This is a genomic window from Enterobacter sp. SGAir0187 (assembly GCF_002952735.2).
GTDB classification, from domain to species: domain Bacteria; phylum Pseudomonadota; class Gammaproteobacteria; order Enterobacterales; family Enterobacteriaceae; genus Enterobacter; species Enterobacter quasiroggenkampii.
The window spans coordinates 2,338,670-2,396,340 of the sequence record NZ_CP025034.2 but is presented as its reverse complement, the minus strand read 5'-3'; the positions used below and the strand labels follow the sequence as shown (position 1 = coordinate 2,396,340).

The 57,671-nt window shown below is 55.6% G+C and carries 46 protein-coding genes, 4 tRNA genes, 3 rRNA genes and 1 riboswitch (2 of these 54 running past the window's edge); of the genes, 36 read left to right on the top strand and 17 right to left on the bottom strand.

Going from position 1 to position 57,671, the window contains the following annotated elements; all coding sequences use genetic code 11:
- From dppA to dppF, 5 genes are all read left to right on the top strand, one after another.
- Window positions 1–872, top strand: partial view of a dipeptide ABC transporter periplasmic-binding protein DppA gene (dppA, locus tag CWR52_RS11490; protein ID WP_008502769.1) — the 3' portion only. Its footprint begins 736 nt before the window's first position; only the last 872 of its 1,608 coding nucleotides appear in the window; its start codon lies beyond the left edge, outside the window; the stop codon is at window positions 870–872.
- 161 nt (window positions 873–1,033) lie between these two features.
- Window positions 1,034–2,053 carry a dipeptide ABC transporter permease DppB gene (gene dppB, locus CWR52_RS11485; RefSeq protein WP_008502770.1) on the top strand — a complete coding sequence of 340 codons (1,020 nt, stop codon included), beginning with the start codon at window positions 1,034–1,036 and terminating at the stop codon, window positions 2,051–2,053.
- Window positions 2,054–2,062: 9 nt separating this feature from the next.
- Window positions 2,063–2,965 (top strand): dipeptide ABC transporter permease DppC, encoded by a 903-nt coding sequence (gene dppC, locus CWR52_RS11480; protein WP_048028029.1) that lies wholly within the window; start codon window positions 2,063–2,065, stop codon window positions 2,963–2,965.
- Window positions 2,966–2,975: 10 nt separating this feature from the next.
- Window positions 2,976–3,959, top strand: coding sequence for a dipeptide ABC transporter ATP-binding protein (gene dppD / locus CWR52_RS11475; protein WP_104949698.1), 984 nt, complete (start codon window positions 2,976–2,978; stop codon window positions 3,957–3,959).
- A complete protein-coding gene (dppF, locus tag CWR52_RS11470) occupies window positions 3,956–4,969 on the top strand; it encodes a dipeptide ABC transporter ATP-binding subunit DppF (RefSeq protein WP_032644494.1) in 1,014 nt (337 codons plus the stop codon). Before dppD ends, dppF begins: the two co-directional genes overlap by 4 nt.
- A 42-nt stretch (window positions 4,970–5,011) precedes the next feature.
- Here the strand turns inward: dppF and coaA are convergent, their stop codons facing one another.
- On the bottom strand, window positions 5,012–5,962 hold the full coding sequence (gene coaA, locus CWR52_RS11465) for a type I pantothenate kinase (RefSeq protein WP_032654569.1): 951 nt from the start codon (window positions 5,960–5,962) through the stop codon (window positions 5,012–5,014).
- Between the two features lie 317 nt (window positions 5,963–6,279).
- Here coaA and CWR52_RS11460 point away from each other — a divergent pair.
- The 13 genes from CWR52_RS11460 (at window position 6,280) to rpoC (ending at window position 20,346) form a co-directional block, all read left to right on the top strand.
- Window positions 6,280–6,355: transfer RNA gene (locus CWR52_RS11460), tRNA-Thr, on the top strand.
- An 8-nt stretch (window positions 6,356–6,363) separates the two neighbouring features.
- Window positions 6,364–6,448 (top strand) — tRNA-Tyr (locus tag CWR52_RS11455).
- Window positions 6,449–6,565: 117 nt separating this feature from the next.
- Window positions 6,566–6,640 (top strand) — tRNA-Gly (locus tag CWR52_RS11450).
- Between the two features lie 6 nt (window positions 6,641–6,646).
- Window positions 6,647–6,722 (top strand) — tRNA-Thr (locus tag CWR52_RS11445).
- Window positions 6,723–6,840: 118 nt separating this feature from the next.
- On the top strand, window positions 6,841–8,025 hold the full coding sequence (tuf, locus tag CWR52_RS11440; RefSeq protein WP_014830236.1) for an elongation factor Tu: 1,185 nt from the start codon (window positions 6,841–6,843) through the stop codon (window positions 8,023–8,025).
- A 229-nt stretch (window positions 8,026–8,254) separates the two neighbouring features.
- Window positions 8,255–8,638 carry a preprotein translocase subunit SecE gene (gene secE / locus CWR52_RS11435; protein WP_003862342.1) on the top strand — a complete coding sequence of 128 codons (384 nt, stop codon included), beginning with the start codon at window positions 8,255–8,257 and terminating at the stop codon, window positions 8,636–8,638.
- Window position 8,639: 1 nt separating this feature from the next.
- Window positions 8,640–9,185, top strand: coding sequence for a transcription termination/antitermination protein NusG (gene nusG, locus CWR52_RS11430; RefSeq protein ID WP_003862341.1), 546 nt, complete (start codon window positions 8,640–8,642; stop codon window positions 9,183–9,185).
- 155 nt (window positions 9,186–9,340) lie between these two features.
- Window positions 9,341–9,769: a 50S ribosomal protein L11 gene (rplK, locus tag CWR52_RS11425; RefSeq protein WP_008503452.1), complete on the top strand. Its 429-nt coding sequence runs from the start codon at window positions 9,341–9,343 to the stop codon at window positions 9,767–9,769.
- 3 nt (window positions 9,770–9,772) lie between these two features.
- On the top strand, window positions 9,773–10,477 hold the full coding sequence (gene rplA / locus CWR52_RS11420) for a 50S ribosomal protein L1 (protein WP_006810530.1): 705 nt from the start codon (window positions 9,773–9,775) through the stop codon (window positions 10,475–10,477).
- 291 nt (window positions 10,478–10,768) lie between these two features.
- Entirely contained in the window at window positions 10,769–11,266 is a 498-nt protein-coding gene (gene rplJ / locus CWR52_RS11415; RefSeq protein WP_003862338.1) for a 50S ribosomal protein L10, read from the top strand.
- A 66-nt stretch (window positions 11,267–11,332) separates the two neighbouring features.
- Complete coding sequence (gene rplL, locus CWR52_RS11410) at window positions 11,333–11,698, top strand: 50S ribosomal protein L7/L12 (protein ID WP_002445276.1); 366 nt, start codon at window positions 11,333–11,335, stop codon at window positions 11,696–11,698.
- Window positions 11,699–12,017: 319 nt separating this feature from the next.
- Window positions 12,018–16,046: a DNA-directed RNA polymerase subunit beta gene (gene rpoB, locus CWR52_RS11405; RefSeq protein ID WP_045909524.1), complete on the top strand. Its 4,029-nt coding sequence runs from the start codon at window positions 12,018–12,020 to the stop codon at window positions 16,044–16,046.
- A 76-nt stretch (window positions 16,047–16,122) separates the two neighbouring features.
- Window positions 16,123–20,346: a DNA-directed RNA polymerase subunit beta' gene (gene rpoC / locus CWR52_RS11400; RefSeq protein WP_008503454.1), complete on the top strand. Its 4,224-nt coding sequence runs from the start codon at window positions 16,123–16,125 to the stop codon at window positions 20,344–20,346.
- A gap of 57 nt (window positions 20,347–20,403) precedes the next feature.
- Here rpoC and CWR52_RS11395 read toward each other — a convergent pair whose 3' ends face one another.
- From CWR52_RS11395 to CWR52_RS11350, 10 genes are all read right to left on the bottom strand, one after another.
- Window positions 20,404–20,721, bottom strand: a complete 318-nt coding sequence (locus tag CWR52_RS11395; RefSeq protein WP_008503455.1) for a PTS lactose/cellobiose transporter subunit IIA — start codon at window positions 20,719–20,721, stop codon at window positions 20,404–20,406.
- On the bottom strand, window positions 20,721–21,029 hold the full coding sequence (locus tag CWR52_RS11390) for a PTS sugar transporter subunit IIB (protein ID WP_008503456.1): 309 nt from the start codon (window positions 21,027–21,029) through the stop codon (window positions 20,721–20,723). Before CWR52_RS11390 ends, CWR52_RS11395 begins: the two co-directional genes overlap by 1 nt.
- Window positions 21,030–21,209: 180 nt before the next feature.
- Window positions 21,210–22,751: a sensor domain-containing diguanylate cyclase gene (locus tag CWR52_RS11385; RefSeq protein ID WP_104949697.1), complete on the bottom strand. Its 1,542-nt coding sequence runs from the start codon at window positions 22,749–22,751 to the stop codon at window positions 21,210–21,212.
- Window positions 22,752–23,087: 336 nt separating this feature from the next.
- Window positions 23,088–24,215, bottom strand: coding sequence for a 2-iminoacetate synthase ThiH (thiH, locus tag CWR52_RS11380; RefSeq protein WP_104949696.1), 1,128 nt, complete (start codon window positions 24,213–24,215; stop codon window positions 23,088–23,090).
- Complete coding sequence (thiG, locus tag CWR52_RS11375; RefSeq protein ID WP_048226928.1) at window positions 24,212–24,982, bottom strand: thiazole synthase; 771 nt, start codon at window positions 24,980–24,982, stop codon at window positions 24,212–24,214. Before thiG ends, thiH begins: the two co-directional genes overlap by 4 nt.
- Window position 24,983: 1 nt before the next feature.
- On the bottom strand, window positions 24,984–25,184 hold the full coding sequence (thiS, locus tag CWR52_RS11370) for a sulfur carrier protein ThiS (protein ID WP_104949695.1): 201 nt from the start codon (window positions 25,182–25,184) through the stop codon (window positions 24,984–24,986).
- Window positions 25,168–25,923 (bottom strand): HesA/MoeB/ThiF family protein, encoded by a 756-nt coding sequence (locus tag CWR52_RS11365; protein WP_104949694.1) that lies wholly within the window; start codon window positions 25,921–25,923, stop codon window positions 25,168–25,170. The genes thiS and CWR52_RS11365 overlap by 17 nt, the downstream gene beginning before the upstream one ends.
- Complete coding sequence (thiE, locus tag CWR52_RS11360) at window positions 25,916–26,551, bottom strand: thiamine phosphate synthase (RefSeq protein ID WP_104949693.1); 636 nt, start codon at window positions 26,549–26,551, stop codon at window positions 25,916–25,918. Before thiE ends, CWR52_RS11365 begins: the two co-directional genes overlap by 8 nt.
- Entirely contained in the window at window positions 26,551–28,446 is a 1,896-nt protein-coding gene (gene thiC / locus CWR52_RS11355) for a phosphomethylpyrimidine synthase ThiC (protein ID WP_104949692.1), read from the bottom strand. Before thiC ends, thiE begins: the two co-directional genes overlap by 1 nt.
- 79 nt (window positions 28,447–28,525) lie before the next feature.
- A riboswitch (TPP riboswitch) is annotated at window positions 28,526–28,634 on the bottom strand.
- A 54-nt stretch (window positions 28,635–28,688) separates the two neighbouring features.
- Window positions 28,689–29,174 (bottom strand): Rsd/AlgQ family anti-sigma factor, encoded by a 486-nt coding sequence (locus CWR52_RS11350; RefSeq protein WP_045909516.1) that lies wholly within the window; start codon window positions 29,172–29,174, stop codon window positions 28,689–28,691.
- 95 nt (window positions 29,175–29,269) lie between these two features.
- Here CWR52_RS11350 and nudC point away from each other — a divergent pair, with 95 nt between their 5' ends.
- The 6 genes from nudC (at window position 29,270) to CWR52_RS11320 (ending at window position 33,622) form a co-directional block, all read left to right on the top strand.
- Window positions 29,270–30,043 (top strand): NAD(+) diphosphatase, encoded by a 774-nt coding sequence (gene nudC, locus CWR52_RS11345; RefSeq protein WP_104949691.1) that lies wholly within the window; start codon window positions 29,270–29,272, stop codon window positions 30,041–30,043.
- 38 nt (window positions 30,044–30,081) lie between these two features.
- The gene (gene hemE / locus CWR52_RS11340; protein ID WP_024908252.1) at window positions 30,082–31,146 is read left to right on the top strand and encodes a uroporphyrinogen decarboxylase; all 1,065 of its coding nucleotides are present in this window, start codon (window positions 30,082–30,084) and stop codon (window positions 31,144–31,146) included.
- A gap of 9 nt (window positions 31,147–31,155) precedes the next feature.
- A complete protein-coding gene (gene nfi, locus CWR52_RS11335) occupies window positions 31,156–31,827 on the top strand; it encodes a deoxyribonuclease V (protein WP_021242964.1) in 672 nt (223 codons plus the stop codon).
- Between the two features lie 41 nt (window positions 31,828–31,868).
- Window positions 31,869–32,459 (top strand): YjaG family protein, encoded by a 591-nt coding sequence (locus CWR52_RS11330; protein WP_008503468.1) that lies wholly within the window; start codon window positions 31,869–31,871, stop codon window positions 32,457–32,459.
- Window positions 32,460–32,645: 186 nt separating this feature from the next.
- Window positions 32,646–32,918 (top strand): nucleoid-associated protein HU-alpha, encoded by a 273-nt coding sequence (gene hupA / locus CWR52_RS11325; RefSeq protein WP_002445246.1) that lies wholly within the window; start codon window positions 32,646–32,648, stop codon window positions 32,916–32,918.
- 11 nt (window positions 32,919–32,929) lie between these two features.
- The gene (locus CWR52_RS11320; protein ID WP_045909513.1) at window positions 32,930–33,622 is read left to right on the top strand and encodes a DUF1481 domain-containing protein; all 693 of its coding nucleotides are present in this window, start codon (window positions 32,930–32,932) and stop codon (window positions 33,620–33,622) included.
- 95 nt (window positions 33,623–33,717) lie between these two features.
- Here the strand turns inward: CWR52_RS11320 and purD are convergent, their stop codons facing one another.
- Together purD and purH are read right to left on the bottom strand one after the other, a co-directional pair.
- Window positions 33,718–35,010: a phosphoribosylamine--glycine ligase gene (purD, locus tag CWR52_RS11315; RefSeq protein ID WP_045909512.1), complete on the bottom strand. Its 1,293-nt coding sequence runs from the start codon at window positions 35,008–35,010 to the stop codon at window positions 33,718–33,720.
- Window positions 35,011–35,025: 15 nt separating this feature from the next.
- On the bottom strand, window positions 35,026–36,615 hold the full coding sequence (purH, locus tag CWR52_RS11310; protein WP_104949690.1) for a bifunctional phosphoribosylaminoimidazolecarboxamide formyltransferase/IMP cyclohydrolase: 1,590 nt from the start codon (window positions 36,613–36,615) through the stop codon (window positions 35,026–35,028).
- Window positions 36,616–37,175: 560 nt separating this feature from the next.
- Here purH and CWR52_RS11305 point away from each other — a divergent pair.
- From CWR52_RS11305 to aceK, 7 genes are all read left to right on the top strand, one after another.
- Window positions 37,176–38,717: ribosomal RNA gene (locus tag CWR52_RS11305) — 16S ribosomal RNA — on the top strand.
- Window positions 38,718–38,917: 200 nt separating this feature from the next.
- Window positions 38,918–41,822: ribosomal RNA gene (locus tag CWR52_RS11300) — 23S ribosomal RNA — on the top strand.
- Window positions 41,823–41,893: 71 nt separating this feature from the next.
- Window positions 41,894–42,009: ribosomal RNA gene (rrf, locus tag CWR52_RS11295) — 5S ribosomal RNA — on the top strand.
- Together the 16S, 23S and 5S rRNA genes form the textbook arrangement of a ribosomal RNA operon.
- 230 nt (window positions 42,010–42,239) lie before the next feature.
- Window positions 42,240–43,169, top strand: a complete 930-nt coding sequence (gene metA / locus CWR52_RS11290; protein WP_008503405.1) for a homoserine O-acetyltransferase MetA — start codon at window positions 42,240–42,242, stop codon at window positions 43,167–43,169.
- A gap of 269 nt (window positions 43,170–43,438) precedes the next feature.
- On the top strand, window positions 43,439–45,040 hold the full coding sequence (gene aceB / locus CWR52_RS11285) for a malate synthase A (RefSeq protein WP_104949689.1): 1,602 nt from the start codon (window positions 43,439–43,441) through the stop codon (window positions 45,038–45,040).
- Window positions 45,041–45,071: 31 nt separating this feature from the next.
- Window positions 45,072–46,376, top strand: coding sequence for an isocitrate lyase (gene aceA / locus CWR52_RS11280; RefSeq protein WP_104949688.1), 1,305 nt, complete (start codon window positions 45,072–45,074; stop codon window positions 46,374–46,376).
- Window positions 46,377–46,427: 51 nt separating this feature from the next.
- Complete coding sequence (aceK, locus tag CWR52_RS11275) at window positions 46,428–48,191, top strand: bifunctional isocitrate dehydrogenase kinase/phosphatase (protein ID WP_104949687.1); 1,764 nt, start codon at window positions 46,428–46,430, stop codon at window positions 48,189–48,191.
- On the opposite strand, the gene iclR is transcribed toward aceK, so the two are convergent.
- Window positions 48,145–48,975 (bottom strand): glyoxylate bypass operon transcriptional repressor IclR, encoded by an 831-nt coding sequence (gene iclR / locus CWR52_RS11270; RefSeq protein ID WP_129546958.1) that lies wholly within the window; start codon window positions 48,973–48,975, stop codon window positions 48,145–48,147. The two genes, aceK and iclR, sit on opposite strands and share 47 nt — an antisense overlap.
- A gap of 193 nt (window positions 48,976–49,168) precedes the next feature.
- On the opposite strand from iclR, the gene metH reads away from it, so the two are divergent.
- From metH to rluF, 5 genes are all read left to right on the top strand, one after another.
- The gene (gene metH, locus CWR52_RS11265) at window positions 49,169–52,852 is read left to right on the top strand and encodes a methionine synthase (protein WP_104949685.1); all 3,684 of its coding nucleotides are present in this window, start codon (window positions 49,169–49,171) and stop codon (window positions 52,850–52,852) included.
- Window positions 52,853–52,968: 116 nt separating this feature from the next.
- The gene (locus tag CWR52_RS11260; protein ID WP_048226411.1) at window positions 52,969–54,600 is read left to right on the top strand and encodes a Na/Pi cotransporter family protein; all 1,632 of its coding nucleotides are present in this window, start codon (window positions 52,969–52,971) and stop codon (window positions 54,598–54,600) included.
- A gap of 95 nt (window positions 54,601–54,695) precedes the next feature.
- On the top strand, window positions 54,696–54,989 hold the full coding sequence (locus CWR52_RS11255) for a type II toxin-antitoxin system CcdA family antitoxin (protein WP_104949684.1): 294 nt from the start codon (window positions 54,696–54,698) through the stop codon (window positions 54,987–54,989).
- Entirely contained in the window at window positions 54,989–55,306 is a 318-nt protein-coding gene (locus CWR52_RS11250) for a CcdB family protein (RefSeq protein WP_104949683.1), read from the top strand. Before CWR52_RS11255 ends, CWR52_RS11250 begins: the two co-directional genes overlap by 1 nt.
- Window positions 55,307–55,360: 54 nt before the next feature.
- Complete coding sequence (rluF, locus tag CWR52_RS11245) at window positions 55,361–56,233, top strand: 23S rRNA pseudouridine(2604) synthase RluF (RefSeq protein ID WP_008503414.1); 873 nt, start codon at window positions 55,361–55,363, stop codon at window positions 56,231–56,233.
- On the opposite strand, the gene CWR52_RS11240 is transcribed toward rluF, so the two are convergent.
- The 3 genes from CWR52_RS11240 to lysC form a co-directional block, all read right to left on the bottom strand.
- Window positions 56,234–56,506 carry a DUF3811 domain-containing protein gene (locus CWR52_RS11240; RefSeq protein WP_014830263.1) on the bottom strand — a complete coding sequence of 91 codons (273 nt, stop codon included), beginning with the start codon at window positions 56,504–56,506 and terminating at the stop codon, window positions 56,234–56,236. It lies immediately after the preceding gene.
- Window positions 56,507–56,556: 50 nt separating this feature from the next.
- Window positions 56,557–57,501 (bottom strand): ketopantoate/pantoate/pantothenate transporter PanS, encoded by a 945-nt coding sequence (gene panS, locus CWR52_RS11235; protein ID WP_104949682.1) that lies wholly within the window; start codon window positions 57,499–57,501, stop codon window positions 56,557–56,559.
- Between the two features lie 93 nt (window positions 57,502–57,594).
- Window positions 57,595–57,671 carry the 3' portion of a lysine-sensitive aspartokinase 3 gene (lysC, locus tag CWR52_RS11230; protein WP_104949681.1) on the bottom strand. 1,273 nt of this gene lie beyond the right edge of the window, so 77 of the gene's 1,350 nt are visible here — the last part of the coding sequence; its start codon lies beyond the right edge, outside the window — the gene reads right to left on this strand; the stop codon is at window positions 57,595–57,597.

Sequence of the window (57,671 nt, the reverse complement as noted above, 5' to 3'; positions counted from 1 at the left end):
TCACGCCTGATGCGTCAGTACGTTATGCAAAACTGCAGAAAAACGAATGCCAGGTGATGCCATACCCGAACCCGGCTGACATCGCCCGCATGAAGCAGGACAAGAACATCAACCTGCTGGAGCAGGCTGGCCTGAACGTGGGCTACCTCTCCTTCAACACCGAGAAGAAACCGTTTGATGACGTGAAAGTGCGTCAGGCGCTGACCTACGCGGTGAACAAAGAAGCGATCATCAAGGCGGTTTACCAGGGCGCTGGCGTTGCGGCCAAAAACCTGATCCCACCAACCATGTGGGGCTATAACGACGACGTTAAAGACTACTCCTACGATCCTGAGAAAGCGAAAGCGCTGCTGAAAGAAGCGGGCCAGGATAAAGGCTTCACCGTCGAGCTGTGGGCGATGCCGGTACAGCGTCCGTACAACCCGAACGCACGCCGTATGGCAGAAATGGTTCAGGCTGACTGGGCGAAGATTGGCGTTCAGGCCAAGATTGTGACCTACGAGTGGGGCGAGTACCTGAAGCGCGCCAAAGCGGGTGAGCACCAGGCAGTCATGATGGGCTGGACTGGTGATAACGGGGATCCGGACAACTTCTTCGCCACCCTGTTCAGCTGCGCGGCGGCAAAAGACGGTTCTAACTACTCTCGCTGGTGCTACAAGCCGTTTGAAGACCTGATCCAGCCGGCGCGTGCGACCGACGATCACAACAAACGTATTGAACTGTACAAGCAGGCACAGGTTGTTATGCACGATCAGGCTCCGGCGCTGATTGTTGCTCACTCCACCGTGTACGAGCCAGTGCGTAAAGAAGTGAAAGGCTACGTGGTTGATCCACTGGGCAAACACCACTTCGAAAACGTATCGGTTGAATAATAAGTAGGGTGTTCTCCCTCTCCCTTTGGGAGAGGGCAGGGGTGAGGGTTGTGCATGCATCCCCTTACCCTAACCCTCTCCCACAGGGAGAGGGAATTTACATTTGTGAGCAATACAGACGTCACGCCACTGGTCGTGCGTCATCAGAGAGAATCCGGGTTATGTTGCAGTTCATCCTCCGACGTCTGGGACTTGTTATCCCCACGTTTATCGGTATCACCCTTCTCACTTTTGCCTTCGTCCATATGATCCCCGGCGACCCGGTAATGATTATGGCGGGCGAGCGTGGTATTTCCCCTGAGCGCCATGCACAGCTGCTGGCTGAACTCGGCCTCGATAAGCCGATGTGGCAGCAGTATCTCCACTATATCTGGGGCGTGCTGCACGGTGATTTAGGGATTTCATTGAAAAGCCGTCTTCCGGTGTGGGACGAGTTCGTGCCGCGTTTTAAAGCGACGCTGGAGCTTGGCGTCTGCGCCATGATTTTCGCCACCGCGGTGGGTATCCCTGTTGGGGTACTGGCTGCCGTTAAGCGTGGCTCTATTTTTGACCACACCGCTGTGGGCCTGGCGCTGACCGGCTACTCCATGCCTATCTTCTGGTGGGGCATGATGCTGATCATGCTGGTCTCGGTGCAGCTTAACCTGACACCGGTCTCCGGGCGCGTCAGCGATATGGTCTTCCTGGATGACTCCAACCCGCTCACCGGCTTTATGCTGATTGATACGGCTATCTGGGGCGAAGAGGGCAACTTCATGGATGCCGTCGCGCATATGATCCTGCCTGCCATGGTGCTGGGCACCATTCCTCTGGCGGTGATCGTCCGTATGACCCGTTCATCGATGTTGGAAGTGCTGGGTGAGGATTATATCCGCACCGCCCGCGCCAAGGGCCTGACGCGTATGCGCGTTATCATCGTCCATGCGCTGCGTAACGCCATGCTGCCGGTGGTGACCGTTATCGGTCTCCAGGTGGGGACGTTGCTGGCGGGGGCGATCCTGACCGAAACCATCTTCTCCTGGCCGGGCCTGGGCCGCTGGCTGATTGACGCGCTGCAGCGCCGTGACTATCCGGTTGTGCAGGGCGGTGTTCTGCTGGTCGCGACGATGATTATCCTCGTCAACCTGCTGGTCGATTTGCTGTACGGCGTGGTGAACCCGCGTATTCGTCATAAGAAGTAAGGGGCCATCATGTCACAGGTTTCTGAAAACAAAGTTGTTGCTGCACCGGTTCCGATGACGCCGATGCAGGAGTTCTGGCACTACTTCAAGCGCAATAAAGGCGCGGTGGTGGGGCTGGTGTATGTCGCTATCATGATCCTGATTGCGGTGTTTGCAAACGTGCTGGCGCCGTATAACCCGGCGGATCAGTTCCGCGATGCGCTGCTCTCCCCTCCTGCCTGGCAGGACGGCGGTAGCCTGGCGCACCTGCTGGGGACCGATGATGTGGGCCGCGATGTGCTGTCGCGTCTGATGTACGGTGCGCGCCTGTCGCTGCTGGTCGGCTGCCTGGTGGTGGTGTTATCCCTGATTATGGGGATTGTACTGGGTCTGGTTGCCGGCTACTTCGGCGGCATTGTTGATAACATCATCATGCGTATCGTCGACATCATGCTGGCGCTGCCAAGCCTGCTGCTGGCGCTGGTGCTGGTGGCGATCTTCGGGCCGTCGATCGGCAACGCCGCCCTGGCGCTGACGTTCGTGGCGCTTCCTCACTACGTGCGTTTAACCCGCGCGGCGGTGCTGGTGGAAGTGAACCGCGACTACGTCACGGCGTCTCGCGTAGCGGGGGCCGGTGCGATGCGCCAGATGTTCGTCAATATCTTCCCGAACTGCCTTGCGCCGCTGATTGTTCAGGCGTCGCTCGGTTTCTCTAACGCCATTCTTGATATGGCCGCTCTTGGCTTCCTGGGCATGGGTGCGCAGCCGCCAACACCGGAGTGGGGCACCATGCTCTCCGACGTGTTGCAGTTCGCACAAAGCGCCTGGTGGGTTGTCACCTTCCCGGGTCTGGCAATCCTGCTGACGGTGCTGGCATTTAACCTGATGGGTGATGGCCTGCGTGATGCGCTTGATCCCAAACTGAAGCAGTAAGAGGCACGAGATGGCGTTATTAAATGTAGATAAATTATCGGTGCACTTCGGCGACGAAGGCACCCCGTTTCGCGCCGTGGACCGCATCAGCTACAGCGTTAATCAGGGCGAAGTGGTGGGTATCGTTGGGGAGTCCGGTTCCGGTAAGTCAGTGAGCTCGCTGGCGATCATGGGGCTGATTGATTACCCGGGCCGCGTGATGGCGGAAAACCTGCAGTTCAACGGTCAGGACCTGAAGCGCATTTCTGAAAAACAGCGCCGCCAGCTGGTGGGCGCGGAAGTGGCGATGATTTTCCAGGATCCGATGACCAGCCTGAACCCGTGCTACACCGTCGGTTTCCAGATTATGGAAGCGATTAAGGTGCACCAGGGCGGGAATAAGAAAACCCGTCGTCAGCGGGCGATCGATCTGCTGAACCAGGTGGGTATTCCTGACCCGGCTTCGCGTCTGGACGTTTACCCGCACCAGCTTTCCGGCGGGATGAGCCAGCGCGTGATGATCGCCATGGCGATTGCCTGTCGACCAAAACTGCTGATTGCGGATGAACCGACGACGGCGCTGGATGTGACCATTCAGGCACAAATCATCGAGCTGCTGCTGGAGCTGCAGCAGAAAGAGAATATGGCGCTAGTGCTGATTACGCACGATCTGGCGCTGGTGGCTGAAGCTGCACACAAAATCATTGTGATGTATGCCGGCCAGGTGGTCGAGACCGGAAATTCGCACGATATCTTCCGCGCGCCGCGTCACCCGTATACCCAGGCGCTTTTACGCGCGCTGCCGGAGTTTGCTCAGGATAAAGCGCGTCTGGCGTCGCTGCCGGGTGTGGTGCCGGGTAAATATGACCGTCCGCAGGGCTGTCTGCTCAATCCGCGCTGTCCGTATGCGACGGACAAATGCCGGGCAGAAGAGCCAGAACTGAGCCAGCTTGCTGACGGTCGTCAGTCGAAATGCCACTACCCACTCGATGATGCCGGGAGGCCAACACTATGAGTACGCAACAGGCCACCACGCAACAGCCGCTGTTGCAGGCCATCGACCTGAAAAAATATTACCCGGTGAAGAAGGGGCTGTTTGCCCCTGAACGCCTGGTGAAAGCGCTGGACGGCGTCTCCTTTAACCTCGAACGCGGTAAAACGCTGGCGGTAGTGGGAGAGTCAGGCTGCGGGAAATCCACGCTGGGCCGTCTGCTGACGATGATTGAAGTGCCGACCGGTGGTGAACTTTATTATCAGGGCCAGGATCTGCTCAAGCACGATCCGCAGGCGCAGAAGCTGCGTCGCCAGAAAATCCAGATTGTGTTCCAGAACCCGTATGGTTCGCTGAACCCGCGTAAAAAAGTGGGGCAGATTCTGGAAGAGCCGCTGCTGATTAACAGCAATCTGAGCAAAGAGCAGCGCCGTGAAAAAGCGCTGGCGATGATGGCGAAGGTCGGCCTCAAAACCGAGCACTATGACCGCTACCCGCACATGTTCTCCGGCGGCCAGCGTCAGCGTATCGCTATCGCACGCGGGCTGATGCTTGACCCGGACGTGGTGATTGCCGATGAACCTGTTTCAGCGCTCGACGTCTCCGTGCGGGCGCAGGTACTGAACCTGATGATGGATCTGCAGCAGGAGCTGGGACTCTCTTACGTGTTCATCTCCCACGACCTGTCGGTGGTGGAGCATATTGCCGATGAAGTGATGGTGATGTACCTGGGGCGCTGCGTGGAGAAGGGGACCAAAGACCAGATCTTTAATAACCCTCGCCACCCGTACACCCAGGCGCTGCTGTCCGCGACGCCGCGTCTGAACCCGGACGATCGTCGTGAGCGTATTAAGCTGACGGGAGAGCTGCCAAGCCCGCTGAATCCGCCGCCGGGATGTGCATTCAACGCCCGCTGCAGCCGTCGCTTTGGCCCCTGCACCCAGCTACAGCCGCAGCTGAAGGATTATGGCGGCCAGTTGGTGGCCTGCTTTGCGGTCGATCAGGATGAAAACGGCGAGAAGCCACATGCATAACGAAAAAAACCGGCGCTAAGCCGGTTTTTTATGTCTGCTTTATTATTTCCGCAGGCGAATCTGGTCGACGGCGTGCTTCTCGCTCTTGGTGAGGATCAGGCTCGCACGCTCGCGCGTCGGCAGGATGTTCTCTTTAAGATTCACATAGTTGATCTCATTCCACAGCCCCGTCGCCACATTGATCGCTTCTTCTTCAGAAAGCTGAGCATAGTGGTGGAAATAGGAGTCCGGATCGGTGAACGCCCCTTCGCGGAACTTCAGGAAGCGGTTGATGTACCAGTTCTGCAGCAGGTCTTCCGGCGCATCGACGTAAATAGAGAAATCGACGAAATCCGAGACAAAGACGTGATGCGGGTCGTGAGGATAGTCCATGCCGCTTTGCAGCACGTTCAGACCTTCCAGAATGAGAATATCCGGCTGGACCACCGTTTTATCCCCATCCGGGATGCGATCGTAGATCAGGTGCGAATAGACCGGCGCTGTCACGTGGGGCACGCCGGATTTCAGGTCGGAGACAAATTTCACCAGACGGTGCATATCATAAGAGAGCGGGAAGCCTTTCTTCTTCATCAGCCCGCGTTCTTTTAAGACTTCGTTTGGATGCAGGAAGCCATCGGTCGTGATCAGCTCCACGCTGCGATGTTCCGGCCAGCGGCTCAACAGCGCCTGCAATACGCGTGCGGTGGTACTTTTACCCACGGCCACGCTGCCTGCGATACTAATGATATAAGGAATGCGTTGACCGTTCGTCCCGAGAAACTGCTCCAGCACCGCCTGACGACGCAGGTTCGAGCTGATATAGAAGTTAAGCAAGCGAGAGAGGGGGAGATAAATTTCTGCCACCTCTTCAAGGGACAGATCTTCGTTTATCCCTTTTAACCGTGCGATTTCACCTTCCGTCAGCGTCATAGGGACGGAATCACGCAGGGCAGCCCACTGGCTGCGGTTAAAGTGAAGATAAGGCGTCATTAACGTTTGCTCTTTTTTGCTCATAAGCATGCTTCAGTGAGCCAGCGCTAAACTGCCGGATCGTGGCTCATCACACAGTTAATTTTGGACAATGGGCAGGAGGTTAACACCAGATGGCAGGAATAATAAGAAAAAAGATGGATAGCGCTGCGTTACGCGGAAGCCGTCACGCTATGGTGTATACGGTGTAAATCACGCGTGCATGTTGATTATTTGACCCGCAATGACTACTTTTACAGCGCTTAGCGCTTCGTTCGCATAAAATGTGAGCGAAAGAACGTTTTATGCAAATTTTTAGTTGCATGACCGCGCAGGTATCCATAGAATGCGCGCTACTTGATGCCGACTTAGCTCAGTAGGTAGAGCAACTGACTTGTAATCAGTAGGTCACCAGTTCGATTCCGGTAGTCGGCACCATCAAGTCCGGTGGGGTTCCCGAGCGGCCAAAGGGAGCAGACTGTAAATCTGCCGTCACAGACTTCGAAGGTTCGAATCCTTCCCCCACCACCACTTTCTGGCAGCGTAAATGCCGCCGGAGCTGGTTGGAAAAATTAGCCAGCTCAAACTGAAAAAGAGAGAAATCTCTTTTTTTGTTACAGAAAGAACTGGGTAGCCGAGTTTCAGGATGCGGGCATCGTATAATGGCTATTACCTCAGCCTTCCAAGCTGATGATGCGGGTTCGATTCCCGCTGCCCGCTCCAATACGTGCTGATATGGCTCAGTTGGTAGAGCGCACCCTTGGTAAGGGTGAGGTCCCCAGTTCGACTCTGGGTATCAGCACCACTTCACTTCTCCTTCCCGTTTCTCTCTGTTTCAATTTTACTGTATTCAACAATTCAGGCATTTCGCCTGGTTGATGTGGTGATATCACCGATTTATCCGTGTCTTAGAGGGACAATCGATGTCTAAAGAAAAGTTTGAACGTACAAAACCGCACGTTAACGTCGGTACTATCGGCCACGTTGACCATGGTAAAACAACGCTGACCGCTGCAATCACTACCGTTCTGGCAAAAACCTACGGTGGTTCTGCTCGTGCATTCGACCAGATCGATAACGCACCAGAAGAAAAAGCTCGTGGTATCACCATCAACACCTCTCACGTTGAGTACGACACCCCGACTCGCCACTACGCACACGTAGACTGCCCAGGCCACGCCGACTATGTTAAAAACATGATCACCGGTGCTGCGCAGATGGACGGCGCGATCCTGGTTGTTGCTGCGACTGACGGCCCAATGCCTCAGACTCGTGAGCACATCCTGCTGGGTCGTCAGGTAGGCGTTCCTTACATCATCGTGTTCCTGAACAAGTGCGACATGGTTGATGACGAAGAGCTGCTGGAACTGGTAGAGATGGAAGTTCGTGAACTGCTGTCTCAGTACGATTTCCCAGGCGACGATACCCCAATCGTTCGTGGTTCTGCTCTGAAAGCGCTGGAAGGCGACGCAGAGTGGGAAGCGAAAATCATCGAACTGGCTGGCTTCCTGGATTCTTACATCCCAGAACCAGAGCGTGCGATTGACAAGCCATTCCTGCTGCCAATCGAAGACGTATTCTCCATCTCCGGTCGTGGTACCGTTGTTACCGGTCGTGTAGAGCGCGGTATCATCAAAGTTGGTGAAGAAGTTGAAATCGTTGGTATCAAAGAGACTGCGAAGTCTACCTGTACTGGCGTTGAAATGTTCCGCAAACTGCTGGACGAAGGCCGTGCTGGTGAGAACGTTGGTGTTCTGCTGCGTGGTATCAAACGTGAAGAAATCGAACGTGGTCAGGTTCTGGCTAAGCCAGGCTCAATCAAGCCGCACACCAAGTTCGAATCTGAAGTGTACATCCTGTCCAAAGACGAAGGCGGCCGTCATACTCCGTTCTTCAAAGGCTACCGTCCACAGTTCTACTTCCGTACTACTGACGTGACCGGTACCATCGAACTGCCAGAAGGCGTTGAGATGGTAATGCCAGGCGACAACATCAAGATGGTTGTGACTCTGATCCACCCAATCGCGATGGACGACGGTCTGCGTTTCGCAATTCGTGAAGGTGGCCGTACCGTTGGCGCGGGCGTGGTTGCTAAAGTTCTCGGCTAATTGCTGATAACATTTGACGCAATGCGCAATAAAAGGGCATCATTTGATGCCCTTTTTGCACGCTTTCACGTCAGAACCTGGCTCATCAGTGATTATTTTTGTCATAATCATTGCTGAGACAGGCTCTGCAGAGAGCGTATAATTCGAAAAGCGAATGAGCATTTCGATTTGGTTTGCCTCGCAATCGCGGGGTGAAAATGTTTGTAGAATACTTCTGACAGGTTGGTTTATGAGTGCGAATACCGAAGCTCAAGGGAGCGGGCGCGGCCTGGAAGCGATGAAATGGGTAGTGGTAGCCGTTCTGCTGATCGTAGCGATTGTCGGCAACTACCTTTATCGTGACATGATGCTGCCGCTACGCGCGCTTGCAGTGGTAATTCTGATTGCTGCAGCGGGTGGTGTCGCGCTGTTGACGACGAAAGGCAAAGCGACTGTCGCTTTTGCTCGCGAAGCGCGTACCGAAGTCCGTAAGGTAATTTGGCCGACTCGCCAGGAAACATTGCACACCACGCTGATCGTAGCGGCGGTTACCGCTGTAATGTCACTGATCCTGTGGGGACTGGATGGTATTCTGGTTCGCCTGGTATCCTTTATCACTGGCCTGAGGTTCTGAGATGTCTGAAGCCCCTAAAAAGCGCTGGTACGTCGTTCAGGCGTTTTCCGGTTTTGAAGGCCGCGTAGCAACGTCGCTGCGTGAGCATATCAAATTACACAACATGGAAGAGTTATTTGGCGAAGTGATGGTTCCGACCGAAGAAGTGGTCGAGATCCGTGGCGGCCAGCGTCGCAAAAGCGAACGCAAATTCTTCCCGGGTTACGTACTGGTTCAGATGGTGATGAACGACGCGAGCTGGCACCTGGTGCGCAGCGTACCGCGCGTGATGGGCTTTATCGGCGGCACGTCTGACCGTCCGGCGCCAATCAGCGACAAAGAAGTGGATGCGATTATGAACCGCCTGCAGCAGGTTGGTGATAAGCCGCGTCCGAAAACGCTGTTTGAACCGGGTGAAATGGTGCGTGTTAATGACGGTCCGTTTGCTGACTTTAACGGCGTCGTTGAAGAAGTGGACTACGAGAAGTCCCGCCTGAAAGTTTCTGTATCTATCTTCGGTCGTGCGACCCCGGTAGAACTGGACTTTGCTCAGGTCGAAAAAGCCTAAGCAGCGATCAAAAAAGCGACGATTTAATCGTTGCACAGGGCGCGAGATTGGAATACAATTTCGCGCCTTTTGTTTTTATGGGCCCGGCCCGTAAAACGAATTTTATTCACGGGGAGCCTCGCTGAGGCGCTATTACCCAATCAGAGGATTTTAGAATGGCTAAGAAAGTACAAGCCTACGTCAAGCTGCAGGTTGCAGCTGGTATGGCGAACCCAAGTCCACCAGTTGGTCCAGCTCTGGGTCAGCAGGGTGTGAACATCATGGAATTCTGTAAAGCGTTCAACGCAAAAACGGAATCCCTGGAAAAAGGTCTGCCAATCCCAGTCGTAATCACTGTTTACGCTGACCGTTCTTTCACTTTCGTTACCAAAACCCCTCCAGCAGCAGTTCTGCTGAAGAAAGCGGCTGGTATCAAGTCTGGTTCCGGTAAACCGAACAAAGACAAAGTGGGTAAAATTTCCCGCGCTCAGCTGCAGGAAATCGCGCAGACCAAAGCTGCCGACATGACTGGTGCCGACATTGAAGCGATGACTCGCTCAATCGAAGGTACTGCACGTTCCATGGGCCTGGTAGTGGAGGACTAAGAAATGGCTAAACTGACCAAGCGCATGTCCGTGATCCGTGACAAAGTTGATGCGACCAAACAGTACGACATCAACGAAGCTATCGCTCTGCTGAAAGAACTGGCAACTGCTAAGTTCGTTGAAAGCGTTGACGTTGCCGTTAACCTGGGCATCGACGCGCGTAAATCTGATCAGAACGTTCGTGGCGCAACTGTACTGCCACACGGTACTGGCCGTTCCGTACGTGTAGCTGTATTTGCTCAGGGTGCAAACGCTGAAGCGGCTAAAGCTGCCGGCGCTGAACTGGTAGGTATGGAAGATCTGGCTGATCAGATCAAGAAAGGCGAAATGAACTTTGACGTTGTTATTGCTTCTCCAGATGCAATGCGCGTTGTTGGCCAGCTGGGCCAGGTTCTGGGTCCACGCGGCCTGATGCCAAACCCGAAAGTGGGTACTGTAACGCCTAACGTTGCTGAAGCGGTTAAGAACGCTAAAGCAGGTCAGGTTCGTTATCGTAACGACAAAAACGGCATCATCCACACCACCATCGGTAAAGTGGACTTTGACGCTGACAAACTGAAAGAAAACCTGGAAGCTCTGCTGGTTGCGCTGAAAAAAGCAAAACCAACTCAGGCGAAAGGCGTGTACATCAAGAAAGTTAGCATCTCCACCACCATGGGTGCAGGTGTTGCAGTTGACCAGGCTGGCCTGAGCGCTGCTGCAAACTAATGCCTTTACGTGGGCGGTGATTTTGTCTACAATCTTACCCCCACGTTTGCTAACAAAAGTTAGCGGCTAAAAGATTTGTTCGTTGGAGCCTGGCCTAATCCAGGCCTCCGTCGAAGACCGCAGGTGTTTCGCAAGAGACTTAATCCCCTGCGTAGACGGTGACAGAACGCTAAGATTATTTTTGGATACTCTGGCTTGTTTCTGCTCACCGTATTAAGACGCTCTTTCCGTTGGGAAGAGTGAAGTGAGTTCCGGAACATGAGTTCCGGCAAACATCCAGGAGCAAAGCTAATGGCTTTAAATCTTCAAGACAAACAAGCGATTGTTGCTGAAGTCAGCGAAGTAGCCAAAGGCGCGCTGTCTGCAGTAGTTGCGGATTCCCGTGGCGTTACTGTAGACAAAATGACTGAACTGCGTAAAGCAGGTCGTGAAGCTGGCGTATACATGCGTGTTGTTCGTAACACCCTGCTGCGCCGCGTAGTTGAAGGTACTCAGTTCGAGTGCCTGAAAGACACGTTTGTTGGTCCGACCCTGATTGCATACTCTATGGAACACCCGGGCGCTGCTGCTCGTCTGTTCAAAGAGTTCGCGAAAGCGAATGCAAAATTTGAGGTCAAAGCTGCAGCCTTTGAAGGTGAGTTGATCCCGGCATCGCAAATCGATCGCCTGGCAACCCTGCCGACCTACGAAGAAGCAATTGCACGCCTGATGGCAACCATGAAAGAAGCTGCGGCTGGCAAACTGGTTCGCACTCTGGCTGCTGTACGCGATGCGAAAGAAGCTGCTTAATCGCAGTTATCTTTATAAAGCATTTGCTTACGTATAAACTTATTCTGATTTTCAGGAACAATTTAAATGTCTATCACTAAAGATCAAATCATTGAAGCAGTAGCAGCTATGTCCGTAATGGACGTTGTAGAGCTGGTTTCTGCAATGGAAGAAAAATTCGGTGTTTCTGCTGCTGCTGCTGTAGCTGTAGCTGCGGGCCCGGCTGAAGCTGCTGAAGAAAAAACTGAATTCGACGTAATTCTGAAAGCTGCTGGCGCGAACAAAGTTGCTGTTATCAAAGCAGTACGTGGCGCAACTGGCCTGGGTCTGAAAGAAGCTAAAGACCTGGTAGAATCTGCTCCAGCTGCGCTGAAAGAAGGCGTGAGCAAAGACGACGCAGAAGCACTGAAAAAATCTCTGGAAGAAGCTGGCGCTGAAGTTGAAGTTAAATAAGCCAACTTTTCTGGTTGCAGCCTAAGTCATTAGGCTGATGGCTGGTGACTTTTTAGTCACCAGCCTTTTTGCGCTGTAAGGCATCAGTAGCATTTCACACTGTTTGACTGCTGATTGTCCTGACAATGCATGTTTCTATCGACGACTTAATATATTGCGACAGGGTGCTCGCTCTGTGTAAATCGCGACGAAATGATTTAAGCGTGATAGCAACAGGTATTGCGGAAAGTATTCAATTTTCCGGTCCACAAAATGGTGTTGCACAAACTGTCCCTTCGTCGGACAGATGGGTCGACTTGTCAGCGAGCTGAGGAACCCTATGGTTTACTCCTATACCGAGAAAAAACGTATTCGTAAGGATTTTGGTAAACGTCCACAAGTTCTGGACATTCCATATCTCCTTTCTATCCAGCTTGACTCGTTCCAGAAGTTTATCGAGCAAGATCCTGAAGGGCAGTACGGTCTGGAAGCAGCCTTCCGTTCCGTGTTCCCGATTCAGAGCTACAGCGGTAACTCCGAGCTGCAGTACGTCAGCTACCGCCTTGGCGAACCGGTGTTTGACGTTCAGGAATGTCAGATCCGTGGCGTGACCTATTCCGCACCGCTGCGCGTAAAACTGCGTCTGGTGATCTACGAGCGCGAAGCGCCGGAAGGCACCGTAAAAGACATTAAAGAACAAGAAGTCTACATGGGTGAAATTCCACTCATGACTGACAACGGTACTTTCGTTATCAACGGTACTGAGCGTGTTATCGTTTCCCAGCTGCATCGTAGCCCGGGCGTCTTCTTCGACAGCGATAAAGGTAAAACACACTCTTCCGGTAAAGTACTGTATAACGCACGCATCATTCCTTACCGTGGTTCCTGGCTGGACTTCGAGTTCGATCCAAAAGACAACCTGTTTGTCCGTATCGACCGTCGCCGTAAACTGCCTGCAACCATCATTCTGCGTGCACTGAACTATACCACTGAGCAGATCCTGGACCTGTTCTTTGAGAAAGTGATCTTTGAAATCCGCGACAACAAGCTGCAGATGGAGCTGGTGCCGGAACGTCTGCGTGGTGAGACCGCGTCGTTCGACATCGAAGCCGACGGCAAAGTGTATGTGGAAAAAGGTCGCCGTATCACCGCGCGCCACATCCGCCAGCTGGAAAAAGATGATATCAAACACATCGAAGTTCCGGTTGAATACATTGCAGGAAAAGTAGCCGCGAAAGATTACGTTGATGAATCAACTGGCGAGCTGATCTGCCCGGCTAACATGGAGCTGAGCCTGGATCTGCTGGCTAAACTGAGTCAGGCTGGCCACAAACGTATCGAAACGCTGTTCACCAACGATCTGGACCACGGTCCGTACATCTCTGAGACTGTACGCGTCGACCCAACGACCGATCGTCTGAGCGCGCTGGTTGAAATCTACCGCATGATGCGTCCTGGTGAGCCACCAACTCGCGAAGCGGCGGAAAGCCTGTTCGAGAATCTGTTCTTCTCCGAAGACCGCTACGATCTGTCTGCGGTTGGTCGTATGAAGTTCAACCGTTCTCTGCTGCGCGACGAAATCGAAGGTTCCGGTATCCTGAGCAAAGACGACATCATCGAAGTGATGAAGAAGCTCATCGATATCCGTAACGGTAAAGGCGAAGTGGACGATATCGACCACCTCGGCAACCGTCGTATCCGTTCCGTCGGCGAAATGGCGGAAAACCAGTTCCGCGTTGGCCTGGTGCGTGTAGAGCGTGCGGTGAAAGAGCGTCTGTCTCTGGGCGATCTGGATACCCTGATGCCTCAGGATATGATCAACGCCAAGCCGATTTCTGCAGCAGTGAAAGAGTTCTTTGGTTCCAGCCAGCTGTCTCAGTTCATGGACCAGAACAACCCGCTGTCTGAGATTACGCACAAACGTCGTATCTCTGCACTCGGCCCAGGCGGTCTGACCCGTGAACGTGCAGGCTTTGAAGTTCGAGACGTACACCCGACGCACTACGGTCGCGTATGTCCAATCGAAACGCCTGAAGGTCCAAACATCGGTCTGATCAACTCCCTGTCCGTGTACGCACAGACGAACGAATACGGTTTCCTTGAGACGCCGTACCGTAAAGTGACTGACGGTGTTGTAACCGACGAAATTCACTACCTGTCTGCTATTGAAGAAGGCAACTACGTTATCGCTCAGGCGAACTCCAACCTGGATGACGAAGGCCACTTTGTAGAAGATCTGGTGACCTGCCGTAGCAAAGGCGAATCCAGCTTGTTCAGCCGCGACCAGGTTGACTACATGGACGTATCCACCCAGCAGGTGGTATCCGTCGGTGCGTCCCTGATCCCGTTCCTGGAACACGATGACGCCAACCGTGCATTGATGGGTGCGAACATGCAACGTCAGGCCGTTCCAACTCTGCGCGCTGATAAGCCGCTGGTTGGTACCGGTATGGAACGTGCTGTTGCCGTTGACTCCGGTGTTACTGCAGTTGCTAAGCGTGGCGGTACCGTTCAGTACGTCGACGCATCCCGTATCGTTATCAAAGTTAACGAAGACGAGATGTATCCGGGCGAAGCAGGTATCGACATTTATAACCTGACCAAATACACCCGTTCTAACCAGAACACCTGTATCAACCAGATGCCTTGCGTATCTCTGGGTGAGCCAGTTGAGCGCGGCGACGTGCTGGCAGACGGTCCGTCCACCGACCTCGGTGAACTGGCGCTCGGTCAGAACATGCGCGTAGCGTTCATGCCGTGGAACGGTTACAACTTCGAAGACTCCATCCTCGTCTCCGAGCGTGTGGTTCAGGAAGATCGTTTCACCACCATCCACATTCAGGAACTGGCATGTGTGTCCCGTGACACCAAGCTGGGGCCAGAAGAGATCACCGCTGACATCCCTAACGTGGGTGAAGCTGCACTCTCCAAACTGGATGAATCCGGTATCGTTTACATCGGTGCGGAAGTGACCGGCGGCGACATTCTGGTAGGTAAGGTTACGCCTAAAGGTGAAACCCAGCTGACGCCAGAAGAGAAACTGCTGCGTGCCATCTTCGGTGAGAAAGCGTCTGACGTTAAAGACTCTTCTCTGCGCGTACCAAACGGTGTTTCCGGTACGGTTATCGACGTTCAGGTCTTCACTCGTGACGGCGTTGAGAAAGATAAGCGTGCGCTGGAAATCGAAGAGATGCAGCTCAAACAGGCTAAGAAAGACCTGTCTGAAGAACTGCAGATCCTCGAAGCGGGTCTGTTCAGCCGTATCTATGCGGTGCTGGTTGCCGGTGGCGTTGAAGCTGAGAAGCTCGACAAACTGCCACGCGATCGCTGGCTGGAACTGGGCCTGACCGACGAAGAGAAACAAAATCAGCTGGAACAGCTGGCTGAGCAGTATGACGAACTGAAACACGAGTTCGAGAAAAAACTCGAAGCGAAACGCCGCAAAATCACTCAGGGCGACGATCTGGCACCAGGCGTGCTGAAGATTGTTAAGGTGTATCTGGCTGTTAAACGTCAGATCCAGCCTGGTGATAAGATGGCAGGTCGTCACGGTAACAAGGGTGTTATCTCTAAGATCAACCCGATCGAAGATATGCCGCACGATGCTAACGGTACGCCGGTAGATATCGTACTGAACCCACTGGGCGTACCGTCTCGTATGAACATTGGTCAGATCCTGGAAACTCACCTGGGTATGGCTGCGAAAGGCATCGGCGACAAGATCAACGCCATGCTGAAACAGCAGCAGGAAGTCGCGAAACTGCGCGAATTCATCCAGCGTGCCTACGATCTGGGTACCGACGTGCGTCAGAAAGTCGACCTGAACACCTTCAGCGATGAAGAAGTGCTGCGTCTGGCAGAGAACCTGCGCAAAGGTATGCCAATTGCAACGCCGGTATTCGACGGTGCAAAAGAAGCTGAAATTAAAGAGCTGCTGCAACTGGGTGGTCTGCCAACGTCTGGTCAGATTACGCTGTTTGACGGCCGTACTGGTGAACAGTTCGAACGTCCGGTAACCGTAGGTTACATGTACATGCTGAAACTGAACCACCTGGTCGACGACAAGATGCACGCTCGTTCTACCGGTTCTTACAGCCTGGTTACTCAGCAGCCGCTGGGTGGTAAGGCACAGTTCGGTGGTCAGCGCTTCGGGGAGATGGAAGTGTGGGCGCTGGAAGCATACGGCGCGGCATACACCCTGCAGGAAATGCTCACCGTTAAGTCTGATGACGTGAACGGTCGTACCAAGATGTATAAAAACATCGTGGACGGCAACCATCAGATGGAACCAGGCATGCCAGAATCCTTCAACGTACTGTTGAAAGAGATTCGTTCGCTGGGTATCAACATCGAACTGGAAGACGAGTAATTCTCGCTCAAACAGGTCACTGGTGCCGGGTTAATCCCCGGCACCGGATTGTGCTAACTCCGACGGGAGCAAATCCGTGAAAGATTTATTAAAGTTTCTGAAAGCGCAGACTAAAACCGAAGAGTTTGATGCGATCAAAATTGCTCTGGCTTCGCCAGACATGATCCGTTCATGGTCTTTCGGTGAAGTTAAAAAGCCGGAAACCATCAACTACCGTACGTTCAAACCTGAGCGTGACGGCCTTTTCTGTGCGCGTATTTTCGGGCCAGTAAAAGATTACGAGTGCCTGTGCGGTAAGTACAAGCGCCTGAAACACCGTGGTGTGATCTGTGAGAAGTGCGGCGTTGAAGTGACCCAGACCAAAGTACGCCGTGAGCGTATGGGCCACATCGAGCTGGCGTCTCCAACTGCTCACATCTGGTTCCTGAAATCTCTGCCGTCCCGTATCGGTCTGCTGCTGGATATGCCGCTGCGCGATATCGAACGTGTTCTGTACTTCGAATCTTATGTGGTAATCGAAGGCGGGATGACGAACCTGGAACGTCATCAGATCCTGACTGAAGAGCAGTATCTGGACGCGCTGGAAGAGTTCGGTGACGAATTCGATGCGAAGATGGGTGCGGAAGCTATTCAGGCCCTGCTGAAGAGCATGGATCTGGAGCAAGAGTGCGAGCAGCTGCGTGAAGAGCTGAACGAAACCAACTCCGAAACCAAGCGTAAAAAGCTGACCAAGCGTATCAAACTGCTGGAAGCGTTCGTTCAGTCTGGTAACAAGCCAGAGTGGATGATCCTGACCGTTCTGCCGGTTCTGCCGCCAGATCTGCGTCCACTGGTACCGCTGGATGGTGGTCGTTTCGCAACGTCCGATCTGAACGATCTGTATCGTCGCGTGATCAACCGTAACAACCGTCTGAAACGTCTGCTGGATCTGGCTGCGCCGGACATCATCGTACGCAACGAAAAACGTATGCTGCAGGAAGCGGTAGATGCCCTGCTGGATAACGGTCGTCGTGGTCGTGCGATCACCGGTTCTAACAAACGTCCTCTGAAATCTTTGGCCGACATGATCAAAGGTAAACAGGGTCGTTTCCGTCAGAACCTGCTCGGTAAGCGTGTTGACTACTCCGGTCGTTCTGTAATCACCGTAGGTCCATACCTGCGTCTGCATCAGTGCGGTCTGCCGAAGAAAATGGCACTGGAACTGTTCAAACCATTCATCTACGGCAAGCTGGAGTTGCGAGGACTCGCCACCACCATCAAAGCCGCGAAGAAAATGGTTGAGCGTGAAGAAGCTGTCGTTTGGGATATCCTGGACGAAGTGATCCGCGAACACCCGGTACTGCTGAACCGTGCACCAACCCTGCACCGTCTGGGTATCCAGGCATTTGAGCCGGTACTGATCGAAGGTAAAGCGATCCAGCTGCACCCGCTGGTTTGTGCGGCATATAACGCCGACTTCGATGGTGACCAGATGGCTGTTCACGTACCGCTGACGCTGGAAGCCCAGCTCGAAGCGCGTGCGCTGATGATGTCTACCAACAACATCCTGTCTCCAGCGAACGGTGAGCCAATCATTGTTCCTTCTCAGGACGTTGTACTGGGTCTGTACTACATGACCCGTGACTGTGTTAACGCCAAAGGCGAAGGCATGGTGCTGACTGGCCCGAAAGAAGCTGAGCGTATTTATCGCGCTGGCCTGGCCTCTCTGCATGCGCGCGTTAAAGTGCGTATCACCGAATACGAAAAAGATGCAAACGGCGAATTCGTTGCGAAAACCAGCCTGAAAGACACGACCGTTGGCCGTGCCATTCTGTGGATGATCGTACCGAAAGGTCTGCCTTTCTCCATCGTCAACCAGGCGCTGGGCAAGAAAGCGATCTCCAAAATGCTGAACACCTGTTACCGCATTCTGGGCCTGAAGCCGACCGTTATCTTCGCTGACCAGACTATGTACACCGGCTTTGCGTATGCAGCGCGTTCAGGTGCATCTGTTGGTATCGATGACATGGTCATCCCAGAGAAGAAACACGAGATCATCTCTGAAGCGGAAGCTGAAGTTGCTGAGATCCAGGAGCAGTTCCAGTCTGGTCTGGTTACCGCGGGCGAACGCTATAACAAAGTTATCGATATCTGGGCAGCGGCGAACGATCGTGTATCCAAAGCGATGATGGACAACCTGCAGACCGAAACCGTGATTAACCGTGACGGCGTAGAAGAGCAGCAGGTTTCCTTCAACAGCATCTACATGATGGCCGACTCCGGTGCGCGTGGTTCTGCAGCACAGATTCGTCAGCTGGCAGGTATGCGTGGTCTGATGGCGAAGCCAGATGGCTCCATCATCGAAACGCCAATCACCGCGAACTTCCGTGAAGGTCTGAACGTACTCCAGTACTTCATCTCCACGCACGGTGCGCGTAAAGGTCTGGCGGATACCGCACTGAAAACCGCGAACTCCGGTTATCTGACGCGTCGTCTGGTAGACGTTGCGCAGGATCTGGTTGTGACCGAAGACGATTGTGGCACCCTCGAAGGTATCACCATGACCCCGGTTATCGAGGGTGGTGATGTTAAAGAGCCACTGCGCGATCGCGTACTGGGTCGTGTGACCGCGGAAGACATCCTGAAGCCGGGCACCGCAGACATTCTGGTTCCACGCAACACCCTGCTGCACGAACAGTGGTGTGACCTGCTGGAAGCGAACTCTGTTGACTCCGTGAAGGTGCGTTCCGTTGTATCCTGTGACACCGACTTTGGTGTATGTGCGCACTGCTACGGTCGTGACCTGGCGCGTGGCCACATCATCAACAAAGGTGAAGCCATCGGCGTTATCGCGGCACAGTCCATCGGTGAGCCGGGTACACAGCTGACGATGCGTACGTTCCACATCGGTGGTGCGGCATCTCGTGCGGCTGCTGAATCCAGCATCCAGGTGAAAAACAAAGGTAGCATCAAGCTCAGCAACGCGAAGTCGGTTGTGAACTCCAGCGGTAAACTGGTCATCACTTCCCGTAACACCGAGCTGAAGCTGATCGACGAATTCGGTCGTACCAAAGAGAGCTATAAAGTGCCTTACGGTGCGGTTATGGCGAAAGGTGATGGCGAGCAGGTTGCCGGCGGTGAAACCGTTGCAAACTGGGATCCACACACCATGCCGGTTATCACCGAAGTAAGTGGTTTCATCCGCTTCACTGACATGATTGACGGCCAGACCATTACTCGTCAGACCGACGAGCTGACCGGTCTGTCTTCTCTGGTGGTTCTGGATTCTGCTGAACGTACTACCGGCGGTAAAGATCTGCGTCCTGCACTGAAAATCGTTGATGCTCAGGGTAACGACGTTCTGATCCCAGGTACCGATATGCCTGCGCAGTACTTCCTGCCGGGTAAAGCGATTGTACAGCTGGAAGATGGCGTACAGATCAGCTCTGGTGACACCCTGGCGCGTATTCCTCAGGAATCCGGCGGTACCAAGGACATCACCGGTGGTCTGCCACGCGTTGCGGACCTGTTCGAAGCACGTCGTCCGAAAGAGCCGGCAATCCTGGCTGAAATCAGCGGTATCATCTCCTTCGGTAAAGAGACCAAAGGTAAGCGCCGTCTGGTTATCACTCCAGTAGATGGCAGCGAACCGTACGAAGAGATGATTCCTAAGTGGCGTCAGCTCAACGTGTTCGAAGGTGAACGCGTAGAACGTGGTGACGTGGTTTCCGACGGTCCAGAAGCGCCGCACGACATCCTGCGTCTGCGTGGTGTGCATGCTGTTACTCGTTACATCGTTAACGAAGTACAGGACGTATACCGCCTGCAGGGCGTTAAGATTAACGATAAACACATCGAAGTTATCGTTCGTCAGATGCTGCGTAAAGCAACCATCGAAAACGCGGGCAGCTCCGAGTTCCTGGAAGGCGAGCAGGTTGAATACTCACGCGTCAAGATCGCTAACCGCGAACTGGAAGCGAACGGCAAAATCGGTGCGACCTTCTCGCGCGATCTGCTGGGTATCACCAAAGCGTCTCTGGCAACCGAGTCCTTCATCTCTGCAGCATCGTTCCAGGAAACGACTCGTGTCCTGACCGAAGCCGCTGTTGCAGGTAAGCGTGATGAACTGCGCGGTCTGAAAGAGAACGTTATCGTGGGTCGTCTGATCCCGGCTGGTACCGGTTATGCGTACCATCAGGATCGTATGCGTCGTCGTGCTGCGGGCGAACTGCCAGCTGCACCGCAGGTGACTGCTGAAGATGCATCCGCGAGCCTGGCAGAACTGCTGAACGCAGGTCTGGGTGGTTCCGACAACGAGTAATCGTTGAGCCGCTAATAAAAAACCCGCCTCGGCGGGTTTTTTTACATCTGCATGTTTTCAATTCACTAACGGGATCCGGCGATAAAGCTCAATCATATCGCCTGCCAGGTCCTGAATGACCATGGCGTTCATCAGGTGATCCTGAGAGTGGACGGTGATCAGGTTAACCGGAAGCTTCCCGGTCCCCTCATCAAGACCAATAAGCTGCGTCTGTATGGTGTGCGCATGCTTCACATATTCACGCGACTCTTCCATCGCTTTTTCAGCTTCGTCAAACTCACCTTTACGCGCCATCTGCAACGCCGTCAGGGCCGCACTGCGCGCTGCGCCTGCGTTAACAAGCAGTTCCATAATCGTGGTTTCTAAGTCTTCCATTATGACTCCAGTAGTTTGAGCGCTTTATCCAGTACGGCATCACCTTTCATCATGCCGTAATCCATCATGTCGATCACCGCGACCTTTTTCCCCAACGGGTCGGCCTGCGCCTGTAATTTAGCCTGCTCGTATTTAACCTGTGGCCCCAGTAATACGATGTCGGCCGTCGCGATGTTGTCTTTAAACTCCGCAACCGGAACGGCTTTAATGGTGACTTCAACCCCTTTTTTCTGCGCGGCGTCTTTCATACGTTGAACCAGCATGCTGGTTGACATTCCCGCTGCACAGCATAAAACGATGTTCTTCATAATCAGCCTCGATCTACATGTGTTTATTGATAATTATCCCGTGCAGACCGCTTCAACAACCGCTTTACCGCGATTGTGTGTCAGGCATCACAAAGAAACAGGCGATTTTCTGAAACCGGTTACAATTTTACACTGGCGGGTACCCGGCCCGTCGAAACGGGCAGGGTGAAGGAGAGAGGATTAACTTATGGATGTGCGAACGATGCGGTTTTTTCCCTGCTGTTTGGCGCTGTAAAGGGCGTTATCAACGCTTCCGACGAATTGTTCCAGCGGTTCAAAATGCCACTCCCCAAGACCACCGCTGAACGTAACGCGCAGGTTTTCTTCCCGCCAGACGCGATTTTCAACGGCGGTACGCCACGCTTCCAGCAAGGAGAGCGCTGAAGTCATCTGCTCCGCCTGGAAAATTACCGCGAACTCTTCTCCACCATAACGGTAAAGCGAGACGTGATGTGGCTGCATGATCTGGATCCCTTCCCGAGCCACGTTGCGCAGAACGATATCACCGGTCAGGTGACCCAGCGTGTCGTTAATTGACTTGAAGTTATCAATGTCCACCAGCGCCATCGCGAAAGGCTGCTGGGTATTCAGCAGCTCTGCGACATCGCTGTCGAACGCGCGGCGGTTTTTACAGCCCGTCAACGCATCGTGGGTGGCCTGGCGCACATACGCCATTTCGCGCTCTTTATTGGACTGAATCGTGTGGCTCAGCATCGCTTCCAGGCGCGGCGCCTCGCTGACGTCGCCGGTTTTGATGGCATTGATAATGTGCATCAGCACGCTACGCGAGGCATGGCGGAGGTATAAGCCGAAGAGGATGATGATGATGGCCGCCAGCGCAAACCCCCAGCCAACGATCGTCGTTTCGTGGCGGGTAATATCGGTAAGCGTCGCGCCGGATACCCGGTAGATGACAAACCAGTCCGGGTTGGTAAACGAGTAGTAGTAATACCAGGCGTTGCTTTTCTTGTCGTAAAGATGACCTTCACCGCTGGTCATTTTGTCCATCAGCGCTTCGCTCACGTACTGCTTGAAGAGCGCGCCGGTATCTGGATGCAGCACCACGGCACCATCGCGTTCGACGACGAAGAATTCCCCCTGAACGGGCGCCACCATCTGACGCAGGGTGTAGCCCATTGACGTCAAATCGAGATGAAACGCGAGCGTTCCCTTCAGTCTGCCTTCTGGTGAAATCACTGGCTTATAAAGAGTGACCGTGGGGTGCCCCGTAAAGTAATCCATATAAGGACGGGTATAGTGGCTGAAGATGCTGGCTTCCGCCTGAGCGACAAACCACGGCCTCGTCCGGGGATCGAAAGTTTTACTCGTCTCCATGGGGAGCACTTCCGGTGCGCGAAGATAATGCCCCTGCGTGTCCGCCAGCGAGATGGAGGAGACGGTCGGCATCAGGTTCTGCAAATGCATCATCATCTGCAGCCCTTGCGTCGGGTTGACGTTGAGCGTCTCGTTTAGCCTGTCGTCGCGCGCAAAGTACATCGCGGAACGGCCCAGGATATAGTCGTTTTCACGCAGGATAGATTCGGTGTAGTTCACCGCCAGGTTGTGCGTGAAGTTGCTATTGATCTTATGATAATCCTCAAGAAAATCCTTCCGTTGCGAAAGCGTCACCGCGATCGCGATCACCGCAAAACTGCAGAGGATCCCCGCAAAGCTGAGCATAATGGGCCGGGTAAAAGAGAGCTTTTTGCTGTGAAGTGCCATGAGCTGTACATCGTTCCTGATGGTGAATACTTTTCGTCTGCCGATATCCTCTCAGCATAGTCGCTGTCCTGCGGTTAGCGGTGAATTATACGGCACACGATTTCTGGCGGGATGATTTATCTTAAGAACCATTAAGAAAATACTTATTAAACTGGTAGGGGCTGTTTGTGCAATGAGCCAGAGGCAGGGCGAAACGAGGAAGAAGCTTTTCGCCCTGGTCAGCATCCGTTGCTGACCGTGTGACAATAAAAAACCGGACGATTGCCGACAACCATCCGGTTTTGCCTTTTCGTCGACCCTCGACAATTTTTTACCAGGTTGCAGCCCGTTTCATCGTTATTGCGAGGCTCTTCCCAGCCAACTGTCCCAGTCTTTCCAGACAGGCTGCAGACCCTGCGCCGTCAGGGCGGCAGCGACCGCTTCCGGACGTCGGCCATCATGCGGTACAAACTGTTCCAGCTCCGGACGATCGTCGGCGTAGCCGCCAGGCTGCGTTTTGGAAAATGCGCTGACGTTGTTAATCGCAAGCGGGATGACGCGATCGCGAAACGCCGGGGACTCGCGCGTTGAGAGCGATAATTCCACTTCCGGCGCGAGCAGGCGAAACGCGCAGATGGTCTGCACCAGCTGGCGTTCATCCATCAGAGAAGCCGGTTCAATTCCTCCCGCGCAGGGACGCAGGCGCGGGAAGGAGATGGAATAACGGCTCTGCCAGTAGCGCTGTTGAAGCCAAAGCAGATGTTCCGCCACCATGTAACAATCCACCCGCCAGCTGTCGGAGAGCCCGATCAGCGCACCCAGACCGATTTTGTCGATGCCGGCGCGCCCCAGCCTGTCCGGCGTTTCCAGGCGGAAAAAGAAATCCTGTTTCTTGCCTTTCAGGTGGTGCCGGGCGTACGTCGCCTCGTGGTAGGTTTCCTGATAGACCATAACGCCGTCCAGCCCGAGCGTTTTGAGCTCCGCGTACTCCTCCTGCGACAGAGGCTGCACTTCCATCTGCAATGACGCAAACTGACGGCGAATGGCGGGAAGGTGCTGACGGAAATAGTCCATTCCCACTTTTCCCTGATGTTCGCCCGTGACCAGCAGAAGATGTTCAAAGCCCATTTCACGGATGGCTGCACACTCACGGGCAATCTCACCCGCATCAAGGGTTTTACGCCTGATGCGGTTGCTCATGGAGAAGCCGCAGTAGGTGCAGTCATTGGCGCACAGGTTGGAGAGATAGAGCGGCACGTAGAAGCTCACCGTGTTGCCAAAACGCTGGCGGGTGAGCCGCTGCGCTCGCTGAGCCATTGGTTCGAGGTACGCGCTGGCCGCCGGGGAGAGCAGGGCCATCAGATCCTCGCGGGTCAGCTGACGGGCATGCAGCGCGCGCTCCACGTCATCCGCCGTTTTGCTGTTGATGCGCAGGGCAATGTCGTCCCAGTTAAGCTGTCGCAAGCGCTCGGTAAACGTGCTCATGAGATCGCCTCCAGAAAACCGGTCAGCGGGCTGGTGGCCTGCGCCTGGAAACTGCGCGAGCCGGGACCTGATCCCCTTGCCAGCAGGCCAGCCTCCACGGCCAGGCGGAATGCCCGCGCCATCATGACCGGATCGTCGGCAACCGCGATAGCCGTATTTACCAGCACCGCGTCAGCCCCCATTTCCAGCGCCTGCGCGGCATGGCTGGGCACGCCAATGCCCGCATCCACCACCACCGGCACGGTGGCCTGCTCAATAATGATTTCCAGCATCGCGCGGGTTTCCAGCCCCTGGTTGGAGCCAATGGGGGCCCCCAGCGGCATGACGGCGGCGCAGCCGACCTCTTCGAGACGTTTGCACAGCACCGGGTCGGCCCCGCAGTAAGGCAGGACGGTAAACCCTTGCTGAACCAGCTTTTCAGCCGCTTTCAGCGTTTCAATCGGGTCGGGCAGCAGCCAGCGGGCATCCGGATGGATTTCCAGCTTCAGCCAGCGGGTGCCGAGCGCTTCACGCGCCAGCTGTGCGGCGAAAATCGCCTCTTCGGCGGTTTTCGCTCCGGAGGTGTTGGGCAGCAGCGTCACGCCTGCTTCCAGCAACGGAGCCAGAATGGCATCGCTGTGATGGCGCAGATCCACGCGCTTGAGCGCCAGCGTCACCAGCTGGCTGCCGCTTTCACGAATGGCATCCACCATCAGCTGCGGCGAGGCGAATTTTCCGGTTCCGGTAAACAGATGCGAATCAAAAACCTTATCGGCAATACGTAACATCTCAGCCCCCTGCGATAACCTGAAACAGCAGGATCTGGTCGCCGTCATTGACCTGCTGATGTTCCCACTGCTCGCGCGGCAGGATCTGTTGATTGAGCGCCAGCGCCGTTCCCGGCTTGAGCTGACGCAGCTTGTCGAGCAGTGCGGCAACGGTAAGCCCGTCGTCGCATCTCATCGGCTCATCGTTAAACAGAATGCGCATCGCAGCCTCCGCATACCGGGCAGCGGCTGGCGCGGCGTAACGCCAGCTGGCGCCAGCCGCTGGAGCGGGCATCAAACAGCCGCAGCGTATTGCGTTCCGTCTCCATGCCGCTGAGCAGCTTGATAGCCTCCAGCGCCTGCATGGTGCCCATCACGCCGACCACCGGACCCAGAATGCCCGCCGTACGGCAGTTGCGCGTCGGCTCGGCATCGTCCGGCCACAGGCAGCGATAGCAGCCCTGCGTCCACGGTGGCGTCAGAACCATCATTTGCCCGCCGAACCCCACCGCGCTGGCGGTGATAAGCGGCGTATGATTGGCCACGCAGGCGGCGTTGATCGCCTGGCGCGTCGCCATGTTGTCAGTACAGTCCAGCACCACGTCGGCAAGGGCGACTTCACGGTGCAGGCTTTCACCGCTAAGACGCTCCTGTAAGGCAATCAGCTCGATATCCGGGTTAAGCTGGTTCAGCCGCTGCCGGGTGATTTTCGCTTTCGGCTGGTTGATATCGTCGGTAGTAAAGAGGATTTGCCGCTGCAGATTGCTGAGGTGGACCTCATCGTCGTCGGCCAGCACCAGCGTGCCGATGCCCGCACCTGCCAGATAGAGCGCGGCGGGTGCGCCTAATCCTCCCAGGCCAACAATCAGCACCCGGCTGGCGAGCAGTTTTTGCTGGCCGTCGATGGCGATATCCTCCAGCAGGATCTGACGGCTGTAGCGCATAAAGTCGCGATCATTCATCGCCTGCTCCTGCCAGCTGTAACAGCTGTTCGGTGGCGGACCGCCAGTCTGCGGCCTGGGTGATGGCGCTGACGACGGCGATGCTTCCGACGCCGGTCTCCAGCACCGCCGGGGCCCGTTCAAGGCTGATTCCGCCGATGGCGACGGTGGGGTAATCGGCAAGGCGTTTAACGTGACTTGCCAGCTGCGTCAGACCCTGCGGTGCGGAGGGCATCTGCTTGGTTTGCGTCGGGAAGACGTGACCGAGCGCGATGTAAGAGGGACGGGCCGCCAGGGCCACGTCGATCTCCATGTCATCGTGCGTTGACACGCCAAGACGCAGCCCGGCTTCACGGATTGCGCTCAGATCCGTTGTTTCCAGGTCCTCCTGACCCAGATGCACGCCGTACGCCCGGTGCTTAACGGCCAGCCGCCAGTAGTCGTTGATAAACAGGCGGGCGTTATACCGACGCCCCAGCGCAATGGCGGCAACCACATCGGCTTCCACTTCGTCATCGCGCTTATCCTTGATGCGCAGCTGGAGGGTGCGAACGCCTGCCTCCAGCAGTCGCGCTATCCACGCCACGCTGTCCACCACCGGATAGAGCCCTAAACGGTAGGGGACGGGTGGGAAATCGGGCTGGTACATTACGCCTCCTCTTTTTTGAGGTAGATTTCGCCGCCTTTGGCGCGGAAGGTTTCAGACATGTCCGCCATACCCACTTCAATGGTTTGCGTGGCGGCGTAGTCGCGCACTTCCTGGCTGATTTTCATCGAGCAGAATTTTGGTCCGCACATGGAGCAGAAGTGCGCGACTTTGCCCGATTCCTGCGGCAGGGTTTCGTCGTGGTAGGCGCGGGCGGTGAACGGGTCCAGCGCCAGGTTGAACTGATCTTCCCAGCGGAATTCAAAGCGCGCCTTCGACATGGCGTTATCGCGGATTTGCGCGCCCGGGTGGCCTTTGGCCAGATCCGCCGCGTGGGCGGCAATTTTGTAGGTAATCAGCCCCTGCTTCACGTCCTCTTTGTTTGGCAGGCCGAGGTGCTCTTTCGGCGTCACGTAGCAGAGCATGGCGCAGCCGAACCAGCCGATCATCGCCGCGCCAATGCCTGACGTGAAGTGGTCATAGCCCGGCGCGATGTCGGTGGTCAGTGGCCCCAGCGTGTAGAACGGCGCTTCGTGGCAGTGCTCCAGCTCTTCGGTCATGTTGCGGCGGATCATCTGCATCGGCACGTGTCCCGGGCCTTCAATCATCACCTGCACGTCATACTCCCAGGCGATTTTGGTCAGCTCGCCCAGCGTGTGCAGCTCGGCAAACTGTGCTTCGTCGTTAGCATCGCGGATGGAGCCCGGGCGCAGGCCGTCGCCCAGCGACAGAGAGACATCGTACGCGGCGCAGATTTCGCAGATCTCGCGGAAGTGTTCGTAGAGGAAGTTCTCCTGGTGATGGGAGAGGCACCACTTCGCCATGATCGAACCGCCGCGCGAGACGATGCCGGTCAGACGCTTCGCGGTCATCGGCACGTAGCGCAGCAGCACACCCGCGTGAATGGTGAAGTAGTCGACGCCCTGCTCGGCCTGCTCCAGAAGCGTGTCGCGGAACGCTTCCCAGGTCAGATCTTCGGCAATGCCGTTGACCTTCTCCAGCGCCTGATAAATCGGGACGGTGCCAATCGGAACCGGGCTGTTACGCAGGATCCACTCGCGGGTTTCGTGAATGTAGCGGCCGGTGGAGAGATCCATTACCGTGTCCGCGCCCCAGCGCGTTGACCAGACAAGTTTTTCCACCTCTTCTTCGATGGAGGAGGTGACGGCCGAGTTACCGATGTTAGCGTTGACCTTCACCAGGAAGTTGCGGCCAATAATCATCGGCTCGGATTCCGGGTGGTTAATGTTGGCGGGGATAATCGCGCGCCCGGCGGCCACTTCGTCACGCACAAATTCCGGCGTGATGTTCTCCGGCAGGCGCGCGCCAAAGCCCTCTCCCGGATGCTGGTAACGCAGCACTTCGCTGCGGATACGCTCGCGGCCCATGTTCTCGCGGATGGCGATGAACTCCATCTCCGGCGTGACGATCCCCTGGCGGGCGTAGTGCAGCTGGGTCACGCATTTGCCCGCTCTGGCGCGTTTTGGCGTCAGCAGGCCGGTAAAGCGCAGCGCGTCCAGACCGTCGTCGGCCAGGCGTTCTTTGGTGTACGCAGAACTGCGTACGCTGAGTTCTTCGCAGTCGTTACGCGCCTCAATCCACGGTTGGCGCAGCTTTGCCAGACCCTGCTGAACGTTGATCGTAACAGAGGGATCGCCGTACGGGCCGGAGGTGTCATACACCGGTACGGCTTCGTTGTCTTCATACTGCGGATTCTCTTTGCTGCCGCCGATAAGCGTCGGGCTGAGCTGGATTTCGCGCATCGGGACGCGGATATCGGCCTGCGAGCCGGAAATGTAGATGCGTTTCGAGTTTGGGAAAGCGGTGCCTTCCAGGGTGTCGATGAAGTGTTGGGCCTGTGCACGCTGTTCGCGGCGGGTCAGTTTTGCAGTAGACATAGCTCATTCCAAAAGTGAAGGACATGGCTTGTCAGACGACGGATGAAGCAAGAGAGGATCGCCCGGGGGGCGATACAACAGCAGTGTGACTCTTGTTCCCTTCGCAGGTATTAACCTGATCAGGTTCCGCGGATCCCGAATTAACGGTCTCAGCCCGGCTTTCGCTCTGGGCACTCCGACAAGAAAAATCCCCCTCGTGAGAGGGGCGAATGGTTGTAAATTACTCGTTAACGATTAAGAACTCAAGCCGGGCGCGCGACGTTATCTTCGGGACTGGCATCCAGGACGAGGCTAATCAGCCTATCTTCCAGCGTGAATCGCTCCTCCAGCGCTTCACCGAGGTCGGATAACGCCCGCTGAAACTCAAGGTAGTTATCGTGATCGATGGCATTCTCGAGCGTGGAATCATAGTAATCCATGATCTGCTGGGTGTTGGCCTCCAGCAGCGGATAGAGTTTGCTGGCCGCTAAATACGGCGTTGTCCCTTCCATTTCGCGGATAATGCGTTCATAAATATTGAAATGGCCGTCGGACAGATAGTCGACCAGGCCCTGACAAAAATCATCCAGCGCTTTTTCGTTCAGCCGCATAAACGATTCTTTGCCAGGCTTAATGCCGACCAGATTGTAATAGGCCACGAGTAGATGCTTGCGCACATGAAGCCAGCGATCCACCAGTTTGTTACTTCCTCTAACGCGCTCAGTCAGGCTTTCTAGCTGGTTTAACATGGTCGACTCCGCAAAGTGTAGGATTGAATCTGCTTATCCAGAATGTAACCACAATGCTAACAACATGTCAGTGAAGCGAAGGTAGTGCAATAGATATGGATCGTATTATTGAAAAATCAGATCTGGGTTGGTGGATCGTCAGCCACGAACAAAAATTATGGTTGCCCGGTGGAGAACTGCCCTACGGTGCGGCGGCAACGTTCGATCTCGTGGGCCAGCCAGCGCTAAAGATCGGTGAGTGGCAGGGTGAGCCCGTGTGGTTGATCCAGCAAGCGCGTCGTCAGGATATGGGATCCGTTCGCCAGGTGTTGGATCTGGACGTGGGCCTGTTCCAGCTGGCGGGGCGCGGCGTGCAGCTGGCGGAGTTTTATCGCTCGCACAAATACTGCGGCTACTGCGGTCATACCATGCGTCCGAGCAAAACCGAATGGGCGATGCTCTGCAGCCACTGCCGCGAACGCTACTATCCGCAGATTGCGCCGTGCATCATCGTCGCTATCCGCCGGGAGGATTCTATTTTGCTGGCGCAGCATACCCGCCATCGCAACGGCGTTCACACCGTGCTGGCCGGCTTCGTCGAGGTGGGCGAAACGCTGGAGCAGGCGGTGGCGCGCGAGGTGATGGAGGAGAGCGGGATCAAAGTGAAGAACCTGCGCTACGTCACCTCCCAGCCGTGGCCGTTCCCGCAGTCGCTGATGACGGCCTTTATGGCCGAATATGACAGCGGCGAGATCGTTATCGATCAGAAAGAGCTGCTGGACGCGAACTGGTATCGCTACGACGATTTACCGCTGTTACCACCGCCGGGCACCGTGGCGCGCCGGCTGATAGAAGATACCGTAGCGATGTGTCGGGCCGAGTATGAGTAGTGTTACACTGAGGCCATGACGCTTAAGGAACTGCAAAAATGACCGAACTGAAGAACGATCGTTATCTGCGTGCGCTGCTGCGCCAGCCCGTTGATGTCACCCCGGTGTGGATGATGCGCCAGGCGGGACGCTATCTGCCAGAGTACAAAGCCACGCGCGCGCAGGCGGGCGATTTTATGTCGCTGTGCAAAAACGCCGAGCTGGCCTGTGAAGTGACGCTCCAGCCGCTGCGCCGCTTCCCGCTGGATGCGGCGATCCTCTTCTCGGATATTCTGACCATTCCGGATGCCATGGGCCTGGGCCTGTACTTCGAAACCGGTGAAGGCCCGCGTTTCACCTCTCCGATCAAAAGCAAAGCCGACGTGGATAAGCTGCCGATCCCCGATCCGGAAGGCGAACTGGGCTACGTGATGAACGCCGTGCGCACCATTCGCCGCGAGCTGAAAGGCGAAGTGCCGCTGATTGGCTTCTCCGGCAGCCCGTGGACGCTGGCGACCTACATGGTGGAAGGGGGCAGCAGCAAAGCCTTCACCCTGATTAAAAAGATGATGTACGCCGAGCCGCTGGCCCTGCATGCGCTGCTCGACAAGCTGGCGAAGAGCGTTACGCTCTATCTGAACGCGCAGATTAAGGCGGGTGCGCAGTCGGTGATGATTTTCGACACCTGGGGCGGCGTGCTGACCGGCCGCGATTATCAGCAGTTCTCCCTGTACTACATGCATAAAATCGTCGACGGCCTGCTGCGTGAAAATGAAGGTCGCCGCGTGCCGGTGACGCTGTTCACCAAAGGTGGCGGCCAGTGGCTGGAGGCGATGGCGGCCACCGGCTGCGACGCGCTGGGCCTCGACTGGACCACCGATATCGCCGATGCTCGCCGCCGCGTGGGCGACAAAGTGGCGCTGCAGGGCAATATGGACCCATCCATGCTCTATGCACCGCCTGCCCGCATTGAAGAAGAAGTGTCGACTATACTGTCTGGTTTCGGCCAGGGGGAAGGCCACGTCTTTAACCTCGGCCACGGTATTCATCAGGATGTACCGCCAGAGCACGCAGGCGTATTTGTGGAGGCGGTGCATCGGCTTTCTGCCCAGTATCACAAGTAAGGAGTCGTTATGGATCTCGCGTCGCTACGCGCTCAACAAATCGAACTGGCCTCATCGGTGATCCGCGAGGATCGTCTGGATAAGGATCCTCCGCAGTACATTGGCGGAGCAGACGTCGGGTTCGAGCAGGGTGGGGACGTGACGCGAGCGGCGATGGTGGTACTGAAATACCCTTCGCTTGAACTGGTGGAGTACAAGGTCGCGCGTATTGCCACCACCATGCCCTATATTCCCGGCTTTCTCTCCTTTCGCGAATATCCCGCGCTGCTGGCAGCGTGGGAGCAGCTCTCGCAAAAACCTGACCTGCTGTTTGTCGATGGGCATGGGATCTCACACCCGCGCCGTTTAGGCGTTGCCAGCCACTTTGGGCTGCTGGTGGATGTGCCGACCATTGGCGTTGCCAAGAAACGCCTGTGCGGCGCGTTTGAGCCACTCTCCGCCGAGCCGGGCGCGCTGGCACCGCTTATCCATAAAGGCGAGCAGCTGGCGTGGGTCTGGCGCAGCAAGGCTCGCTGTAATCCGCTGTTCATCGCCACCGGCCATCGGGTGAGCATGGACAGCGCTCTGGCGTGGGTACAGCGCTGCATGAAGGGCTACCGTTTACCGGAGCCGACGCGCTGGGCTGACGCGGTGGCCTCTTCGCGTCCGGCTTTTGTTCGTTGGCAGGAAATTCAGCGATGATTCAGGTAAACTGCGCCTAATTTTCGATTCGAGAGATCATCATGCTACAAAACCCGATTCACCTGCGCCTTGAAAAGCTGGAAAGCTGGCAGCACGTCACCTTTATGGCTTGCCTGTGCGAGCGCATGTATCCCAACTATGCCGCGTTCTGCAAGCAGACCGGCTTTGGTGATGGCCATATCTACCGCCGCATTCTGGATCTGATCTGGGAAACGCTGACGGTGAAAGACGCGAAGGTGAATTTCGACTCTCAGCTCGAAAAGCTCGAAGAGGCGATTCCGGTGGCGGATGATTTTGACCTGTACGGCGTCTACCCGGCAATTGATGCCTGTGTGGCGTTAAGCGAATTGCTCCACTCCCGCCTGAGCGGTGAGACGCTGGAGCATGCTATCGAAGTCAGTAAGGCCTCTATCACTACCGTGGCAATGCTGGAAATGACCCAGGAAGGTCGCGAAATGACCGACGAAGAGCTGCGAGCAAACCCGGCCGTTGAGCAAGAATGGGATATCCAGTGGGAAATTTTCCGCCTGCTGGCAGAGTGTGAAGAACGCGATATTGAACTGATAAAAGGGCTGCGCGCGGACTTACGTGAGGCCGGCGAGAGTAATATTGGTATAATTTTTAACCAATGAGATAAGAAAACTTGAGATAACGCCCGTTTTGTCGCTCCTCGACTCTTCCCTTTCGCCCCTTGTCTGGTCTACATTTGGGGGGCGAAAAAAAGTGGCTATCGGTGCGTGTATGCAGGAGAGTGCTTTTTTGGCATTTTCGTCGCACTCGATGCTTAGCAAGCGATAAACACATTGAAAGGATAACTTATGAACAAGACTCAACTGATTGATGTAATTGCGGACAAGGCTGATCTGTCTAAAGTGCAGGCTAAAGCTGCTCTGGAATCTACCCTGGCTGCTATTACTGAGTCTCTGAAAGAAGGCGATGCTGTACAACTGGTTGGTTTCGGTACCTTCAAAGTGAACCACCGCGCTGAGCGTACTGGCCGCAACCCGCAGACCGGTAAAGAAATCAAAATCGCCGCAGCGAACGTGCCGGCATTTGTTTCTGGTAAAGCACTGAAAGACGCAGTTAAGTAAGACGCGTGGCAGTGAACAGTTTTAGCGAAGGGGCGGCAACGCCCCTTTTGTCTTTCTGGCGCGGAACGCTCGCGCTGGCAGGCATGCTGCTGCTGTCAGCCTGTAGCCACGACACCGCTTTGCCGCCGTTTACCGCCAGCGGCTACGCGGACAACCAGGGCGCGGTCAGGATCTGGCGTAAAGATTCCGGCGGCGAAGTGCATCTGCTTTCTGCCTTCAGCCCGTGGCATAGCGGCAATACGTCGACGGCGGAGTATCGCTGGCAGGGAGATGACCTGTCGCTGATTGAGCTGAACGTCTACAGCAAGACCCCCGAACACGTGAAAGTGCGTTTTGACGACCATGGCGAGCTGAGCTTTATGCAGCGCGAAGTCAGCGGTCAAAAACAGCAGCTTTCCAGCGATCAAATCGCACTCTACCGTTACCGTGCCGAACAAATCCGCCAGACCAGCGATGCGCTTCGTCTGGGACGCGTCGTGCTGCGCCAGGGGCGCTGGCATAACGACGGGACGGTGACGACCTGCGAAGGGCAAACGGTCAAGCCTGAGCTTGAGTCCTGGGCGACCGAACACATTCAACGCCGTCAGCGTCATTCATCAATGGAAGTGAGTGTGGCGTGGCTTGAGGCGCCGGAAGGTTCTCAATTGCTATTGGTGGCGAACGAAGACTTCTGCACCTGGCAGCCGACAGAGAAGAGTTTCTGAGTTCTGTGGATTAAGCCGGATGGCGCTAACGCTTATCCGGCCTACGAACGATCCCCTCTCCCTTTGGGAGAGGGTTAGGGTGAGGTGAGGGGGAATTACTCCCCCTGCTCGCGCGCAATCGCGCGATAGCCGATATCCTGACGGCTAAAGCTACCGTTCCAGTGAATATCCGCCATCAGCGCATAGGCGCGCTTCTGCGCTTCTGCCACGGTATGGCCCAGCGCGGTTGCACACAGCACGCGGCCGCCGTTGGTCAGAACGCGATCGTCCTCAGCCAGCTTCGTACCGGCGTGGAACACCTTCGCACCTTCCCTCTCTTCCAGCGGCAGACCGTGGATTTCATCTCCGGTGCTGTAGTTGCCCGGATAACCACCCGCAGCAATCACCACGCCGAGAGACGCACGCTCGTCCCACTCGGAGGTTTTCTCGTCCAGCTTGCCATCGCAGGCTGCCAGGCACAGATCCACCAGATCGGATTTCATGCGCAGCATGATTGGCTGCGTTTCCGGATCGCCAAAGCGGCAGTTGAATTCGATGACCTTAGGGTTACCCTGCTTGTCGATCATCAGACCTGCGTAAAGGAAACCGGTGTAGGTATTCCCTTCTGCTGCCATTCCCTTCACGGTAGGCCAGATGATGCGATCCATGGTGCGCTGGTGAACGTCGTCAGTCACGACCGGAGCAGGGGAGTAAGCGCCCATCCCGCCGGTGTTAGGACCCGTGTCGCCATTACCTACACGCTTGTGATCCTGGCTGGTAGCCATCGGCAGAACGTGCTCGCCGTCGACCATGACGATAAAGCTCGCCTCTTCACCGTCGAGGAACTCTTCAATCACGATGCGGTGGCCCGCATCGCCAAAGGCGTTACCTGCCAGCATGTCCTGAACCGCGGCTTCGGCTTCGTCGAGCGTCATCGCGACGATCACGCCTTTACCGGCGGCCAGACCGTCGGCCTTGATAACAATCGGCGCGCCCTTCTCACGTAAGTAGGCCAGAGCAGGCTCCACTTCAGTGAAATTCTGATATTCCGCCGTCGGGATGTTATGACGCGCGAGGAAATCTTTGGTGAAGGCTTTGGAGCCTTCCAGCTGAGCGGCGCCTTCCGTTGGGCCGAAGATTTTCAGGCCCGCTGCGCGGAACGCATCCACCACGCCAATCACCAGCGGCGCTTCCGGGCCGACGATGGTCAGGTCGATTTTCTCGCTTTGGGCAAAACTCAGCAGCGCCGGAATGTCGGTCACGCCGATAGCCACGTTCTGCAGCGCGGGTTCCAGTGCGGTACCGGCGTTGCCCGGTGCCACGAAGACCGTTTTCACCAGCGGAGACTGCGCCGCTTTCCACGCCAGCGCGTGCTCGCGTCCGCCGTTACCAATCACTAATACTTTCATTTTCAGCTCCGGGAATTAATGTCGGAAGTGGCGCATGTCGGTGAAGATCATCGCAATGCCGTGTTCGTCGGCGGCGGCAATTACTTCGTCGTCGCGGATTGAGCCGCCAGGCTGGATCACGCAGGTGATGCCGACTGCAGCTGCCGCATCGATACCGTCACGGAACGGGAAGAACGCGTCAGAAGCCATGGCAGAGCCTTTCACTTCCAGACCTTCATCGCCTGCTTTAATGCCCGCGATTTTCGCGGAGTAGACGCGGCTCATCTGGCCAGCACCTATTCCGATGGTCATATTCTCTTTCGCGTAGACGATGGCGTTGGATTTGACGAACTTCGCCACTTTCCAGCAGAACAGCGCGTCACGCAGCTCCTGTTCGCTCGGCTGACGTTTGGTTACCACGCGCAGGTCGGCTTCTGTCACCATACCCAGATCGCGATCCTGAACCAGCAGACCGCCGTTCACGCGTTTGAAGTCCAGGCCCGGCACGCGTTGTGCCCACTGGCCGCAAACCAGTACGCGCACGTTCTGTTTTGCCGCGGTGATTTTCAGCGCGTCTTCGGAGGCCGATGGCGCGATGATCACTTCGACAAACTGGCGGGAGATGATGGCCTGAGCCGTTTCAGCATCCAGCTCGCGGTTGAAGGCGATAATGCCGCCGAACGCAGAGGTCGGGTCGGTTTTGTAGGCGCGATCGTAGGCATCCAGAATAGAGGTGCTCACGGCAACGCCGCATGGGTTCGCATGCTTGACGATAACGCAGGCCGGCTCGCTGAACTCTTTCACGCATTCCAGCGCCGCGTCGGTGTCGGCAATGTTGTTATAGGAGAGCGCTTTGCCCTGCACCTGCTGAGCGGTTGCAACAGAGGCTTCTTTTACCTCTTCTTCTATATAGAAGGCTGCTTGCTGGTGGCTGTTCTCACCGTAACGCATATCCTGCTTCTTAATGAAGTTCAGGTTCAGGGTGCGCGGGAAGCGGCCGGAAGGATCTTTGCTTTCACCGTGGTAAGCCGGTACCAGGCTACCGAAGTAGTTGGCGATCATGCTGTCGTACGCCGCGGTGTGTTCGAAGGCTTTGATGGCGAGGTCGAAACGCGTTTCCAGGGTCAGCGACCCTTCGTTGGCATCCATCTCATTAATAATGGTTTCGTAATCGCTGCTCTTTACGACGATGGCCACATCTTTATGGTTCTTGGCCGCGGAGCGCACCATGGTCGGGCCGCCGATATCAATGTTCTCTACAGCATCTTCCAGAGAGCAGCCTTCGCGGGCAACGGTCTGGGCAAACGGGTAGAGGTTAACGACAACCATGTCGATCGGCGCGATGTCGTGCTGTTCCATAATGGCGTCGTCCTGGCCGCGACGGCCAAGAATACCGCCGTGGACTTTCGGATGCAGGGTTTTGACGCGTCCATCCATCATTTCCGGGAAACCGGTGTAATCGGACACTTCGGTTACCGGCAGACCTTTATCTGCTAACAGGCGAGCGGTACCGCCTGTGGAAAGCAGCTCCACACCGCGTGCAGAAAGTGCCTGAGCGAATTCGACGATACCGGCTTTATCAGAAACACTGAGCAGAGCGCGGCGGACTGGACGACGTTGTTGCATGGTAAATCCCCTGGATTTCACGATTACAGAGAGCGTTAGATGAATTTTCCTGTGAAAAACTCATCTAACACACCTGACGAGGCATCCTTGTTAAGCGCGAGCATTTTAACGAAAACGTTTGCGCAACGCTCGCACATTTTTACTTTTTCGTATCATTGTGGATAAGTCTGTGTGTAAAAAGGTATAAGGCGGGGTTTTGCTGTGGAATGCAGCAGTCAGTCATTTTTCTGTCATTTAGCGGTTGCGGCCTGCGGAGAACTCCCTATAATGCGCCTCCATCGACACGGCGGATGTGAATCACTTCACAGACAACGCGGTCGGTTGAAGAGAAAAAATCCTGAAATAACGGGTTGACTCTGAAAGAGGAAAGCGTAATATACGCCACCTCGCAACGGTGAGCGAAAGCCGCGTTGCACTGCTCTTTAACAATTTATCAGACAATCTGTGTGGGCACTCAAAGTGACATGGATTCTTAATGTCTTCGGACAATAAATGAATACCAAGTCTCTGAGTGAACATACGTAATTCATTACGAAGTTTAATTCACGAGCATCAAACTTAAATTGAAGAGTTTGATCATGGCTCAGATTGAACGCTGGCGGCAGGCCTAACACATGCAAGTCGAGCGGCAGCGGAAAGTAGCTTGCTACTTTGCCGGCGAGCGGCGGACGGGTGAGTAATGTCTGGGAAACTGCCTGATGGAGGGGGATAACTACTGGAAACGGTAGCTAATACCGCATAATGTCGCAAGACCAAAGAGGGGGACCTTCGGGCCTCTTGCCATCAGATGTGCCCAGATGGGATTAGCTAGTAGGTGGGGTAATGGCTCACCTAGGCGACGATCCCTAGCTGGTCTGAGAGGATGACCAGCCACACTGGAACTGAGACACGGTCCAGACTCCTACGGGAGGCAGCAGTGGGGAATATTGCACAATGGGCGCAAGCCTGATGCAGCCATGCCGCGTGTATGAAGAAGGCCTTCGGGTTGTAAAGTACTTTCAGCGGGGAGGAAGGTGTTGAGGTTAATAACCTCAGCAATTGACGTTACCCGCAGAAGAAGCACCGGCTAACTCCGTGCCAGCAGCCGCGGTAATACGGAGGGTGCAAGCGTTAATCGGAATTACTGGGCGTAAAGCGCACGCAGGCGGTCTGTCAAGTCGGATGTGAAATCCCCGGGCTCAACCTGGGAACTGCATTCGAAACTGGCAGGCTAGAGTCTTGTAGAGGGGGGTAGAATTCCAGGTGTAGCGGTGAAATGCGTAGAGATCTGGAGGAATACCGGTGGCGAAGGCGGCCCCCTGGACAAAGACTGACGCTCAGGTGCGAAAGCGTGGGGAGCAAACAGGATTAGATACCCTGGTAGTCCACGCCGTAAACGATGTCGACTTGGAGGTTGTGCCCTTGAGGCGTGGCTTCCGGAGCTAACGCGTTAAGTCGACCGCCTGGGGAGTACGGCCGCAAGGTTAAAACTCAAATGAATTGACGGGGGCCCGCACAAGCGGTGGAGCATGTGGTTTAATTCGATGCAACGCGAAGAACCTTACCTACTCTTGACATCCAGAGAACTTTCCAGAGATGGATTGGTGCCTTCGGGAACTCTGAGACAGGTGCTGCATGGCTGTCGTCAGCTCGTGTTGTGAAATGTTGGGTTAAGTCCCGCAACGAGCGCAACCCTTATCCTTTGTTGCCAGCGGTTAGGCCGGGAACTCAAAGGAGACTGCCAGTGATAAACTGGAGGAAGGTGGGGATGACGTCAAGTCATCATGGCCCTTACGAGTAGGGCTACACACGTGCTACAATGGCGCATACAAAGAGAAGCGACCTCGCGAGAGCAAGCGGACCTCATAAAGTGCGTCGTAGTCCGGATTGGAGTCTGCAACTCGACTCCATGAAGTCGGAATCGCTAGTAATCGTAGATCAGAATGCTACGGTGAATACGTTCCCGGGCCTTGTACACACCGCCCGTCACACCATGGGAGTGGGTTGCAAAAGAAGTAGGTAGCTTAACCTTCGGGAGGGCGCTTACCACTTTGTGATTCATGACTGGGGTGAAGTCGTAACAAGGTAACCGTAGGGGAACCTGCGGTTGGATCACCTCCTTACCTTAAAGAACCTGCCTTTGCAGTGCTCACACAGATTGTCTGATGAATGATAAACTTCTGAATGTACTTTTGAGTGCATTAAGAAGTTTTGCTCTTTAAAAATCTGGATCAAGCTGAAAATTGAAACGACACATCTTAAATGGTGTGTTCGAGTCTCTCAAATTTTCGCAATCATGAAGTGAAACATCTTCGGGTTGTGAGGTTAAGCGACTAAGCGTACACGGTGGATGCCCTGGCAGTCAGAGGCGATGAAGGACGTGCTAATCTGCGAAAAGCGCCGGCGAGGTGATATGAACCTTTGACCCGGCGATGTCCGAATGGGGAAACCCAGTGCAATTCGTTGCACTATCGTTAACTGAATACATAGGTTAACGAGGCGAACCGGGGGAACTGAAACATCTAAGTACCCCGAGGAAAAGAAATCAACCGAGATTCCCCCAGTAGCGGCGAGCGAACGGGGAGCAGCCCAGAGTCTGAATCAGTTTGTGTGTTAGTGGAAGCGTCTGGAAAGTCGCACGGTACAGGGTGACAGTCCCGTACACGAAAACACACAGGTTGTGAACTCGAAGAGTAGGGCGGGACACGTGATATCCTGTCTGAATATGGGGGGACCATCCTCCAAGGCTAAATACTCCTGACTGACCGATAGTGAACCAGTACCGTGAGGGAAAGGCGAAAAGAACCCCGGCGAGGGGAGTGAAAAAGAACCTGAAACCGTGTACGTACAAGCAGTGGGAGCACCTTCGTGGTGTGACTGCGTACCTTTTGTATAATGGGTCAGCGACTTATATTCTGTAGCAAGGTTAACCGTATAGGGGAGCCGAAGGGAAACCGAGTCTTAACTGGGCGTTAAGTTGCAGGGTATAGACCCGAAACCCGGTGATCTAGCCATGGGCAGGTTGAAGGTTGGGTAACACTAACTGGAGGACCGAACCGACTAATGTTGAAAAATTAGCGGATGACTTGTGGCTGGGGGTGAAAGGCCAATCAAACCGGGAGATAGCTGGTTCTCCCCGAAAGCTATTTAGGTAGCGCCTCGTGAACTCATCTTCGGGGGTAGAGCACTGTTTCGGCTAGGGGGCCATCCCGGCTTACCAACCCGATGCAAACTACGAATACCGAAGAATGTTATCACGGGAGACACACGGCGGGTGCTAACGTCCGTCGTGAAGAGGGAAACAACCCAGACCGCCAGCTAAGGTCCCAAAGTCATGGTTAAGTGGGAAACGATGTGGGAAGGCACAGACAGCCAGGATGTTGGCTTAGAAGCAGCCATCATTTAAAGAAAGCGTAATAGCTCACTGGTCGAGTCGGCCTGCGCGGAAGATGTAACGGGGCTAAACCATGCACCGAAGCTGCGGCAGCGACGCTTATGCGTTGTTGGGTAGGGGAGCGTTCTGTAAGCCGTTGAAGGTGTGCTGTGAGGCATGCTGGAGGTATCAGAAGTGCGAATGCTGACATAAGTAACGATAAAGCGGGTGAAAAGCCCGCTCGCCGGAAGACCAAGGGTTCCTGTCCAACGTTAATCGGGGCAGGGTGAGTCGACCCCTAAGGCGAGGCCGAAAGGCGTAGTCGATGGGAAACAGGTTAATATTCCTGTACTTGGTGTTACTGCGAAGGGGGGACGGAGAAGGCTATGTTAGCCGGGCGACGGTTGTCCCGGTTTAAGCATGTAGGCGGAGGTTCCAGGTAAATCCGGTACCTTTTAACGCTGAGGTGTGATGACGAGGCACTACGGTGCTGAAGTAACAAATGCCCTGCTTCCAGGAAAAGCCTCTAAGCATCAGGTAACATTAAATCGTACCCCAAACCGACACAGGTGGTCAGGTAGAGAATACCAAGGCGCTTGAGAGAACTCGGGTGAAGGAACTAGGCAAAATGGTGCCGTAACTTCGGGAGAAGGCACGCTGATATGTAGGTGAAGCCCCTGCGGGTGGAGCTGAAATCAGTCGAAGATACCAGCTGGCTGCAACTGTTTATTAAAAACACAGCACTGTGCAAACACGAAAGTGGACGTATACGGTGTGACGCCTGCCCGGTGCCGGAAGGTTAATTGATGGGGTTAGCGGCAACGCGAAGCTCTTGATCGAAGCCCCGGTAAACGGCGGCCGTAACTATAACGGTCCTAAGGTAGCGAAATTCCTTGTCGGGTAAGTTCCGACCTGCACGAATGGCGTAATGATGGCCAGGCTGTCTCCACCCGAGACTCAGTGAAATTGAACTCGCTGTGAAGATGCAGTGTACCCGCGGCAAGACGGAAAGACCCCGTGAACCTTTACTATAGCTTGACACTGAACACTGGTCCTTGATGTGTAGGATAGGTGGGAGGCTTTGAAGTGTGGACGCCAGTCTGCGTGGAGCCGTCCTTGAAATACCACCCTTTAATGGCTGGTGTTCTAACGTAGACCCGTGATCCGGGTTGCGGACAGTGTCTGGTGGGTAGTTTGACTGGGGCGGTCTCCTCCCAAAGAGTAACGGAGGAGCACGAAGGTTAGCTAATCCTGGTCGGACATCAGGAGGTTAGTGCAATGGCATAAGCTAGCTTGACTGCGAGAGTGACGGCTCGAGCAGGTGCGAAAGCAGGTCATAGTGATCCGGTGGTTCTGAATGGAAGGGCCATCGCTCAACGGATAAAAGGTACTCCGGGGATAACAGGCTGATACCGCCCAAGAGTTCATATCGACGGCGGTGTTTGGCACCTCGATGTCGGCTCATCACATCCTGGGGCTGAAGTAGGTCCCAAGGGTATGGCTGTTCGCCATTTAAAGTGGTACGCGAGCTGGGTTTAGAACGTCGTGAGACAGTTCGGTCCCTATCTGCCGTGGGCGCTGGAGAATTGAGGGGGGCTGCTCCTAGTACGAGAGGACCGGAGTGGACGCATCACTGGTGTTCGGGTTGTCATGCCAATGGCACTGCCCGGTAGCTAAATGCGGAAAAGATAAGTGCTGAAAGCATCTAAGCACGAAACTTGCCCCGAGATGAGTTCTCCCTGACTCCTTGAGAGTCCTGAAGGAACGTTGAAGACGACGACGTTGATAGGTCGGGTGTGTAAGCGCAGCGATGCGTTGAGCTAACCGATACTAATGAACCGTGAGGCTTAACCTTACAACGCCGAAGATGTTTTGGCGAAGAGACACGAACATTATTCAGCCTTGATACAGATTAAACAGAATTTGCCTGGCGGCTTTAGCGCGGTGGTCCCACCTGACCCCATGCCGAACTCAGAAGTGAAACGCCGTAGCGCCGATGGTAGTGTGGGGTCTCCCCATGTGAGAGTAGGGAACTGCCAGGCATCAATTAAGTGAAGAGGCCATCCGGAAGGATGGCCTTTTTGCGTTTATGCGCCAAAAAAACGGCAGGCCGTGCAAGGCAAAGCCGCCACCGGGCAAGTCAGACCGCACCATCCTCTCCTTGAAACTTTCTCACCTTCTGCTTGCAGACTCGACATTCAAACCATTTCTGGGTATCGTTAGCTGTCTGGATGTCTAAACGTTTATACGTATGCTGTGAGGATACAAAGCTATGCCGATTCGGGTGCAGGACGAGCTACCAGCCGTCAATTTCTTGCGTGAAGAAAATGTCTTTGTAATGACGACTTCACGTGCGACAGGTCAGGAAATTCGCCCGCTGAAGGTGCTTATTCTCAATCTGATGCCCAAAAAGATCGAAACAGAAAACCAGTTCCTGCGTCTGCTGTCGAATTCCCCGCTGCAGGTCGATATTCAACTGCTGCGAATCGACGCCCGTGAGTCACGCAATACGCCTTCTGAGCATCTGAACAACTTCTACTGCAACTTTGATGACATTCAGGGTGAAAACTTCGACGGTCTGATTGTGACCGGCGCGCCGCTGGGCCTGGTGGAATTTAACGATGTCGCTTACTGGCCGCAGATCAAACAGGTCCTGGAGTGGGCAAAAGATCACGTCACCTCCACGTTGTTTGTCTGTTGGGCGGTGCAAGCCGCACTGAATATTCTTTATGGCATTCCCAAGCAAACCCGCACTGAAAAGCTCTCCGGCGTATACGAACACCATATTCTCCATCCCCATGCGTTGTTGACGCGCGGGTTTGATGATTCTTTCCTGGCTCCGCATTCCCGCTACGCTGACTTCCCGGCCCAGCTGATTCGTGATTACACCGATCTGGAGATTCTGGCCGAAACGGAAGATGGGGACGCTTACCTGTTTGCCAGTAAAGATAAGCGCATTGCCTTTGTGACCGGACATCCTGAGTACGATCCTCACACCCTTGCGTCAGAGTATTTCCGTGATGTCGAAGCGGGTCTGAACCCGGATGTCCCGTACAACTATTTCCCGAAAGACGATCCGCAAAACAAACCGAGAGCGACCTGGCGCAGCCACGGGAATTTGCTTTTTACTAACTGGCTCAACTATTACGTCTACCAGATAACACCATACGATCTGCGTCACATGAATCCAACGCTGGAGTAATCGTCTGCACTAAACGATCCTAAAGCGTTTCAGCTATTCAAATCAGGCACCTTCGGGTGCCTTTTTATTTCCGAAATGCCACTCATCATTCTTTAAAACTTTAATTTCAATAAAATCAATAAATTAATCGCAATTTATAATTAAAATGGAAATTGTTTTTGATTTTAGAAAAAATAGAGATAGTCTTAATTCTGCTGAGCGAAAACTACCCAACGATCTTTCGTTCGCATCGGGAGCGTGATTTTGGATCTTTGATGAGGAGCAGAGTAATGACTCAACAGGCAACGACGGTCGATGAACTGGCCTTTACCCAGCCGTATGGCGAGCAAGAACAGCAAGTTTTGACGGCAGAAGCGGTAGAATTTCTGACTGAACTGGTGACCCGCTTTACCCCGCAGCGCAATAAGCTGCTGGCGGCACGTATTCATCAGCAGCAGGAAATTGATAACGGCAAGTTGCCTGGTTTTATTTCGGAAACCGCTTCCATTCGACGTGGTGAGTGGAAAATCCGCGGCATCCCTGAAGATTTACAGGATCGTCGCGTTGAGATCACCGGTCCGGTAGAGCGCAAAATGGTGATCAACGCCATGAACGCCAACGTTAAGGTCTTTATGGCCGACTTTGAGGACTCGCTGGCGCCTGACTGGCGTAAGGTCATAGATGGGCAGATCAACCTGCGCGATGCCGTGAACGGCACCATCAGCTATACCAACGAAGCCGGAAAAATCTACCAGCTCAAACCGAACCCGGCGGTGCTGATCTGCCGCGTACGCGGTCTGCATTTGCCTGAAAAACATGTCACCTGGCGTGGGGAAGCCATTCCAGGCAGCCTGTTTGATTTCGCACTCTATTTCTTCCACAACTACAAAAATCTGCTGGCAAAAGGCAGCGGCCCCTATTTCTATCTGCCAAAAACGCAGGCCTGGCAGGAAGCGGCCTGGTGGAGCGAGGTCTTCAGCTATGCGGAAGATCGCTTCAACCTGCCGCGCGGCACCATCAAGGCCACGTTGCTGATTGAAACGCTGCCTGCCGTGTTCCAGATGAATGAAATTCTGCACGCCCTGCGTGACCACATTGTCGGCCTGAACTGCGGACGCTGGGACTATATTTTCAGCTACATCAAAACGCTGAAAAATTATCCCGATCGCGTCCTGCCGGATCGCCAGGTCGTGACCATGGATAAACCGTTCCTGAGCGCCTACTCGCGTCTGCTGATCAAAACCTGCCACAAGCGCGGTGCCTTCGCGATGGGCGGCATGGCGGCCTTTATCCCGAGCAAAGATGCCGAGCGCAACAATCAGGTGCTCAACAAGGTGAAAGCCGACAAAGAGCTTGAAGCACGTAACGGTCACGACGGCACGTGGATTGCCCATCCCGGCCTGGCCGATACGGCGATGGACGTCTTCAACCGCGTGCTTGGCGACAATAAAAACCAGCTGTTTGTCACGCGTGAAGATGATGCCCCAACGGCTGAAGAACAGCTGCTGGCTCCGTGTGCGGGCGAGCGGACTGAAGAGGGGATGCGGGCCAATATCCGCGTTGCGGTGCAGTACATCGAAGCGTGGATCTCCGGCAACGGCTGCGTGCCGATCTACGGCCTGATGGAAGATGCTGCGACGGCGGAGATCTCACGTACCTCTATCTGGCAGTGGATCCACCATCAAAAAACGCTCAGCAACGGCAAGCCGGTGACCAAATCCCTGTTCCGCCAGATGCTGGCCGAAGAGATGCGGGTGATCCAGGACGAGCTGGGCGAACACCGCTTCAGCAGCGGGCGTTTTGACGACGCTGCGCGCCTGATGGAGCAAATCACCACATCAGATGACTTAATCGACTTCCTGACCCTGCCGGGCTACCGCTTCCTGGCGTAACTCACCACATAACAATATGGAGCATCTGCACATGAAAACCCGTACCCAACAAATCGAAGAATTAAAGAAAGAGTGGACACAACCTCGCTGGGAAGGCATCCGCCGTCCGTACAGCGCGGAGGACGTGGTGAAATTACGCGGCTCGGTCAATCCGGAATGCACGCTGGCGCAAAATGGCGCGGCAAAAATGTGGAAGCTGCTGCACGGTGGTTCCAAAAAAGGCTACATCAACAGCCTCGGTGCGCTGACAGGCGGTCAGGCCCTGCAGCAGGCGAAGGCCGGTATTGAGGCTATCTACCTCTCCGGCTGGCAGGTGGCGGCGGACGCCAACCTGGCCTCCAGCATGTACCCGGATCAGTCGCTCTATCCGGCTAACTCCGTGCCGTCGGTCGTGGATCGGATCAACAACACCTTCCGTCGAGCGGATCAGATCCAGTGGGCGGCGGGCATCGAACCTAACGATCCGCGCTTCGTTGACTATTTCCTGCCGATCGTTGCAGATGCGGAAGCGGGCTTCGGCGGCGTGCTGAACGCCTTTGAGCTGATGAAATCGATGATTGAAGCCGGTGCAGCGGCCGTTCACTTCGAAGATCAGCTGGCGTCAGTGAAGAAGTGCGGACATATGGGCGGGAAGGTGCTGGTTCCCACACAGGAAGCGGTTCAGAAGCTGGTTGCCGCGCGTCTGGCTGCTGACGTGCTCGGCGTGCCGACGCTGCTCATTGCCCGTACCGATGCCGACGCGGCTGACCTGATCACCTCTGACTGCGATCCGTACGACAGCGAGTTCATCACCGGCGAGCGCACCAGTGAAGGTTTCTATCGTACCCACGCGGGTATCGAGCAGGCGATTAGCCGCGGTCTGGCGTACGCGCCGTACGCGGATCTGGTCTGGTGTGAAACCTCCACGCCGGATCTGGCGCTGGCAAAACGCTTTGCTGATGCCATTCATGCGAAGTACCCGGGCAAACTGCTGGCCTACAACTGTTCGCCGTCCTTCAACTGGCAGAAAAAGCTGGATGACAAAACGATCGCCAGCTTCCAGCAACAGCTGTCCGACATGGGCTACAAATACCAGTTCATTACTCTGGCGGGCATCCACAGCATGTGGTTCAACATGTTCGACCTGGCGCACGCCTATGCGCAGGGTGAGGGCATGAAGCACTACGTTGAGAAGGTGCAGCAGCCGGAATTTGCGGCGGGCAAAGATGGCTACACCTTCGTCTCTCACCAGCAGGAAGTGGGCACCGGCTACTTTGATAATGTGACCACGATTATTCAGGGCGGCACCTCCTCCGTCACCGCCTTGACGGGTTCAACGGAAGAAGCACAGTTCTAATCTTTTCCCCCTCTCCCCCCTGGGGAGAGGGTTGGTGGTGAGGGGGAATATATGTCGCGTGGCCTGGAATTACTGATTGCCCAAACTATTTTGCAGGGCTTTGATGCCCAGTACGGTCGTTTTCTTGAAGTGACCTCCGGCGCGCAGCAGCGCTTCGAACACGCAGACTGGCATGCGGTTCAGCAAGCCATGAAGCAGCGTATCCATCTCTATGATCACCACGTGGGTCTGGTGGTGGAGCAGCTGCGCTGTATTACCGACGGTAAAAGTCCGGACGCGGAATTTTTACTGCGCGTAAAAGAGCATTACACCCATTTGTTACCCGACTACCCGCGCTTCGAGATTGCGGAGAGCTTTTTCAACTCCGTCTATTGCCGGTTATTTGACCACCGCTCATTATCTCCTGAGCGGTTATTTATCTTCAGCTCCCAGCCTGAACGGCGCTTTCGTACCATTCCGCGTCCGCTGGCGAAAGATTTCTTCCCCGATCGCGGATGGGAAAAGCTCCTGCACCGCGTGCTAACAGATCTGCCGCTGCGCCTGCCCTGGGAGAATAAAACCCGGGATATCGGGTATATCCACGCCCATCTCAAGGAAGCCTTCGGCGCGGAGGTGCTCAGCCACAGCCATTTGCAGGTGGCCAACGAGCTTTTCTACCGCAATAAAGCCGCCTGGCTGGTGGGCAAACTGGTTACGACGACGGCCGTTGTGCCGTTTCTGCTGCCCATTCACCGCACCGACGGTGGGGAACTGTTTGTCGATACCTGCCTGACCACCAGCGCCGAGGCCAGCATTGTGTTTGGCTTCGCCCGTTCCTATTTTATGGTCTATGCCCCGTTACCTGCCGCGCTGGTGGAGTGGCTGCGCGAGATCCTGCCGGGTAAAACCACCGCCGAACTGTATATGGCTATTGGCTGCCAGAAGCACGCTAAAACGGAAAGCTACCGGGAATACCTGCGTTATGTCACTACCGCTGATGAGCAGTTTATCGAAGCGCCCGGCATTCGCGGCATGGTGATGCTGGTGTTTACGCTGCCGGGCTTTGACCGGGTCTTTAAGGTGATTAAGGACAGATTCGCGCCGCAGAAAGAAATGACCGCCGCGCACGTCCGCGCCTGCTACCAGCTGGTTAAGGAGCACGACCGCGTCGGGCGCATGGCGGATACTCAGGAATTCGAAAACTTTGTGCTGGATAAGCAGCAGATCGATCCGGCACTCATGGCGCTTTTACTGCAGGAAGCACCCGCCAAAATCACCGATCTTGGGGACAAAATCGCCATCAGCCATCTCTACATTGAACGTCGCATGGTGCCGCTGAATATCTGGCTGGAGCAGTCCGACGGTCAGGCTTTAAGAGATGCGATTGAAGAGTACGGCAACGCGATTCGCCAGCTTGCCGCCGCCAATATTTTCCCGGGCGACATGCTGTTTAAAAACTTCGGCGTCACCCGTCACGGTCGGGTGGTGTTCTACGATTACGACGAAATTTGCTACATGACCGAGGTGAACTTCCGCGATATCCCACCGCCCCGCTACCCGGAAGATGAGCTTTCCAGCGAGCCGTGGTACAGCGTTTCGCCGGGCGATGTGTTTCCGGAGGAGTTTCGCCACTGGCTGTGTGCCGATCCGCGCATCGGGCCGCTATTCGAAGAGATGCATGCCGATCTGTTTCGCGCCAGCTACTGGCGCGGACTGCAAACGCGGATCAAAAATGGGCATGTCGAAGATGTGTATGCTTACCGCCGCAAGCAGCGGTTTTGTGTGCGGTTTAACGAATCCCACCGTACGCCAGCGTCACCTCTTTCGCGGCCTTAATCACCAGCGCGCCCAGCTCGGTCACCCGGTCGTCGGTCATACGTGAGATGGGGCCAGAGATGGAGATCGCAGCAAACGGCTCGCGATGTTCGTCGAAAATACAGGACGCGAGGCAGCGCAGCCCCAGCGCATGTTCCTCGTCGTCAAACGAATAACCGCGCTTGCGGGTCAGGGCCAGATCTTCTTTCAGATGCAAGGGCGACACCAGGGTAGCGTGGGTATAGGCGTGCAGCCCTTTACGGTGCAGCAGCCCCGTCACCTGCTCCTCGCTCAGCTGCGAGAGAAACGCTTTACCCGCCCCGGAGGCATGCATCGGCAGCTTGCCGCCAATCGGCGCGGACATGCGCATCAGCTGCGTGCACTGTACCTGGTCGATGATAATCGCCTGATGATCGCTCTGGTCCAGTACCGCCAGGTTTACGGTCTCACCGGACTCCTCCATCAGCTTGCGCAGAATCGGATGCACAATCGCCAGCAGGTTGCGGCTCTGCAGGAAGCTGCTGCCGACGATAAACGCATGCGCGCCCACCGCCCAGTGTCCCAGCTCGCCCACCTGGCGGACAAAACCCAGCTGCTGCATGGTGGTCAGCAGGCGGTGCGTCGTGGAGTTCGGCAGGCCAGCCTGCTGGGCCAGCTCCGTCAGGGCCACGCTGCTGTGCGACTCGGCTATCCACTCCAGCAGCTTCAGACCGCGCGTGAGCGATTGAACCTGTCCACCCTGTTGTGCGGCAGCGGTGGTGGCAGCAGGTTTTCTGCCGCGTTTAGCGGGAACGGTCGCGACCATGACGATCTCCTTTTTCTGTATCGTGGAAATCATTTTCGTTTTATTTGGTGAATTTGCAACCGTTATCCTGACTGATCGGAGGAGTGATGGTGAACATGTCTCATGTTACCGCTGAGCGGCTTTTCCACCCTGCGAGATTATGCCAGTATGGAACGCAGCCTTTTGGCCTTGTTGAGCGTTGTCGGGAGCAAGTGTGAGCAGCAAAGTAGAGCAACTGCGTGCGCAGTTAAATGAACGAATTCTGGTGCTGGACGGCGGCATGGGCACCATGATCCAGGGCTATCGCCTGAATGAAGATGATTTCCGCGGCGAACGCTTTGCCGACTGGCCCTGCGACCTGAAAGGGAACAACGACCTGCTGGTGCTCAGCAAGCCGTCCGTGATTAAAGATATCCACAACGCCTACTTCGAAGCGGGTGCGGATATCGTTGAAACCAACACCTTTAACTCGACAACCATCGCCATGGCGGATTACCAGATGGAATCCCTGTCGGCGGAAATCAACTTTGAAGCCGCGAAGCTGGCGCGCGCCTGCGCCGACGAGTGGACGGCCCGCACGCCGGATAAGCCGCGCTACGTTGCCGGGGTGCTTGGCCCGACGAACCGCACCGCGTCGATTTCACCGGACGTCAACGACCCGGCGTTTCGTAATATCACCTTTGACCAGCTGGTTGCGGCCTACCGGGAATCGACCAAAGCGCTGGTGGAAGGTGGTTCCGATCTGATCCTGATTGAAACCGTCTTCGACACCCTCAACGCCAAAGCCGCAATTTACGCGGTGAAAGAGGAGTTCGAGGCGCTGGGCGTTGACCTGCCGATCATGATTTCCGGCACCATCACCGACGCCTCGGGGCGCACTCTTTCCGGCCAGACCACGGAAGCGTTTTATAACTCCCTGCGCCACGCCGACGCGCTCTCCTTTGGCCTTAACTGCGCGCTGGGGCCGGATGAACTGCGCCAGTACGTGCAGGAGCTGTCGCGCATCGCGGAATGCTACGTCACCGCCCACCCGAACGCCGGTCTGCCGAACGCGTTCGGTGAATACGATCTCGATGCCGACACCATGGCGGCGCAAATCCGCGAGTGGGCCGAGTCTGGCTTCCTGAATATTGTCGGCGGCTGTTGCGGTACCACGCCGGAGCACATCGCGGCCATGAGCAACGCCGTCGCCGGACTGCCGCCGCGCAGGCTGCCCGAGCTTCCGGTTGCCTGTCGCCTCTCCGGCCTTGAGCCGTTGACCATTGGTGAAGACAGCCTGTTTGTGAACGTGGGTGAGCGTACGAACGTCACCGGTTCTGCAAAGTTCAAGCGCCTGATCAAAGAAGAGAAGTACAGCGAAGCGCTGGACGTTGCCCGCCAGCAGGTGGAAAGCGGCGCGCAGATTATCGATATCAACATGGATGAGGGGATGCTCGACGCCGAAGCGGCGATGGTGCGTTTCCTCAACCTGATCGCCGGTGAGCCGGACATCGCCCGCGTGCCGATCATGATTGACTCCTCCAAATGGGAAGTCATCGAAAAAGGGCTGAAGTGCATTCAGGGTAAAGGCATCGTCAACTCTATCTCGATGAAAGAGGGCGTTGATATCTTTATCCACCACGCGAAAATGGTCCGCCGCTACGGTGCCGCCGTGGTGGTCATGGCCTTTGACGAAGTGGGCCAGGCGGATACCCGCGAGCGCAAAATCGAGATTTGCCGCCGCGCCTACAAGATTTTGACCGAAGAGGTGGGCTTCCCGCCGGAAGACATTATCTTTGACCCGAACATCTTCGCCGTGGCGACCGGCATCGAAGAGCATAATAACTACGCTCAGGACTTTATCGGCGCGTGCGAGGACATCAAGCGCGAGCTGCCGCATGCGCTGATCTCCGGCGGCGTATCGAACGTGTCGTTCTCGTTCCGCGGTAACGACCCGGTGCGTGAAGCGATCCACGCCGTGTTCCTCTACTACGCCATCCGCAACGGCATGGACATGGGGATCGTTAACGCCGGACAGCTGGCGATTTACGACGACCTTCCTGCCGAGCTGCGCGATGCCGTCGAGGACGTGATCCTTAACCGCCGCGACGACGCCACCGAACGGCTGCTGGACCTGGCGGAGAAATACCGCGGCAGCAAGTCGGATGACGCAGCCAACGTTCAGCAGGCCGAGTGGCGTGCCTGGGACGTGAAAAAGCGTCTGGAATATTCGCTGGTAAAAGGCATCACCGAGTTTATCGAGCAGGACACCGAAGAGGCGCGTCAGCAGGCCGCCCGTCCGATTGAAGTGATCGAAGGGCCGCTGATGGACGGCATGAACGTGGTAGGCGATCTGTTCGGTGAAGGCAAAATGTTCCTGCCACAGGTGGTGAAATCCGCCCGCGTGATGAAGCAGGCCGTGGCGTACCTGGAGCCGTTTATCGAGGCCAGCAAAGAGAAAGGCTCCAGCAACGGTAAGATGGTCATCGCCACCGTCAAGGGTGACGTGCATGATATTGGCAAGAATATCGTCGGCGTGGTGCTGCAGTGTAATAACTACGAGATTATCGACCTCGGCGTGATGGTCCCGGCGGATAAAATCCTCAAGACCGCGCGCGAAGTGAACGCCGATCTGATTGGCCTCTCCGGGCTGATCACCCCGTCGCTGGACGAGATGGTTAACGTGGCGAAGGAGATGGAGCGTCAGGGCTTCACCATTCCGCTGCTGATTGGCGGCGCGACCACTTCTAAAGCGCACACGGCGGTGAAAATCGAGCAAAACTACAGCGGGCCGACGGTCTACGTGCAGAACGCCTCGCGCACGGTGGGCGTGGTCTCCGCGCTGCTCTCTGACACCCAGCGCGACGAGTTTGTCGAGCGCACCCGCAAAGAGTACGAAACCGTTCGCATCCAGCACGGGCGCAAGAAACCGCGCACCCCGCCAGTTTCACTCCAGGCGGCGCGTGATAACGATCTGGCGTTTGACTGGTCGAGCTATACGCCACCGGTCGCGCATCGCCTGGGCGTTCAGGAAGTCAGCGCCAGCATCGAAACGCTGCGCAACTACATCGACTGGACGCCGTTCTTTATGACCTGGTCGCTGGCGGGCAAATATCCGCGCATCCTGGAAGATGAGGTGGTAGGTGAGGAGGCGAAACGCCTGTTTAAAGATGCCAACGACATGCTCGACAGACTGAGTGCTGAGAAAACCCTTAACCCGCGCGGCGTCGTGGGGCTGTTCCCGGCCAACCGTGTGGGCGACGACATCGAAATTTACCGCGATGAAACCCGCACTCACGTACTGGCGGTCAGCCGCCATCTGCGTCAGCAAACCGAGAAAGTGGGCTTTGCCAACTACTGCCTGGCCGATTTTGTCGCGCCGAAGCTGAGCGGTAAAGCCGACTATATTGGCGCCTTTGCCGTGACCGGCGGTCTGGAAGAAGATGCCCTGGCGGACGCGTTCGAAGCGCAGCACGACGATTACAATAAAATCATGGTGAAAGCGATAGCCGACCGCCTGGCGGAAGCCTTCGCCGAGTACCTGCACGAGCGCGTGCGTAAGGTGCACTGGGGCTACGCGGCGAATGAAAACCTCAGCAACGAGGAGCTGATCCGCGAAAACTACCAGGGGATTCGTCCGGCACCGGGCTATCCGGCCTGCCCGGAGCACACCGAAAAGGGCACGATCTGGCAACTGTTGGACGTCGAAGCCCATACCGGGATGAAGCTCACCGAGTCGTTCGCCATGTGGCCGGGTGCGTCAGTTTCAGGCTGGTACTTCAGTCATCCGGACAGCAAGTACTTTGCCGTGGCGCAGCTGCAGCGCGATCAGATTGAAGATTATGCCCTGCGCAAAGGGATGAGCGTATCAGAAGTCGAGCGCTGGCTGGCCCCGAACTTAGGCTACGACGCCGACTAACGTCAATTTTCCTTACAACAAACAAGGCACCTCAAGGGTGCCTTGTCTCTTTCTTACGCTTAACCCCTTATACTAAGCCTATGGAAAACGAATAATGATAAGGAGGAAGACCTTCCGTGCTGACCCTGTTACATCTGCTCTCTGCAGTTGCACTGCTCGTATGGGGCACCCATATCGTCCGTACCGGCGTGATGCGCGTTTTTGGCGCCCGTTTACGTACCGTTCTCAGCAGTAGCGTTGAGAAGAAGCCGCTCGCCTTCTGCGCGGGCATTGGCGTAACGGCACTGGTTCAGAGCAGCAACGCCACAACCCTGCTTGTCACCTCCTTTGTGGCGCAGGATCTGGTGGCGCTGGCCCCGGCGCTGGTCATTGTGCTGGGGGCTGATGTGGGTACCGCGCTGATGGCGCGTATCCTGACGTTTGACCTCTCCTGGCTGTCGCCGCTGCTGATTTTTGTCGGCGTCATCTTCTTCCTCGGCCGCAAACAGACGCGGGCCGGCCAGCTTGGACGCGTGGGCATTGGCCTGGGGCTGATTCTGCTGGCGTTGGAGCTGATTGTGCAGGCGGTCACCCCGATTACCGAGGCCAACGGCGTTCAGGTCATCTTCGCTTCCCTGACCGGGGACATCATGCTCGACGCGCTGATTGGCGCGGTGTTTGCCATCGTCAGCTACTCCAGCCTGGCCGCCGTGCTGCTGACGGCCACGCTCACCGCCGCCGGGGCGATCTCCTTCCCGGTCGCGCTGTGTCTGGTGATCGGTGCCAACCTCGGCTCTGGCCTGCTGGCGATGCTCAATAACAGCGCCGCCAACGCTGCCGCCCGCCGCGTGGCACTCGGTAGCCTGCTGTTTAAGCTGGTGGGCAGCCTGATTATCCTGCCCTTTATCCATCCGCTGGCGAACCTGATGGACAACCTCCCGCTGCCGAAGGCGGAGCTGGTGATCTATTTCCACGTGTTCTACAACCTGGTGCGCTGCCTGGCGATGATCCCTTTTGCCGGGTCGATGGCCCGCTTCTGCGAACGACTCATTCAGGACGAACCGGAGCTGGATGCGCGCCTGAAGCCGAAGCATCTGGATACCTCCGCGCTGGACACCCCGGCGCTGGCGCTGGCGAATGCCGCACGTGAGACGCTGCGCATGGGCGACGCGATGGAAACCATGCTCGAAGGCCTGCAAAAGGTAATGCACGGCGAGCCGCGGGAGGAGAAAGAGCTGCGCAGACTGGCGGACGATATCAACGTGCTCTATACCGCCATTAAGCTCTACCTGGCGCGCATGCCGCAGGACGAGCTGGCGGAGGAGGAGTCCCGCCGCTGGGCGGAAATCATTGAGATGTCGCTCAACCTTGAGCAGGCCTCCGATATCGTTGAGCGCATGGGCAGCGAGATCGCCGATAAGTCGCTGGCCGCACGCCGGGCGTTCTCCGTTGAAGGCCTGAAGGAGCTGGAAGCGCTGCACGAGCAGCTGGTCAGTAACCTGAAGCTGGCGATGCTGGTCTTCTTTTCCAGCGACGTCCCGAGCGCGCGCCGCCTGCGCCGTAACAAGCATCGATTCCGCATTCTTAACCGCCGCTACTCGCACGCCCACGTTGAGCGCCTGCATCAGCAAAACGTGCAGAGTATCGAAACCAGCTCACTCCACCTGGGACTGCTGGGCGATATGAAGCGCCTCAACTCATTGTTCTGCGCGGTGGCCTACAGCGTGATGGAACAGCCGGATGAAGATGACCAGCGGGATGAGTATTAATCTCTGAAAGCGCCTCGCAAAACCTTGTTGCGAGGCGTGACACCTTATCAAGCGCCATTTACCCTTCAGACCTTACGTTTTTTAGGGAATAGAAAATGCTCGTTTATTACGCTACACTTCGCCAATTCATGCGCATTCCGATGGGGGTTTTCATGCGCACTACTCATGGCATTAAAAAATCAGTCAACGTGTCGTTAGCACCTGAAATTCTTGAAGAGGCGCGACGGCTTAAGCTTAATCTCTCTGCTGTACTCACGGCTGCACTGCAGGAGCAGTTTCGTGCGCATCAGCGTGCAGAGTGGTTAACAGAAAATAAGGCTTCTATTGAGGCCATTAACCAGTGGGTTGAGGAAAACGGCTCCTTTAGTGACTTTCAGAGGTCGTTCTGATGGAGCAATATTTTGCTTATGAGAATGAAGGTAAGGGGAAAACTGCCTATCCCTGGCTAATCAATATGCAGCATCCCGTGGCCAATGTGATGAAGCATGTTCTGGTCGCCCCCGCAGTTGAACTTAGCCATCTGGGAGGTATTCAGCCACCTGCGAAAGTGTGCCCTGTCGTTGAGATAGGGGGTAAACCCTGTGTGGTAATGATGCACATGATGGCAGGCATATCGCCAAAAGAGTTAGGCGAGCGTGTCGCCGATCTTACGCAAAACCGTGCTTCATTGCGGGATGCACTCGATTTTTTGATCAACGGTTACTAACACTTTTTTGTCAGCCGCAAGGTAAGGTATATTTCGCCCTTCACAGGAGAAACTATGCTGCCAACTCAATCAACCCGATTAAACAAATACATTAGCGAGAGCGGGATCTGCTCACGTCGCGAGGCGGACCGTTACATTGAACAAGGTAATGTGTTCCTCAACGGCAAACGCGCCACGATTGGTGACCAGGTGATGCCAGGCGATGTGGTTAAAGTGAATGGTCAGCTCATCGAACCGCGTGATGCCGAAGACCTGGTGTTTATCGCGTTGAACAAACCGGTTGGAATTGTCAGCACCACGGAAGACGGTGAGCGGGACAACATCGTTGATTTCGTGAACCACAGCAGCCGTATCTTCCCGATTGGCCGTCTGGATAAAGACTCTCAGGGGCTGATTTTCCTCACTAACCACGGCGATCTGGTCAACAAGATCCTGCGTGCCGGTAACGATCACGAGAAAGAGTACATTGTGACGGTGAATAAGCCGGTCACGGACGACTTTATTCGCGGTATGGGCGCCGGTGTGCCGATCCTCGGTACCGTTACGAAAAAGTGTAAGGTGAAGAAAGAAGCGCCGTTTGCGTTCCGTATTACCCTTGTGCAGGGCTTAAACCGCCAGATCCGCCGCATGTGCGAATACTTCGGTTATGAAGTGACGAAGCTGGAGCGCACGCGCATCATGAACGTCAGCCTGTCCGGCATTCCGCTGGGCGAATGGCGCGACTTAACGGACGACGAACTGATCGAGCTGTTCAAGCTTATCGAGAACTCCTCGTCCGAAGCGAAGCCGAAGGCCAAAGCAAAACCGAAAACCCAGGCGATTAAACGTCCGGTCGTGAAGGCACCGCAGGCGGAAGAGAAAGGACGCGGCAAACCGGGAAACGGGAAGCGATTTACCCAGCCTGGCCGTAAAAAGAAAGGGCGCTAGCTAGCGCCTTCCACGGGTAGAGGTATTGGCCGACCAGGAAAAGGTCGTTTCGGTATCCGGCTTGTAAGCCTGCTGCTTTTTCAGTTTGCGGGCTTTTTTCGCCTCGGCGTCACGCTGCGCCATCAGTTTGTCGATGTACTCTTTTTTCACCTGATTGGTTTCGGCGTTGGTCAGCGTACGGCCATGCGCGATGCGGGCGCGGTCGAGAAGCGTTTTCAGTTCGCGCTGCTCGGCTTCCGTCATGTCTTTCTGGGTCAAACGTGGTGTCGCCATTGCTGAAGCCTCCTGAGAGAGAGGCTTCAGTGTAAAGCAAGCTGAGTCAATTAACCCTGCTTCACCGCATCTTTTTTCGTTTGTTCCTCAATCGGTTTGCCGGACCAGTAGCCCGCCAGCAGCGAGCCGGAGAGGTTGTGCCAGACGGAGAACAGCGCACCCGGCAGGGCCGCCAGCGGCGAGAAATAGATTTTACCGAGTGCCGCCGCCAGGCCGGAGTTCTGCATCCCTACCTCGATTGCCAGCGTGCGGCAGGTCGATTCGTCGAAGCCAAAAAGTTTCCCGCCCCAGTAGCCGCCCAGCAGGCCAATGGTGTTATGCAGCACCACCGCGACGATCACCACAAAGCCTACGGAAGCAATGTGCGAGGCGGAGCCCGCCACCACGGCGCTGATGATGGCCAGAATACAGACCATCGAAAATGCGGGCAGGTATGGCTCAACGGCCTTCACCACGCGCGGGAAAAGATGGTGAATGACCAGTCCCAGCGCAATCGGGATCACCACGATTTGCAGAATGCTCAGCAGCATGCCCATCACGTCCACCTGAATATGCGCATCCACGTACAGGCGGGTTAACAGCGGCGTGGCAATCACGCCCACCAGCGTGGAGACGGACGAGATAGTGACGGAGAGCGCCACGTCGCCTTTCGCCAGATAGATCATGACGTTGGACGCTGTGCCGCTGGCCACGCTGCCCACCAGCACCATCCCGGCGGAAAGGTCGGGCGGCATCTTAAAGGCCATCGCCAGTAGCCACGCCGCGAGCGGCATCACCAGGTAGTGCAGAAATATTCCTGCTGCGACGGGCGCAGGGCGAGACAGCACGCGTTTGAAGTCGTCGACTTTCAGATGCACGCCCATACCGAACATGATCAGCATCAGCAGCGTGGTGACCCACGGACCAATACCGGTGAACGCGGTGGGCGTGTAATACGCGAGTACGGAGAGCAGCAGCGCCCATAACGGGAACAGCCGGGTGATAGCGGATAACATAGTGAATTCCTTGCAGTATTGTCGTGTTGTTTAGTTATGAAAAAGCCGGGTCTGTGCCCGGCTTATTGGTATTGTTTATCGCGCTAACGAATTTTATTCAAACAAATTCTGATGAAGTTTCTGCACCACCTGCTCGGCCTGATCGGCTGGCACCAGGAAGCAGAGGTTAT

What these genes read in the sequence shown, in the direction of transcription:
- dppF (WP_032644494.1), top strand. Translation starts at nt 3,956, where the DNA reads ATGAGTACGCAACAGGCCACCACGCAACAGCCGCTGTTGCAGGCCATC.
- thiG (WP_048226928.1), bottom strand. Translation starts at nt 24,982, where the DNA reads ATGTTACGTATTGCCGATAAGGTTTTTGATTCGCATCTGTTTACCGGA.
- aceK (WP_104949687.1), top strand. Translation starts at nt 46,428, where the DNA reads ATGTCGCGTGGCCTGGAATTACTGATTGCCCAAACTATTTTGCAGGGC.
- iclR (WP_129546958.1), bottom strand. Translation starts at nt 48,975, where the DNA reads ATGGTCGCGACCGTTCCCGCTAAACGCGGCAGAAAACCTGCTGCCACC.
- hupA (WP_002445246.1), top strand. Translation starts at nt 32,646, where the DNA reads ATGAACAAGACTCAACTGATTGATGTAATTGCGGACAAGGCTGATCTG.
- dppD (WP_104949698.1), top strand. Translation starts at nt 2,976, where the DNA reads ATGGCGTTATTAAATGTAGATAAATTATCGGTGCACTTCGGCGACGAA.
- rpoB (WP_045909524.1), top strand. Translation starts at nt 12,018, where the DNA reads ATGGTTTACTCCTATACCGAGAAAAAACGTATTCGTAAGGATTTTGGT.
- aceB (WP_104949689.1), top strand. Translation starts at nt 43,439, where the DNA reads ATGACTCAACAGGCAACGACGGTCGATGAACTGGCCTTTACCCAGCCG.
- rluF (WP_008503414.1), top strand. Translation starts at nt 55,361, where the DNA reads ATGCTGCCAACTCAATCAACCCGATTAAACAAATACATTAGCGAGAGC.
- thiS (WP_104949695.1), bottom strand. Translation starts at nt 25,184, where the DNA reads ATGCGCATTCTGTTTAACGATGAGCCGATGAGATGCGACGACGGGCTT.
- dppB (WP_008502770.1), top strand. Translation starts at nt 1,034, where the DNA reads ATGTTGCAGTTCATCCTCCGACGTCTGGGACTTGTTATCCCCACGTTT.
- CWR52_RS11395 (WP_008503455.1), bottom strand. Translation starts at nt 20,721, where the DNA reads ATGGAAGACTTAGAAACCACGATTATGGAACTGCTTGTTAACGCAGGC.
- thiE (WP_104949693.1), bottom strand. Translation starts at nt 26,551, where the DNA reads ATGTACCAGCCCGATTTCCCACCCGTCCCCTACCGTTTAGGGCTCTAT.
- CWR52_RS11385 (WP_104949697.1), bottom strand. Translation starts at nt 22,751, where the DNA reads ATGGCACTTCACAGCAAAAAGCTCTCTTTTACCCGGCCCATTATGCTC.
- CWR52_RS11255 (WP_104949684.1), top strand. Translation starts at nt 54,696, where the DNA reads ATGCTCGTTTATTACGCTACACTTCGCCAATTCATGCGCATTCCGATG.
- CWR52_RS11250 (WP_104949683.1), top strand. Translation starts at nt 54,989, where the DNA reads ATGGAGCAATATTTTGCTTATGAGAATGAAGGTAAGGGGAAAACTGCC.
- tuf (WP_014830236.1), top strand. Translation starts at nt 6,841, where the DNA reads ATGTCTAAAGAAAAGTTTGAACGTACAAAACCGCACGTTAACGTCGGT.
- rplJ (WP_003862338.1), top strand. Translation starts at nt 10,769, where the DNA reads ATGGCTTTAAATCTTCAAGACAAACAAGCGATTGTTGCTGAAGTCAGC.
- rplL (WP_002445276.1), top strand. Translation starts at nt 11,333, where the DNA reads ATGTCTATCACTAAAGATCAAATCATTGAAGCAGTAGCAGCTATGTCC.
- dppC (WP_048028029.1), top strand. Translation starts at nt 2,063, where the DNA reads ATGTCACAGGTTTCTGAAAACAAAGTTGTTGCTGCACCGGTTCCGATG.
- CWR52_RS11330 (WP_008503468.1), top strand. Translation starts at nt 31,869, where the DNA reads ATGCTACAAAACCCGATTCACCTGCGCCTTGAAAAGCTGGAAAGCTGG.
- purD (WP_045909512.1), bottom strand. Translation starts at nt 35,010, where the DNA reads ATGAAAGTATTAGTGATTGGTAACGGCGGACGCGAGCACGCGCTGGCG.
- CWR52_RS11240 (WP_014830263.1), bottom strand. Translation starts at nt 56,506, where the DNA reads ATGGCGACACCACGTTTGACCCAGAAAGACATGACGGAAGCCGAGCAG.
- thiC (WP_104949692.1), bottom strand. Translation starts at nt 28,446, where the DNA reads ATGTCTACTGCAAAACTGACCCGCCGCGAACAGCGTGCACAGGCCCAA.
- panS (WP_104949682.1), bottom strand. Translation starts at nt 57,501, where the DNA reads ATGTTATCCGCTATCACCCGGCTGTTCCCGTTATGGGCGCTGCTGCTC.
- nudC (WP_104949691.1), top strand. Translation starts at nt 29,270, where the DNA reads ATGGATCGTATTATTGAAAAATCAGATCTGGGTTGGTGGATCGTCAGC.
- aceA (WP_104949688.1), top strand. Translation starts at nt 45,072, where the DNA reads ATGAAAACCCGTACCCAACAAATCGAAGAATTAAAGAAAGAGTGGACA.
- secE (WP_003862342.1), top strand. Translation starts at nt 8,255, where the DNA reads ATGAGTGCGAATACCGAAGCTCAAGGGAGCGGGCGCGGCCTGGAAGCG.
- rplA (WP_006810530.1), top strand. Translation starts at nt 9,773, where the DNA reads ATGGCTAAACTGACCAAGCGCATGTCCGTGATCCGTGACAAAGTTGAT.
- thiH (WP_104949696.1), bottom strand. Translation starts at nt 24,215, where the DNA reads ATGAGCACGTTTACCGAGCGCTTGCGACAGCTTAACTGGGACGACATT.
- purH (WP_104949690.1), bottom strand. Translation starts at nt 36,615, where the DNA reads ATGCAACAACGTCGTCCAGTCCGCCGCGCTCTGCTCAGTGTTTCTGAT.
- hemE (WP_024908252.1), top strand. Translation starts at nt 30,082, where the DNA reads ATGACCGAACTGAAGAACGATCGTTATCTGCGTGCGCTGCTGCGCCAG.
- nusG (WP_003862341.1), top strand. Translation starts at nt 8,640, where the DNA reads ATGTCTGAAGCCCCTAAAAAGCGCTGGTACGTCGTTCAGGCGTTTTCC.
- CWR52_RS11365 (WP_104949694.1), bottom strand. Translation starts at nt 25,923, where the DNA reads ATGAATGATCGCGACTTTATGCGCTACAGCCGTCAGATCCTGCTGGAG.
- coaA (WP_032654569.1), bottom strand. Translation starts at nt 5,962, where the DNA reads ATGAGCAAAAAAGAGCAAACGTTAATGACGCCTTATCTTCACTTTAAC.
- metA (WP_008503405.1), top strand. Translation starts at nt 42,240, where the DNA reads ATGCCGATTCGGGTGCAGGACGAGCTACCAGCCGTCAATTTCTTGCGT.
- CWR52_RS11390 (WP_008503456.1), bottom strand. Translation starts at nt 21,029, where the DNA reads ATGAAGAACATCGTTTTATGCTGTGCAGCGGGAATGTCAACCAGCATG.
- nfi (WP_021242964.1), top strand. Translation starts at nt 31,156, where the DNA reads ATGGATCTCGCGTCGCTACGCGCTCAACAAATCGAACTGGCCTCATCG.
- CWR52_RS11350 (WP_045909516.1), bottom strand. Translation starts at nt 29,174, where the DNA reads ATGTTAAACCAGCTAGAAAGCCTGACTGAGCGCGTTAGAGGAAGTAAC.
- rplK (WP_008503452.1), top strand. Translation starts at nt 9,341, where the DNA reads ATGGCTAAGAAAGTACAAGCCTACGTCAAGCTGCAGGTTGCAGCTGGT.